The 52,125-nt window shown below is 72.0% G+C and carries 68 protein-coding genes and 1 pseudogene (1 of these 69 only partly in view); 26 read left to right on the top strand and 43 right to left on the bottom strand.

What is annotated here, in order from left to right:
- From AB0D99_RS10615 to AB0D99_RS10585, 7 genes are all read right to left on the bottom strand, one after another.
- Positions 1–776, bottom strand: partial view of a terminase gene (locus tag AB0D99_RS10615; protein ID WP_362358763.1) — the 5' portion only. The gene continues 757 nt to the left of window position 1, outside the view; only the first 776 of its 1,533 coding nucleotides appear in the window; its start codon is at positions 774–776; the stop codon falls past the left edge of the window.
- Positions 718–993, bottom strand: a complete 276-nt coding sequence (locus AB0D99_RS10610) for a hypothetical protein (RefSeq protein WP_362358761.1) — start codon at positions 991–993, stop codon at positions 718–720. The genes AB0D99_RS10615 and AB0D99_RS10610 overlap by 59 nt, the downstream gene beginning before the upstream one ends.
- Positions 994–1,167: 174 nt before the next feature.
- The gene (locus AB0D99_RS10605) at positions 1,168–1,611 is read right to left on the bottom strand and encodes a hypothetical protein (RefSeq protein WP_362358759.1); all 444 of its coding nucleotides are present in this window, start codon (positions 1,609–1,611) and stop codon (positions 1,168–1,170) included.
- A gap of 45 nt (positions 1,612–1,656) precedes the next feature.
- Positions 1,657–1,959 carry a hypothetical protein gene (locus AB0D99_RS10600; protein WP_362358757.1) on the bottom strand — a complete coding sequence of 101 codons (303 nt, stop codon included), beginning with the start codon at positions 1,957–1,959 and terminating at the stop codon, positions 1,657–1,659.
- Between the two features lie 42 nt (positions 1,960–2,001).
- Positions 2,002–2,289, bottom strand: coding sequence for an HNH endonuclease (locus tag AB0D99_RS10595; RefSeq protein WP_362358755.1), 288 nt, complete (start codon positions 2,287–2,289; stop codon positions 2,002–2,004).
- A gap of 17 nt (positions 2,290–2,306) precedes the next feature.
- A complete protein-coding gene (locus AB0D99_RS10590; protein ID WP_362358753.1) occupies positions 2,307–2,669 on the bottom strand; it encodes a hypothetical protein in 363 nt (120 codons plus the stop codon).
- A 142-nt stretch (positions 2,670–2,811) separates the two neighbouring features.
- Positions 2,812–2,991: a hypothetical protein gene (locus tag AB0D99_RS10585; protein WP_362358751.1), complete on the bottom strand. Its 180-nt coding sequence runs from the start codon at positions 2,989–2,991 to the stop codon at positions 2,812–2,814.
- Positions 2,992–3,042: 51 nt separating this feature from the next.
- Here AB0D99_RS10585 and AB0D99_RS10580 point away from each other — a divergent pair, with 51 nt between their 5' ends.
- A complete protein-coding gene (locus AB0D99_RS10580; RefSeq protein WP_362358749.1) occupies positions 3,043–3,627 on the top strand; it encodes a hypothetical protein in 585 nt (194 codons plus the stop codon).
- A 127-nt stretch (positions 3,628–3,754) separates the two neighbouring features.
- Here the strand turns inward: AB0D99_RS10580 and AB0D99_RS10575 are convergent, their stop codons facing one another.
- The 5 genes from AB0D99_RS10575 to AB0D99_RS10555 form a co-directional block, all read right to left on the bottom strand.
- A complete protein-coding gene (locus AB0D99_RS10575) occupies positions 3,755–4,552 on the bottom strand; it encodes a GIY-YIG nuclease family protein (protein ID WP_362358747.1) in 798 nt (265 codons plus the stop codon).
- A 141-nt stretch (positions 4,553–4,693) separates the two neighbouring features.
- Positions 4,694–5,167 carry a hypothetical protein gene (locus AB0D99_RS10570; RefSeq protein WP_362358745.1) on the bottom strand — a complete coding sequence of 158 codons (474 nt, stop codon included), beginning with the start codon at positions 5,165–5,167 and terminating at the stop codon, positions 4,694–4,696.
- A 95-nt stretch (positions 5,168–5,262) separates the two neighbouring features.
- Positions 5,263–5,778 (bottom strand): hypothetical protein, encoded by a 516-nt coding sequence (locus AB0D99_RS10565; protein WP_362358743.1) that lies wholly within the window; start codon positions 5,776–5,778, stop codon positions 5,263–5,265.
- The gene (locus AB0D99_RS10560) at positions 5,775–6,692 is read right to left on the bottom strand and encodes a hypothetical protein (protein ID WP_362358741.1); all 918 of its coding nucleotides are present in this window, start codon (positions 6,690–6,692) and stop codon (positions 5,775–5,777) included. The genes AB0D99_RS10565 and AB0D99_RS10560 overlap by 4 nt, the downstream gene beginning before the upstream one ends.
- Positions 6,692–6,997 carry a hypothetical protein gene (locus tag AB0D99_RS10555; protein ID WP_362358739.1) on the bottom strand — a complete coding sequence of 102 codons (306 nt, stop codon included), beginning with the start codon at positions 6,995–6,997 and terminating at the stop codon, positions 6,692–6,694. The genes AB0D99_RS10560 and AB0D99_RS10555 overlap by 1 nt, the downstream gene beginning before the upstream one ends.
- Positions 6,998–7,162: 165 nt before the next feature.
- On the opposite strand from AB0D99_RS10555, the gene AB0D99_RS10550 reads away from it, so the two are divergent.
- The 5 genes from AB0D99_RS10550 (at position 7,163) to AB0D99_RS10530 (ending at position 8,834) form a co-directional block, all read left to right on the top strand.
- On the top strand, positions 7,163–7,453 hold the full coding sequence (locus tag AB0D99_RS10550; RefSeq protein WP_362358737.1) for a helix-turn-helix domain-containing protein: 291 nt from the start codon (positions 7,163–7,165) through the stop codon (positions 7,451–7,453).
- A complete protein-coding gene (locus tag AB0D99_RS10545; protein ID WP_362358735.1) occupies positions 7,453–7,716 on the top strand; it encodes a hypothetical protein in 264 nt (87 codons plus the stop codon). Before AB0D99_RS10550 ends, AB0D99_RS10545 begins: the two co-directional genes overlap by 1 nt.
- 132 nt (positions 7,717–7,848) lie before the next feature.
- Positions 7,849–8,052, top strand: a complete 204-nt coding sequence (locus AB0D99_RS10540) for a hypothetical protein (protein ID WP_362358733.1) — start codon at positions 7,849–7,851, stop codon at positions 8,050–8,052.
- 49 nt (positions 8,053–8,101) lie between these two features.
- Positions 8,102–8,572 carry a hypothetical protein gene (locus AB0D99_RS10535; RefSeq protein ID WP_362358731.1) on the top strand — a complete coding sequence of 157 codons (471 nt, stop codon included), beginning with the start codon at positions 8,102–8,104 and terminating at the stop codon, positions 8,570–8,572.
- Between the two features lie 76 nt (positions 8,573–8,648).
- Entirely contained in the window at positions 8,649–8,834 is a 186-nt protein-coding gene (locus AB0D99_RS10530; RefSeq protein ID WP_362358729.1) for a hypothetical protein, read from the top strand.
- A gap of 67 nt (positions 8,835–8,901) precedes the next feature.
- Here AB0D99_RS10530 and AB0D99_RS10525 read toward each other — a convergent pair whose 3' ends face one another.
- The 23 genes from AB0D99_RS10525 to AB0D99_RS10415 all read right to left on the bottom strand — a co-directional run bounded on the left by AB0D99_RS10525 (position 8,902) and on the right by AB0D99_RS10415 (position 19,873).
- Positions 8,902–9,531: a hypothetical protein gene (locus tag AB0D99_RS10525; protein ID WP_362358727.1), complete on the bottom strand. Its 630-nt coding sequence runs from the start codon at positions 9,529–9,531 to the stop codon at positions 8,902–8,904.
- A gap of 32 nt (positions 9,532–9,563) precedes the next feature.
- Positions 9,564–9,740: a hypothetical protein gene (locus AB0D99_RS10520; protein ID WP_362358725.1), complete on the bottom strand. Its 177-nt coding sequence runs from the start codon at positions 9,738–9,740 to the stop codon at positions 9,564–9,566.
- A complete protein-coding gene (locus AB0D99_RS10515) occupies positions 9,737–10,117 on the bottom strand; it encodes a hypothetical protein (protein WP_362358723.1) in 381 nt (126 codons plus the stop codon). The genes AB0D99_RS10520 and AB0D99_RS10515 overlap by 4 nt, the downstream gene beginning before the upstream one ends.
- On the bottom strand, positions 10,114–10,248 hold the full coding sequence (locus AB0D99_RS10510) for a hypothetical protein (protein WP_362358721.1): 135 nt from the start codon (positions 10,246–10,248) through the stop codon (positions 10,114–10,116). Before AB0D99_RS10510 ends, AB0D99_RS10515 begins: the two co-directional genes overlap by 4 nt.
- Complete coding sequence (locus tag AB0D99_RS10505; RefSeq protein ID WP_362358719.1) at positions 10,245–10,367, bottom strand: hypothetical protein; 123 nt, start codon at positions 10,365–10,367, stop codon at positions 10,245–10,247. The genes AB0D99_RS10510 and AB0D99_RS10505 overlap by 4 nt, the downstream gene beginning before the upstream one ends.
- Complete coding sequence (locus tag AB0D99_RS10500) at positions 10,364–10,987, bottom strand: hypothetical protein (RefSeq protein WP_362358717.1); 624 nt, start codon at positions 10,985–10,987, stop codon at positions 10,364–10,366. Before AB0D99_RS10500 ends, AB0D99_RS10505 begins: the two co-directional genes overlap by 4 nt.
- A gap of 74 nt (positions 10,988–11,061) precedes the next feature.
- A complete protein-coding gene (locus tag AB0D99_RS10495; RefSeq protein ID WP_362358715.1) occupies positions 11,062–11,856 on the bottom strand; it encodes a WhiB family transcriptional regulator in 795 nt (264 codons plus the stop codon).
- The gene (locus AB0D99_RS10490; protein WP_362358713.1) at positions 11,853–12,653 is read right to left on the bottom strand and encodes a hypothetical protein; all 801 of its coding nucleotides are present in this window, start codon (positions 12,651–12,653) and stop codon (positions 11,853–11,855) included. Before AB0D99_RS10490 ends, AB0D99_RS10495 begins: the two co-directional genes overlap by 4 nt.
- Positions 12,654–12,733: 80 nt before the next feature.
- A complete protein-coding gene (locus AB0D99_RS10485; RefSeq protein WP_362358711.1) occupies positions 12,734–13,171 on the bottom strand; it encodes a hypothetical protein in 438 nt (145 codons plus the stop codon).
- Positions 13,171–13,383, bottom strand: a complete 213-nt coding sequence (locus AB0D99_RS10480; RefSeq protein ID WP_362358709.1) for a hypothetical protein — start codon at positions 13,381–13,383, stop codon at positions 13,171–13,173. Before AB0D99_RS10480 ends, AB0D99_RS10485 begins: the two co-directional genes overlap by 1 nt.
- On the bottom strand, positions 13,380–13,667 hold the full coding sequence (locus AB0D99_RS10475; protein ID WP_362358707.1) for a WhiB family transcriptional regulator: 288 nt from the start codon (positions 13,665–13,667) through the stop codon (positions 13,380–13,382). Before AB0D99_RS10475 ends, AB0D99_RS10480 begins: the two co-directional genes overlap by 4 nt.
- Complete coding sequence (locus AB0D99_RS10470; RefSeq protein WP_362358705.1) at positions 13,664–14,506, bottom strand: hypothetical protein; 843 nt, start codon at positions 14,504–14,506, stop codon at positions 13,664–13,666. Before AB0D99_RS10470 ends, AB0D99_RS10475 begins: the two co-directional genes overlap by 4 nt.
- A complete protein-coding gene (locus AB0D99_RS10465) occupies positions 14,503–15,129 on the bottom strand; it encodes a hypothetical protein (protein WP_362358703.1) in 627 nt (208 codons plus the stop codon). The genes AB0D99_RS10470 and AB0D99_RS10465 overlap by 4 nt, the downstream gene beginning before the upstream one ends.
- Positions 15,126–15,443 (bottom strand): hypothetical protein, encoded by a 318-nt coding sequence (locus tag AB0D99_RS10460; RefSeq protein WP_362358701.1) that lies wholly within the window; start codon positions 15,441–15,443, stop codon positions 15,126–15,128. Before AB0D99_RS10460 ends, AB0D99_RS10465 begins: the two co-directional genes overlap by 4 nt.
- 1 nt (position 15,444) lies before the next feature.
- A complete protein-coding gene (locus AB0D99_RS10455; RefSeq protein WP_362358699.1) occupies positions 15,445–16,158 on the bottom strand; it encodes a 3'-5' exonuclease in 714 nt (237 codons plus the stop codon).
- Positions 16,155–17,174 (bottom strand): hypothetical protein, encoded by a 1,020-nt coding sequence (locus tag AB0D99_RS10450; protein WP_362358697.1) that lies wholly within the window; start codon positions 17,172–17,174, stop codon positions 16,155–16,157. The genes AB0D99_RS10455 and AB0D99_RS10450 overlap by 4 nt, the downstream gene beginning before the upstream one ends.
- Before the next feature lie 2 nt (positions 17,175–17,176).
- Complete coding sequence (locus AB0D99_RS10445) at positions 17,177–18,007, bottom strand: hypothetical protein (RefSeq protein ID WP_362358695.1); 831 nt, start codon at positions 18,005–18,007, stop codon at positions 17,177–17,179.
- Positions 18,004–18,249 carry a hypothetical protein gene (locus AB0D99_RS10440; protein ID WP_362358693.1) on the bottom strand — a complete coding sequence of 82 codons (246 nt, stop codon included), beginning with the start codon at positions 18,247–18,249 and terminating at the stop codon, positions 18,004–18,006. The genes AB0D99_RS10445 and AB0D99_RS10440 overlap by 4 nt, the downstream gene beginning before the upstream one ends.
- Positions 18,246–18,596 (bottom strand): hypothetical protein, encoded by a 351-nt coding sequence (locus tag AB0D99_RS10435; RefSeq protein WP_362358691.1) that lies wholly within the window; start codon positions 18,594–18,596, stop codon positions 18,246–18,248. Before AB0D99_RS10435 ends, AB0D99_RS10440 begins: the two co-directional genes overlap by 4 nt.
- Entirely contained in the window at positions 18,593–19,087 is a 495-nt protein-coding gene (locus tag AB0D99_RS10430; protein WP_362358689.1) for a hypothetical protein, read from the bottom strand. Before AB0D99_RS10430 ends, AB0D99_RS10435 begins: the two co-directional genes overlap by 4 nt.
- Positions 19,084–19,413, bottom strand: a complete 330-nt coding sequence (locus AB0D99_RS10425; RefSeq protein ID WP_362358687.1) for a hypothetical protein — start codon at positions 19,411–19,413, stop codon at positions 19,084–19,086. Before AB0D99_RS10425 ends, AB0D99_RS10430 begins: the two co-directional genes overlap by 4 nt.
- Positions 19,414–19,496: 83 nt before the next feature.
- Positions 19,497–19,685 (bottom strand): hypothetical protein, encoded by a 189-nt coding sequence (locus tag AB0D99_RS10420; protein ID WP_362358685.1) that lies wholly within the window; start codon positions 19,683–19,685, stop codon positions 19,497–19,499.
- Positions 19,682–19,873 (bottom strand): hypothetical protein, encoded by a 192-nt coding sequence (locus AB0D99_RS10415; RefSeq protein ID WP_362358683.1) that lies wholly within the window; start codon positions 19,871–19,873, stop codon positions 19,682–19,684. The genes AB0D99_RS10420 and AB0D99_RS10415 overlap by 4 nt, the downstream gene beginning before the upstream one ends.
- A gap of 379 nt (positions 19,874–20,252) precedes the next feature.
- On the opposite strand from AB0D99_RS10415, the gene AB0D99_RS10410 reads away from it, so the two are divergent.
- The 4 genes and pseudogenes from AB0D99_RS10410 to AB0D99_RS10395 all read left to right on the top strand — a co-directional run bounded on the left by AB0D99_RS10410 (position 20,253) and on the right by AB0D99_RS10395 (position 23,329).
- Positions 20,253–20,657 (top strand): helix-turn-helix transcriptional regulator, encoded by a 405-nt coding sequence (locus tag AB0D99_RS10410; RefSeq protein WP_362358681.1) that lies wholly within the window; start codon positions 20,253–20,255, stop codon positions 20,655–20,657.
- A gap of 186 nt (positions 20,658–20,843) precedes the next feature.
- The gene (locus tag AB0D99_RS10405; RefSeq protein ID WP_362358679.1) at positions 20,844–21,107 is read left to right on the top strand and encodes a hypothetical protein; all 264 of its coding nucleotides are present in this window, start codon (positions 20,844–20,846) and stop codon (positions 21,105–21,107) included.
- 47 nt (positions 21,108–21,154) lie between these two features.
- A pseudogene (locus AB0D99_RS10400) lies at positions 21,155–21,865 on the top strand (cytosine permease); the annotation flags it as partial.
- 33 nt (positions 21,866–21,898) lie between these two features.
- Complete coding sequence (locus AB0D99_RS10395; protein ID WP_362358677.1) at positions 21,899–23,329, top strand: amidase; 1,431 nt, start codon at positions 21,899–21,901, stop codon at positions 23,327–23,329.
- A gap of 40 nt (positions 23,330–23,369) precedes the next feature.
- Here AB0D99_RS10395 and AB0D99_RS10390 read toward each other — a convergent pair whose 3' ends face one another.
- Entirely contained in the window at positions 23,370–24,425 is a 1,056-nt protein-coding gene (locus AB0D99_RS10390) for a biotin/lipoate A/B protein ligase family protein (protein ID WP_362358675.1), read from the bottom strand.
- A 120-nt stretch (positions 24,426–24,545) separates the two neighbouring features.
- Here AB0D99_RS10390 and AB0D99_RS10385 point away from each other — a divergent pair, with 120 nt between their 5' ends.
- From AB0D99_RS10385 to AB0D99_RS10370, 4 genes are all read left to right on the top strand, one after another.
- Entirely contained in the window at positions 24,546–25,382 is an 837-nt protein-coding gene (locus AB0D99_RS10385) for an inositol monophosphatase family protein (protein ID WP_362358673.1), read from the top strand.
- 63 nt (positions 25,383–25,445) lie between these two features.
- Complete coding sequence (locus AB0D99_RS10380; protein WP_362358671.1) at positions 25,446–26,867, top strand: NAD(P)/FAD-dependent oxidoreductase; 1,422 nt, start codon at positions 25,446–25,448, stop codon at positions 26,865–26,867.
- A 115-nt stretch (positions 26,868–26,982) separates the two neighbouring features.
- Positions 26,983–27,507, top strand: a complete 525-nt coding sequence (locus AB0D99_RS10375) for an O-acetyl-ADP-ribose deacetylase (RefSeq protein ID WP_362358669.1) — start codon at positions 26,983–26,985, stop codon at positions 27,505–27,507.
- 95 nt (positions 27,508–27,602) lie between these two features.
- Positions 27,603–28,166, top strand: coding sequence for a tellurite resistance TerB family protein (locus AB0D99_RS10370; protein ID WP_362358667.1), 564 nt, complete (start codon positions 27,603–27,605; stop codon positions 28,164–28,166).
- 40 nt (positions 28,167–28,206) lie between these two features.
- Here AB0D99_RS10370 and AB0D99_RS10365 read toward each other — a convergent pair whose 3' ends face one another.
- Positions 28,207–28,689 (bottom strand): Lrp/AsnC family transcriptional regulator, encoded by a 483-nt coding sequence (locus AB0D99_RS10365; protein WP_362358665.1) that lies wholly within the window; start codon positions 28,687–28,689, stop codon positions 28,207–28,209.
- Positions 28,690–28,820: 131 nt separating this feature from the next.
- On the opposite strand from AB0D99_RS10365, the gene AB0D99_RS10360 reads away from it, so the two are divergent.
- Positions 28,821–29,786, top strand: coding sequence for a DMT family transporter (locus AB0D99_RS10360; RefSeq protein ID WP_362358663.1), 966 nt, complete (start codon positions 28,821–28,823; stop codon positions 29,784–29,786).
- Positions 29,779–30,984, top strand: a complete 1,206-nt coding sequence (locus AB0D99_RS10355) for an amino acid aminotransferase (RefSeq protein ID WP_362358661.1) — start codon at positions 29,779–29,781, stop codon at positions 30,982–30,984. The genes AB0D99_RS10360 and AB0D99_RS10355 overlap by 8 nt, the downstream gene beginning before the upstream one ends.
- Positions 30,985–30,987: 3 nt before the next feature.
- Here the strand turns inward: AB0D99_RS10355 and AB0D99_RS10350 are convergent, their stop codons facing one another.
- Positions 30,988–32,916: a cellulase family glycosylhydrolase gene (locus AB0D99_RS10350; protein ID WP_362358659.1), complete on the bottom strand. Its 1,929-nt coding sequence runs from the start codon at positions 32,914–32,916 to the stop codon at positions 30,988–30,990.
- Positions 32,917–33,079: 163 nt separating this feature from the next.
- On the opposite strand from AB0D99_RS10350, the gene AB0D99_RS10345 reads away from it, so the two are divergent.
- Complete coding sequence (locus tag AB0D99_RS10345) at positions 33,080–35,140, top strand: SpoIIE family protein phosphatase (RefSeq protein ID WP_362358657.1); 2,061 nt, start codon at positions 33,080–33,082, stop codon at positions 35,138–35,140.
- Between the two features lie 139 nt (positions 35,141–35,279).
- On the opposite strand, the gene AB0D99_RS10340 is transcribed toward AB0D99_RS10345, so the two are convergent.
- The gene (locus tag AB0D99_RS10340) at positions 35,280–38,048 is read right to left on the bottom strand and encodes a SpoIIE family protein phosphatase (protein ID WP_362358655.1); all 2,769 of its coding nucleotides are present in this window, start codon (positions 38,046–38,048) and stop codon (positions 35,280–35,282) included.
- A gap of 207 nt (positions 38,049–38,255) precedes the next feature.
- Between AB0D99_RS10340 and AB0D99_RS10335 the strand changes: the two genes are divergently transcribed.
- From AB0D99_RS10335 to AB0D99_RS10325, 3 genes are read left to right on the top strand one after another with little or no spacing between them, the layout of a single operon-like run.
- Entirely contained in the window at positions 38,256–39,737 is a 1,482-nt protein-coding gene (locus AB0D99_RS10335; protein WP_362358653.1) for an AlkA N-terminal domain-containing protein, read from the top strand.
- A gap of 13 nt (positions 39,738–39,750) precedes the next feature.
- Positions 39,751–40,251: a methylated-DNA--[protein]-cysteine S-methyltransferase gene (locus tag AB0D99_RS10330; RefSeq protein WP_362358651.1), complete on the top strand. Its 501-nt coding sequence runs from the start codon at positions 39,751–39,753 to the stop codon at positions 40,249–40,251.
- 47 nt (positions 40,252–40,298) lie between these two features.
- A complete protein-coding gene (locus AB0D99_RS10325) occupies positions 40,299–41,711 on the top strand; it encodes a hypothetical protein (RefSeq protein WP_362358649.1) in 1,413 nt (470 codons plus the stop codon).
- A 12-nt stretch (positions 41,712–41,723) separates the two neighbouring features.
- On the opposite strand, the gene AB0D99_RS10320 is transcribed toward AB0D99_RS10325, so the two are convergent.
- From AB0D99_RS10320 to AB0D99_RS10310, 3 genes are all read right to left on the bottom strand, one after another.
- Positions 41,724–42,443: a Sir2 family NAD-dependent protein deacetylase gene (locus tag AB0D99_RS10320; RefSeq protein WP_362358647.1), complete on the bottom strand. Its 720-nt coding sequence runs from the start codon at positions 42,441–42,443 to the stop codon at positions 41,724–41,726.
- A 235-nt stretch (positions 42,444–42,678) separates the two neighbouring features.
- Positions 42,679–43,170 carry an NUDIX hydrolase gene (locus tag AB0D99_RS10315; RefSeq protein WP_362358645.1) on the bottom strand — a complete coding sequence of 164 codons (492 nt, stop codon included), beginning with the start codon at positions 43,168–43,170 and terminating at the stop codon, positions 42,679–42,681.
- On the bottom strand, positions 43,167–44,240 hold the full coding sequence (locus tag AB0D99_RS10310; RefSeq protein WP_362358643.1) for an ADP-ribosylglycohydrolase family protein: 1,074 nt from the start codon (positions 44,238–44,240) through the stop codon (positions 43,167–43,169). The genes AB0D99_RS10315 and AB0D99_RS10310 overlap by 4 nt, the downstream gene beginning before the upstream one ends.
- Positions 44,241–44,408: 168 nt before the next feature.
- Here AB0D99_RS10310 and AB0D99_RS10305 point away from each other — a divergent pair, with 168 nt between their 5' ends.
- Entirely contained in the window at positions 44,409–45,563 is a 1,155-nt protein-coding gene (locus tag AB0D99_RS10305; protein WP_362358641.1) for a glycerate kinase, read from the top strand.
- Positions 45,564–45,712: 149 nt separating this feature from the next.
- Here the strand turns inward: AB0D99_RS10305 and AB0D99_RS10300 are convergent, their stop codons facing one another.
- Positions 45,713–46,912 carry a helix-turn-helix domain-containing protein gene (locus AB0D99_RS10300; protein ID WP_362358639.1) on the bottom strand — a complete coding sequence of 400 codons (1,200 nt, stop codon included), beginning with the start codon at positions 46,910–46,912 and terminating at the stop codon, positions 45,713–45,715.
- Between the two features lie 181 nt (positions 46,913–47,093).
- Here AB0D99_RS10300 and AB0D99_RS10295 point away from each other — a divergent pair, with 181 nt between their 5' ends.
- The 5 genes from AB0D99_RS10295 to AB0D99_RS10275 all read left to right on the top strand — a co-directional run bounded on the left by AB0D99_RS10295 (position 47,094) and on the right by AB0D99_RS10275 (position 52,082).
- The gene (locus AB0D99_RS10295) at positions 47,094–47,912 is read left to right on the top strand and encodes an ABC transporter ATP-binding protein (RefSeq protein ID WP_362358637.1); all 819 of its coding nucleotides are present in this window, start codon (positions 47,094–47,096) and stop codon (positions 47,910–47,912) included.
- 79 nt (positions 47,913–47,991) lie between these two features.
- Complete coding sequence (locus AB0D99_RS10290) at positions 47,992–48,825, top strand: ABC transporter ATP-binding protein (RefSeq protein WP_362358635.1); 834 nt, start codon at positions 47,992–47,994, stop codon at positions 48,823–48,825.
- Positions 48,822–49,712 carry a branched-chain amino acid ABC transporter permease gene (locus tag AB0D99_RS10285; RefSeq protein WP_362358633.1) on the top strand — a complete coding sequence of 297 codons (891 nt, stop codon included), beginning with the start codon at positions 48,822–48,824 and terminating at the stop codon, positions 49,710–49,712. The genes AB0D99_RS10290 and AB0D99_RS10285 overlap by 4 nt, the downstream gene beginning before the upstream one ends.
- Complete coding sequence (locus tag AB0D99_RS10280; RefSeq protein ID WP_362358631.1) at positions 49,705–50,814, top strand: branched-chain amino acid ABC transporter permease; 1,110 nt, start codon at positions 49,705–49,707, stop codon at positions 50,812–50,814. The genes AB0D99_RS10285 and AB0D99_RS10280 overlap by 8 nt, the downstream gene beginning before the upstream one ends.
- Positions 50,811–52,082, top strand: a complete 1,272-nt coding sequence (locus AB0D99_RS10275) for an ABC transporter substrate-binding protein (protein ID WP_362358629.1) — start codon at positions 50,811–50,813, stop codon at positions 52,080–52,082. Before AB0D99_RS10280 ends, AB0D99_RS10275 begins: the two co-directional genes overlap by 4 nt.
- Positions 52,083–52,125 lie beyond the last annotated feature (43 nt).

Below are 52,125 nucleotides of genomic sequence, written 5' to 3'. Positions count from 1 at the left end.
GACCCGCATTCCTTCACGTGGGGGTCGATGGACCACTCGAAGTAGGCGAGCGTCGGGTCCGGCGCCCCGGACTCCAGGACGGCCAGGGAGCGCTTTCGCAGCCTGCCCAGCTGCAGCGAGGCAGCGCCGATACCGGCGGATCCGAGGTACCACAGCTGGCTGTTGGGGACAGCGTCCGTGGTGGGTGCGAGCGCCGCCATGGCCGCGTCGTCCAGGACCATGCACTCGTCGAAGATGACGCAGCTGGCGGTGAAGCCGCGGCCCGAGCCGCTGGAACGGGCGATGTACCGCAGCTCTCGGCCGTCGTGGAGGAGGATACCCTCGCGGCCCACGGTCCTGACGAACGCCTTGACGCGTTTCAGCAGGTCAGGGCAGCCCTTGATCAGGCCCTCGATGCGGTCCCGCGCGTTGAGTACGGTCTTGAACTCGTGGGCGGACAGCAGGATCTGCTTCTCACCGCCGATGAACAGGCCCCACAACACGCGGGCCTCGATCAGGGCGCCCTTCCCGTTCTGGCGGGGGAGGTTGACCGCGACGTCCGAGGCGACCCAGTCACCGAGCTCGTTCTCGCCCATCGCGACGCGGAGGACGTGCTGCTGCCAGGGGTCGAGCTTCAGGCCCACCTTGGCGGCGAGGTCGATGGCCTCTTGGCCCGCGGTGGACACGGCGCCGGGCGGCGACGTCTCGATGCGGGGGCGCTGGGCGCCGTACAGCGGCTCAGCTGGCGCGGCGCTTGACCTCGGCGCGGCGCTCCTCTCGCTCGCGAGTGATGTCATCGACTCCGTCCCCCTGCTCCTGGATCGGCGCGAGTGCGCGGAGGCGGACCATCAGGGCGTGGAGCTTGTCGGCGACGACGGCCTGCGCAGTCGGGGACTCCGAGGGGTCGAGTCGATCGAGTGCCTCGGCGAGTCTGATGGCGACGGCTGAGAGGCCGGGTGCTTCGGACTTGACACCGAGTTGATCAAGTTCGGTGCGGATCTTGTCCGCGATCATGACCAACCCCCGTCACTGTCCGTGATGTTACGGAGAGTCGCTATTTACCCGGTTTGTCAAACCCGGTGAATAGCGTTTTCAGACCGCCGCGCAAAAAATCGGGCGAGAAGGGCTTTTGGGTCGCCCGGACCTCAGATTTCACGATGCCCAAGCACCCCCCTCCCCTGGGCGGATTCACCACTGCCGAGACGACTGTCGCGTCGCTGTGTGATCAGTTCGCTTCGCCTGCTCGCGGTACCAGCGCGTCGCCACCGCCACCATGGCCGGGTCCCGCATGGCTCCCACTCGCTTCATCACCACGTCCTTGCCAGGGTCGATGGTGACCAGCTCGGCCTGGTGGCGCCGGTAGCGGGCGAGGGCCTTGGCGCTGGGCATGGTGTGGATGAGGTAGACGTCGACGGTGTCGCGGTGGCTCAGGGCCTCGTCGATGGCGGCGAACCGGGCGCGGTGGGCGACCTTCAGGAGTACGGGGTCGTGGTTCCACTGGGGTGCGCCGGGGCCGGCGAGTGCGGTGGCGATGAGGTCGAGGTCAATGACGATGTCGCGGGCGCGGGCGTTGGCTTTGATCCAGCTGGACTTGCCAGCGGCAGGGGGGCCGCTGATCACATAGAGCGTCACGTCACCTCCTGCGAGGCCGGGGGCGACGAGGCGTGGAGCCGGCCGTCAGCGTCCGAAGGGCGCGGTGCCGCTTCCCTTGATGACGATCTCGCCCGTTCCGACCTGGCTATTGGTCGTGATGAACTGCCCGACGCGGCCATCGATCTGGATCGACTTCTCGTCGGCTTGGAAGATGTTCCATTCGGCTTCGTCGTCTGTCACGTGCAGGGTTCCGTGCCACGACGGGAGTCCCTGCATCGGGGCTCTGCCGGGCACGGGCACCGAGTCAGTCGTCAGTTCGAGCGATGCCTGTACGTCGTACTCGGCGCCGTCAGCGGTGACCGTCGCGGGTCCCTCGTAGGTTGCCATGAGGTGATTGTCACCCCCAGGCCGGGAGTGCGCACGGCGGGCCTACCAGCAACGTGAGGCTCGCTCTCGGGCACGTGGGGCGGTGCGGTTGCCGCGGGCGCTGTTGCAGCGGCGGTGGGCTGAGCGGGCGTTGGCGGGGTCGTGGAGGTCGCCGCCGAGGGAGAGGGGCTGGGCGTGGTCGAGGGTGAACGCCCAGGAGGAGCGCTTCGCTTCCTCGCCCTTGATCGTGTAGTCGATGTCGTGGCCGCAGATCCAGCAGGGGAGGCCGAGGGCTCGCTGTGCGGTGGTGAGCCGGCGGTAGGGGCGCCCGTTGCGCGGGTTGCCAGCCACGGGCGCCTCCTTGAGTCTCAGGGGCTGGGGGTAGCGGCGGACGCTGCGTCCTCGATGGCCTTCTTGAAGGCGTCCTGTCCGGCCTTGTTGGTCTGCTGGAGGCCGTCCATGTAGGCGTCGAGGGAGTCGGATTCGGAGAGGCTTGTGCACGCGTCCGGTGTCGGGTCCGTGTCGGTCTCTGGGTTGAAGTCTGCGGGCCGGGCGCCGATCGTGGCGGCCCAGGCGTCAACGCAGGCTTCCCGCTGCTCAGCGGCGGACAGTGCCGGCGCCGTGGTGGTGGGCGCCGTCGGGGGGCTGTTGTCGCTCGTCTGGCTGCTGCAGCCGGTGAGGGCGAGGAGGGCGGCGGTGGCGGCGATGGCCGCAGCGGTGAGTCTGCGCATCGGTTCAGCGTGCCGGAATGTGTACGTCCTGCGGGGGCGGGTGACCGTCTCGTGACATGACGAAGGCCCGCACTGTGGCGGGCCTGTCGGTGTCCGGACATGGCGGACGTGGGGTCAGTGTGACACTCCGTGTGTGCGGGGATCAAGCGGCCTGGGCGGCGAGGCGCTGCTCGAGCTCGTGGAGGTCGATGAGGGCCCGGCCAGCGCGGTCGTAACCGTAGTGGATGAGGTGCCCGCGTTGGATCCACTTGCGGACGGTTGCGGGCTGGGTGCCGGTGGCGGCGTGGGCGGCGTGAGTGTCGACGATCACGGGTGCGCGCATGGCTCCATGTTGGCCCTCCCCGATCCCCGCTGCTCGGGCTAGCGTGCCTCTGTGAGCATGAGTGACATCGACTGGGGCGATGCCCCGACCTGGATAGCGGCGTTGTTCGCCGGAGGTGCAGCCTGGTTTGCCGGACGAACCCTGGGGAGCCAACGGAAACAGATCAAGGAACAACGGGAGTTCATCCGCGAGCAGTCTGAGAATCTTCAGCTGGAGCGGAACGAACTGCGAGCCCAGGCCGATGATCGAAAGCGGCAGCAGGCAGCATCAGTCGAAATGACCCCTCGACTTGAGCAGACTCGCCCAACCGCTGATTCGCCCTGGAATGGCACTTGGATCGTCAAGGTGGTGAACATGAGCCCTGAGCCGGTGCACGAAGTATCTGTCCAGTTCGAGGATCCTGATCTGGTCGTTCGCTTCTACACGGATCCCGACTTTCGGCGCGGAACGCCGGCGGTGCCGCCTGTTGAGGTGGTTCGAGGCGATGGCGGATCGATCTGGTTTCAGTCTTCTTCGACTCTTGCCAGCGATATGGAGGCCAGACTCCCGATCCTGTTCTTCACGGACAACGCTGGCGTGCGGTGGCGACGTGACGTCCACGGCGATCTTGCTGAGGCTCCTCCGACCTCGACCTGAGTCAGGGTTGGTGCGAGTCCGCCCCGCCGGGCGCTGTTCCGACGGGGCGGGCTGGGGCCTCCGTCGAGGGCGGGCAGCATCCGCAATCAACGGGTAGTGCTTCTACGGTACGGCGCGGGACTGACAATCAGGCCGACAGCTCGCGCAGATCGTCTCGATGGATGCCGATGCTGATGCGGTTACCGATTCGGATGGTGCGGACTCGGATCCCGGCCTGCTCGTAGGCCCGGCCGAGTTCGGCGAGGGACCACTGCGCGGCTACTCCTTCAGCCCGGAACGCCTCAACGATGGTGGCCATGTGGACACCTTCGCCATCCTTGGCGGCGCGTGTGGCCATCTCTAGAAGGGCCTCAGCCCCGACGTCCACGATGTTCCGAGCCGAGACATACGGGATTGTGCGCCGCACGCCTGTGGTGGCTTCGGTGGTCATGGGGATGGGGAGCCGCCGCTTGGCGTGGATGAACTCCTCAAGGGCTGGAACCCGCTCGAACCACTCACTGTTGGCAATGCGGAAGTCGGCGAAATGCTCGTGAAGCGCGGCCTCCAGGCGGCGCTGTCCGAAGAGCAGCAGGTGGACATCGGCCGCTCCAGCATGGAGAACGGCGAGTCGTTGGCCGAGGTTCGTCGTGAGGCCGATCTTGATCCGGTCGCTACGGCCGAGGAAGTACACGCACGAGGGGTGGCTGGTGTCCAACACCATTGGTGCCCGCCCTGAACCGTGGATGACGGCCTGCATTTGCGGGGGCACGGCGCGGGGCGTTCGGTAGTCCTGCTTGGCTGCGGCAAGCAACATCTCGGGGACAACGGAGATCGCCACCTGCATTCGGTGGCGCTGACAGAGTGCGATGGGAGCGGTGGAAGTCACCACGTCGTCGCACGGCTCACCAGCATCGGTGGCGAGACATCGCGGGGTAGGGTCAGACACGTCGACTCCTAGTCGGTCGGCCACGCCCCGGGGGTGTTACCAGCACCCGCCGGGGTCTTGTTGTCTCAATTCTTCCACGGAGAGCCGGTGTTCAGTGGCTGCACTGCGGCTTAGTCCACCATCCCCAGGTATCGCAGTAGGTCATCGGGCCACCTCCTTCACGACGTGCCAGCGGTTCGGGTTGTGCTCGTCCTGGACGATGTCCGGCCTGGTGTTGGTGTTGGCGTTGGCAGCCTCTGAGCTGCACAAACAACATCCGGGAGAGGGGGCAGAGGTGGTGGGGGAGTGGGCCGGGATGTCCGTGTGGTGGACGCCGGGCCCGTTCTTCCCGCCCGCGCGTACCCCCGACCGGACAGGGATGTCGGCCTCGTCGAGGAGCGCGCGCACGGCCTTCGTGTCGGGCAGGCCGGCCGCCTCCTGGAGCTGGGTGAGGCGCACGTGCCGCCCGTCGGTGCCGAGCTCCTGGAGGACGGCCACGACGTCGACCGGCTCGGCCTCGTCGGGCTCTTCGGCGGTCTGGCCGCGGCGCCCGGCGGCCCATGTGCGGGCCCGTTGGAATCCGACGGTGGCTGCGACTCCGGCGACGGTGTAGCCCAGCTCGGGAACGACGCGCACGGCCCCGCCCCCAGCAATGAAAAGGAGGACGAGGACGCATCCACCTGCGAGCTTGCTGGGCTGCTCCCCAGCCTCGACCGGCTGCTCATCGGCCGTCATCCGATCCACCCGAAGACGAGGAAGCCGACTTGGTTGGTTGCTTGGGCGACCGGCACAGCGGCGAACCCTGCGATACCCGAGGAGGTTCCGAGGGAGAGGCCGCACCACACGCCCCGCTTCAACGGCCCGCGGTCGGAGACGACCGCCATGCAGGTGAAGAACGCGGCGGTGAGCACCAGGACGAATCCGGCGCCGTCGCCGGTGAGGGGGAGGTAGTTGCCGCGCGAGGACACGCCTGCCTTGCCGTCGACTCCCCATACGAGGGCCACGTCGCCGAGCCAGTTCGTGATCCAGAGAGCTGCGTCGAAGCCCCAGCCGATGAGGCCGCCGACGGCGAGGACGCCGAGCGCGCCGTAGCACCAGGAGGCGATGAAGGGGAAGAGCCGGGAGGCGGCGCCGACGGGGTCGGATGTGATGCCCTTCCGGCCTCCGGAGTGCTTCCACCAGATGATGCTCTGGCGGACGAGGATGCAGAGGCCGACGACGATCGTGCCGCGGGTCGCCCAGATCACTTGGTGCCTCCTCGGGGGCTGCGCGCCTCGCGCAGGTAACGCTTGGCGGTTGCGGGGCTGACGGACAGCACTTCCTCGACCTGAGCCGCGGTGAGCCCCGGGTCCTGAGCCAGGAGCTCAGCCACCTTCTCGATGGCCTCCACGCGCTGAGCCGACTGAGCCGAGGTACGCGCGGAGAACCCGAACGTGGTGGGCTGCTGGGCCGGGGGCTCAGGTGCGCTGAGCAGGGATGACGCGGCGCCCGTGGAGGGGCTCAGCGTGGAGGGCTCAGACGTGTGAGCCAGGGGCTCAGCGGGGAGCTCGTCCGGCTCAACCGGGCTGAGCGCGAGGGGTGCGCTGAGGGCGAGTTCGGCGCGCAGTTCGATGCGGTCGCGGATGAGCTGTGCGTGGGTGCGGTCGCGGGCGGCGGTGATGCGGGCCTGCTGCGTGATCCGTTCGATGATTGCGTCGGCCTGCTGCTCGTCGATGTCGCGCTGAGCCCTGTTGAGGCGGGCCTGGTGCTCGCCGTCACGGATGACCGTGTTGATCTCCGCTTCCTGTGAGTCGGTGAGAGCTGCGGGGTCGCGGGTGACGATCAGGGCGACCGCGGCAACTCCCTTGGCGACGAGGACAACGAACGGGCCGGCAATCGTCTGTCCGAGGCTGCCTTCCTCACGGCCGTGGAGGACGAGGAGGAAGCCGACACCGATGGCGATGATCCAGCCGGCGGCCATGACGGCGCGGCCGCCGCGGCGGTGGTGTTCGGCCCACATGATGGTGAGCCAGCCGATGTCGCCGGCGAGGGCGACGGAGAGGCCGAAGGGGCCGCTGATCATGAGGTCGGTGATGGCGTAGGCGGACCAGGCGAGCGAGAGTGCGGCAAGGACGTAGGCGCCGTAGAAGATGGGTGGGATGTTGCGGAGGTGGGTGCGCATCAGGCAGCGCTCCAGGTCTTCTTGTTGAGCAGCAGTGCGTACTCCCCGCGCGTCACCGGCCGGTCGACGTGCGGCATCCGCTGGAGCAGTTCGCGCTCCAGGGTGTCGGCGGCGTCGCTGGGGCCGCCGCAGGTGTACTCGGCGGCGGACAGGGCGATTGCGAGGCGGGCGCCTTCGGTCATGAGGGCTGCGGGCCGGCGGTCGGCGAGCCGAGTGGCGATGTAGCGGAGGCTGTCGCGGATGGGCGCGTCGATGCGGGTCTGGCGCAGAGCTTCGTCCTGTTGGGGCAGCTGGGTAGGCTCCATGGTGGGCCTGCTCCTTCGTCGCTGTTGTGGGTGGGTCCGGCCCCGGCCATGTGGAGCTGCGAACTCCGGCCGGGGCCGTTCTGCATCAGTAGCGCGGGCTACTTCCATCACTGTAGGGGGACCCCCTACGCTTTGGGAAGTGGCCCGCCCAAGGAGAGGGGCCGGATGAGCGAGGAGGCGCAGCGGGTGTTCGAAGCCATCGACGCGCTCGAAGAGATCGCCGACCCGTCGGAGCGGGCGAAGGCGCTGGGTGAGGTGCTGAAGGCGCTTCCGGGACGGAACAAGGCGCTGAAGGAGGCGCGGCAGCGGGCGGTGGCGGAGCTGATGGCGCGCCCGGGTGCCTCGTTGCGGTCGGTCGGGGCCGAGCTGGGGATTTCGTTCAGCACGGTGCAGGACATCGTCAAGGGTTACTCGGGCTCCGGGTCGAAGCGGCCGAAGAGGGAGGGGGAGGGGTAGTGGCCAAGAAGGCGCATCGTCAGATGGCGGCAGTGGCTGGTGTGGCGCTCGCAGCGATCGCGGCGCTGATCCCGGTGTACACCACAAGCCAGATCGCCGGAGAGACCTACTCGTGCGGAGCGGCGATCGCGGCAGCCTTCCACCGTTGGCCGGGGTGCCGCGAGGCTGCGCCCCCGTACCTGATCGGCGCCGTGATCCTCTTGGCGGCCACGGCGATGGTCGTGATTGGGATGCGCGAGGAAGAGGAGGGGGCGTCCCAGTAGGAGGCCGCCGAGTAGTCGTGCATGCGTGAGCCCCACCTCCGCCGACGTGCAGGAGGTGGGGCTCTGCTGTGTCTATCGCCGTCCGGAGCAGTCTGGATGCGTCCGGACGGGCTTGGATTCAGGGTGGTGTCCATGACCGAGGACGAGCCGCGCGTGATCATCTATCCGCCCGATGAGCAGGGTGGCCGGCGGGTGCGCTGCAATGGGGAGATCCTCGGTCGAGCGACCAGTCTTACGGACGTGGTCGAGTTCCTGCGACGGGCAGGCTGGTTGGACGAGGCGGAGTGGCCGCCGATCGAGTGGCGGGGTGGGGGCCCCGAGGTCTGGCAACAGTGATCACGTCGCCCTCTCGTGCTGCTCGCGACTGTTGTCATATTGTCCCGGCATGGATTGGGGAGATACGCCTGCATGGGCGGCGTTCGTGTTGTCCGGTGTCGCGTTGTGGGTCTCCATCAAGGCTCGGCAGGATGGGAAGCGGTCTGCCGACGCTTCGGAGCGCTCAGCCGATGCGGCTGAGGGCGCCCTGGCCGATCAGCGTCGGGCGGAGGCTGAGCGGAAGCAGGCGGAGCTGGAAGCCGCTCGGCCGCGGGTGGAACTCGCGGTGGACCATGTGAATCGGGACCTGTATCGGTTGAGGAACGACGGCACGGCGCCAGCGATGAACATCGTTTTCGAGGAGGAAGACCTGCCGTACGTGTTCAGGCTGCGCGGCACGGGTGAGGTCTCGCTCAAGGGCGGTGAGGCCATCGACTTCTTGATGGCAGGTTCGTCGGGCGCGCCCGTCCCACCTCAGCTGTTCGCGAAGTGGGATGGCCAAGACGAGCTGGTGCCGCTCCGCGTACCGCCAAAACGCTAGGCTTCGACGCCCGGCCTCGGACCAGATGGCTGGGACTTCATCGTGTCCGTCTGCCGTGCCGTGGAGTTGTCCTGCCATGGACTCCTTGCCGCCCCCGGTGACCGACGACTATCCGGACCCGACGCGCCTGCCGTTGATCAGCCTCTACGAGGCTCGTGAAGCGATGGAGCTGCTACTGCACTTTGCGGACGACACCAGTGAGGGGTGGGCGGCCGGGGAGCTCGCGCGGGTGTTGGCCGCCCGGCTGCCAACAGAAGAGTAGGAATCCTTCGGTCGTTCAATCGGGAGTGTCGCCAGCCAACTGCCTGACGCCTACTGCCACTGGCCGGTCAGGCGGCGGCCTGTTGCTCGTCGTGGTCAATGAGCTGCTTCAGCTGGCTCCACGTGCCGGGCGGGTACGTGTGGCTGCACCAGGGGCAGGTGACGATCGTGTCGCCGGGCCGAAGGTGGAGGATGGCGCCGCACAGAGAGCCGTCGGTGTGCTGGGCGGGGCAGGGGCCGAGGCGCTGACCGCGGGGCGCGTGGTCGATGGCTCCGGCGATGGAGGCGACGCTGCGCTCCAGGTCGTGAATCTCGCGGGCGAGGAGACCCGCGGCGGGCCATTCGGCGGCGAGGCTGGGCGCGTTGCGGCGTAGGGCGAAGGCGGCGCGGGTGATGCGGCCCTCGACCGAGCCGAAGATCGGGGGCGGGGTGAGGTGGCGGTCGCGCTGCATGGCTGCGTGCCAGTCCTCCAGGACGCCGACGATGCCGCCGGGGCCGCGGAGGTCGAGGACGTGCTCGACGACGGGGAGGGGTGCCTCGCTGCGGCCCGTGCGGCCGCCGGTGGTGTCTCCGGCTGCTCCGGGTGTCAGGAAGGGCGCGAGGGCGGTGTAGAGGCGCGGCATACGGCCGAGCCGGTCGGCCAGGGCGCGGGTGCAGCCGGGGCAGAGGTAGCCGTCCTCGATCGGGTTCTCGCACATGCCGCAGTCGTTCACGGTGGGGCCTTTCGTGCTCAGTCGTTGGCGGGCGGGTTGCACGGGCCGGGCTGCTCGGCGATCCAGAGGCTCGCGGCGGGGAGTGGCCGGCCGTCGACGCTGATGCCGGAGACGCCTTCGATGCGGTCCCAGCGGACGACGACGAGGCCGCCGCAGGTCTGGCACAGCTCGGGGGTGTGCTCGGTGTCGGTCACGTCTGCTCCTGGTGCTCGTCGAGGGCGGCGAGGACATCGATCGGGGCCACTGCGACGTTGTGGGCGCGCCGTTCGAGGAAGGCGCGGACGTTGACGACCGCGGCTACTGCCTGATCGCGGTCCCGCTCGGCCTCGACGATGGCTGCCTCGGCTGCGCGCGTGCGGTCGGCCGCGTCCTGCATGGCGGTCTGCTGGCCCTGGATGGTGGCGCGGAGGTGGTCGGAGGCGTCGAGCTCGGCGTGCACGTACTCGACGAGGAGTGCGGCCTCGGTGGGGGACAGGCTGTCGATGCGGGCGAGGAGGACGAGGAGGGTGTCGCGGCGTTCGGCGCGTTGGCGGCCGCGGGTGAGGCGGGCGGCCATGGTGCGGGGCGTCACAGGAAGTCTCCTGTCGGGACGGTCTCGATGGGGCGTGCGGGTGGCCCGTAGGCGTCTTGGCAGGGGCAGTCGTCGGCGTCGTCGTCCCAGAGGCAGTCGTAGTCGGGGTCGTCGAGGCAGGCGGGTCTCATCGGGAGCGCCTACGGATCGAGTTGCGGGTGTAGCCGATGGCAGCGAGGACGGCCCCGAAGGCGAGCGAGGCAGCGCAGTACCAGCCGATGCCTTCGAGGACGGTCAGGAAGGTGCTCACGGCTGCTCTCCAGCCATGCGGCGGAACTTGGCGAGCGCGGCGTGGGCTTCGCTGGTGAAGGTGTCGCCATCGACCACCGAGTCGACGGCGAGGTCCAGGGCGTAGGTGAGGAACTGGCGCTCGGCAGGGGTGAGAGGCGGGTCGGCGGGTTGTGCTTCGGCCGGCTGCCCGACGGCGGGTGGGGCGAGGTCGTCCCGCAGCGCGGCGGCCCGCTCGGGCTCCAGCTCCAGCCAGTACGGCTCCAGGTTCGGGCCGGAGAGGCAGACGGTCGCGGCGCCGTCGTCGCCCCACAGGACGTCGCCGAGGCCCCAGCGGAGCGGGGTGGGATCGTCGGCGGTGGTCGGGTCCGGCTTGGCAGTGGGGGCCCGGTGGTCGGCAGGTTCTGTGGCGGGGAACACCGCGTCCAGGAGGGTGCGGATCTCGTCCGCGTCTCGCTGCGCCAGTTCCACGGCCTGCAGGTTCCGGGATCGGCCGACGTACTTCGGGCCCATGAGCCGGTAGCCGAGGCCGCAGCCCTTGTCGTCCACGGCGTTGATGCTCAGCTGGTAGACGGGGAACTGGCGGTCTCTGCTTGCGGTGTCGAGGGTGATCGTCGCCTTGCGGGCGGTCTGCTCGCTCATGGTGCTGCTCCTGGGTGGTGTGGAAGGCTGGTCCGAGCCCGCCCCGGATCCGTGCCGGGGCGGGCATTCGTACGTCACGAGGCAGCGGCGGCGCGCCACGCGTCCAGCACGCGCTTGGGAATCTGGCCGACGGGCGCGCACTCGACTCCGTTGGCGTCAGCCCAAGCACGCACCGTGCGCGGCTCGTAGTCGCGGACGTACGCGGCGCGCTTCTTCTTCGCCTTCGTCGGCGCCAGCTCGGACTCGCGGGCGGCGAGCTCGGCGAGACGCTGCTCCAGGCGCTCGCGCTCGCTGGTGAGTGCGGTCAGTTCCTGGTCGGCGGCATGGCGCTTGCGGAGGCCGGCGAGGGCTGCCCGGGCGCGGGCGGCCTGGTCCTGCACTTCGGGGTCAGTGTGCTGCTCACCCCAGGCGAGGAGCTTGCCGACGGGCGTCGGCGTCGTGTCCTCGGTGACGGCCTTCAGGCGGACGTCGGCGCCGGCCTTGAGCTGAACGTCGGCGACGGGCGCCGGGTGCGGGGCGGGTGCGGTGGTCATGGTCGTGGGGTTCCTTTCGTCGTGGGCGGCGAGGTGTTCGCGGAGCGCAGCGATGGCTTCGGGGGCGGAGGTGGGGAGTTCGGGGAGTCGGTTGCGCTCGGGGCCGTGGAGGCCGCCGCGGATGCCGTACCGGGTGGCGCCCGGGGATTCGTAGGTGAGGGCGTCGTGGAGGCATTCGGCGCGGACGGGACAGCGGGCGCAGGTGTCGAGGGCGGGGCGGGTCTTGTGGAGTTGGCCGAACCAGAGGTCGGTGTCCTCGCCGGCGCACGCTGCTTGCTCGTGCCAGTCGGTGAGGCGCGGGGCGGGTGTGGTGTGGAGGCGCTCCAGGGATGTCATGAGGCGGTCCGCTCGGTGCAGTGGGTGTGGGTGGTGCGTCCGGGCCTGGGGATCATCGGGGTGTGGCAGAGGGCGCAGCGGACGAAGTCGGCGAGTGGCTGCTCGGGGTGTTCGTCGTCCTGGTTGAAATCGATCTTGTGGACCACGAAGGCCCCACTCGGCTGAGGTTGAACAACAACCTCCGCCGCTTCTTGGGGTAGTTCCTTGGCTACCCCTGGGTTGTTCGGGGGCGTGTCCCCCGAACCAAACGGGGGCGTGTCCCCCGAACCCATACGGGGGTGTGTCCCCCGTTCTTCTTCGTGATCAGAGGCCGGAAGTTCGGGGGCGTGTCCCCCGTTCTCCGTCTCGGCGAGTTCGGGGGTTACGCCCCCGTTCTTCTCGCTGAGCCACGGAGGCGCCTGCCTCGACTTCCGCCGGGTCGACGACAGCGAGGAAGCAGCAGCGTCCCAGTCCGGGTTGGGCGAGAGGATCAGGACATACAGGGAGGCGCGGCCCCGGCGCTGCTCGCCCTGCACGGCCACCACACCGGCGACGATCGCGGCCTGGATGTAGCGGCGGACGTCCTTCTCGTCGGCCTTGCACGCGGTGGCGATGTCCTTGATGCGGATCGCCTTGCCGTCGCGGAACCGGACGCGGCCGGCGGGATCGGCGGCCGAGGCGAGGGCGTACAGGACCGTCACGAACGAGCTGGTGAGTCCCTTGGGCATGGAGGGTGCCCAGCGCCAGAACAGGGCGTTGCGGTAGGCGTGCGGGACGCTTCCGCTGGCCTGTCCTTGTGCCTGCTCGTCAGTGCTCAACTGGGGCTCTCCGTCGGTTTGGTGCGGTGTACGGGGCGGGGGAGTCGGCCCGCCCCGTACGGCTTGCGGGCTGGGCTGGGTCAGCGCACGTACTCGTCGCGGCGCCGCTGCTCACGAGCCCGCTCGTGCGCCCGGTACTCGGCCTCGGAGGGGTACTCGGCGAACGCGTCGCCGATGACCTGCTCCGGGTCGCGCGGACCGGGGCCGACCTCGTCGAGGGTTCCGTCCATGCGGCGGGCCCTCCACATCGCGCGCTTGGCCTCCAGGAGGGTGGCGGCCTCGGCGTCGGAGCGGGCGACCTCGCATCCCGTGACGCGGACCTTGACCTGCGGCTCCTTCTCCTCGCCGTCGGCGTGGCCGGTGTACTGCTTGGAGGTGAGCTCGACGATCGCGACGACGGTCGTCCCGGGCTTCTCGAACAGGCCGCGGCGCTGCTCAACGGTGAGGCTGGCCTCGACGGACGCGGCCGCGCTGTCGAGCTTGACCTCGGGCGCCTGAGTAGGGGAGAGCTTCGGCATTACAGGGTGTCCTTCCGGTAGGCGTCGGCCGCGTCTGCGGCCTGCTGAGCGAGGGCCTGCTCGGCGCAGGTCTTGTGTGCGGGGGAGCGCTTCGAGTCGCGGGTGTAGGAGTCCTGGCCGCAGTACCGGCACGGCTTCGGGATGTGGGACCAGTGCGAGGAGTCCCGCCAGTCCAGGAGCACCGGCGGCGGCTCCTCGGCGGCGGCGCTCACGCGGCGGCCCTGCGGTGCCGGGAGTACAGGTCGTACCGCTGGGAGGAGGACAGGCCGCCGGCCACGCCGTGCCGGTTGTCCTTGCCGCGCCCATGCTCGAAGGTGAGGGCGTCGTTCAGGCAGCTGGTGAGCACCGGGCACTGGTGGCAGATCCGCTTGGCGTTCTGGATGCCAGCGATGTCTCCGGGGGCCGGGAACATGGCCTCGGGGTCGATGCCGAGGCAGGCGGCGAACGTCCGCCAGTTGGGGATGCGGGCGGTGCTGATACCGCGGGTCTCGCTCATCGCGCGCTCCCAAAGATCGACGTGAGCTGGGAGTCGAGGGCTTCGCGCATCGGCCGGTCCTCGACGTGGTCGGGGTGGACGCATCGCGGGGTGCCGCAGCCGGGGAGCACGTTGCCGACAGGGTTGCGGCCGTACTTCTGGCGGAAGCTGTACCGGGCCGCGCTGTGCGAGGCGCCGTCCACGGTGGCGATGCGCAGGTCGTCGCTTGGCCAGAGCAGGTGCCCGTCACTGGTCGGCGTTGCGCGACGCCGGAACGACTCCTCGATCGTCATCGGCGCGGGGCCCGGCTTGTGCACAGGAACGCCGAGGCGCTGCCTGACGGTTCGGACCGTCTTGGCCCCGATCTTCAGGGTCCGGATGATCTCGCTCTGGGAGTGGCCGGCGAGCAGCATGGCGGCGATGTCCTCGGGGGGCACGTCCCGGGCAGCCTGGCCGTGGGCGGCCGCGGCCCGCATGGGCCGGTCCTGCATGTGCGCCGGAGCAACGCAGTGCGGGTGACCGCATCCGGGGAGGGCGTAGCCGACGGGCGGCCGGTTGTGGTGGATCTCGAACGCGGCCCGGTTGGCGGACCAGTGGCGGCCCTGCCAGCGGAACGTGCCGAGGCCGCCGTTGCTGATGTGGCCGGTCCACTCCGCGTGGCCGTCGCCGACTGCCTTGCAGCGGGCGAGGAACAGCGACTCCATGGACTCGGCCGGCGGGTGGCCGGGGCGGGCCTTCGGCAGGCCGAGTACGGCGCGAGCTGCGGACACGCTCTTGTCACAGACGTGCAGGGTCTTGGCGATGGCCCGGTCGGAGTGCCCAGCGCGGAGCATGTCGGCGACGTCGGTACGGATCTTCATCGGGCCACCGCCGGGATCTGCTCGGGCCACGCCACACCCTCCAGGGCGCGGCGGTGGGTGTCGGGCAGGACGGCCAGCGGGTAGCCGAGCCAGTGCAGCCCGATCGCGGCGAGGATCACGGAGTCGGCCTGGTCGTACCGGCCGCGGCCCTCGCACGGCACCCCGTACCGCTCGACGACGGCGTTTCGGACCATGGCCTTCGCGACGGTCTTCCGCTGGCTGGCCGGGTAGTCCTTGGCCGGGTTGGCGACGCCGGTGGCGTAGATGATGCGGTGCTGCGGGTAGCAGATCGCGAGCGGGATCCGGCGGCGCCACAGGTCGTGCTTGACCAGGCCGCGGAGATAGGTCATCTCCTCGACGCCGGGCCGGTAGCCGAGGGACATGGCCGGCCCTTCCATGACGACGAGGCTGGTCTCGTCGGGGATCCGCTCGTGGACGCTGCGGCGGTGGAACTCCAGCCGGTCGTGCCCGGTGAGGTTCTTCGGGATGAGGGCTTCGGCGGTGGTGCCGTTGCTGATGCCGGTGGATGTGAGGGACAGGTCGAGGCCGTACACGGTGGGCCAGTTGGTGCCCGCGGCCGGGCGGGGGGTCAGCCCGGCCGCGGGGGTCTGGGTGATGGTCATGCGCTGGCCGCCTCAGTTGCGGTCCCAGCGCGGGTCATGGCCTGGCGGGAGTACTCCAGGTTCGACGCCTCCATGACGCGGAGCTGCTCGTCGAGCCGCCGGATCGTGGCCTTGGCGCGGGCCAGCTCGGTCGCGTCGCCAACTCGGGCGGGCGCCGGGGGCCGGGCGGTCAGCTGGTCGTGGAGCTTGCCCAGCTCGGCGGCCTGCGCGGAGCACAGGGAGCGGGAGTCGTCGCGCTCGCGGCGGGCCTCGTCGCGCTGCGACAGCGCGTTCACGTACAGGCGGGTGAGTTCTCGGCGGGAGAGACGTCGCATGTCAGGCTCCGTTCTTCTGGCGGGGGATGAGGGGCCACTCGGCGCGGACGGTCGCGGCCTGGTGCTCCTTGCCGGGGGTCCGGGCGAAGTAGGCGGCGAGGCTCTCGGCCTGCTTGCGGGCCCACGTGATCTGCGAGGTGTGCAGGTCTTCGAGCGTCGCCTCGCCGATTCGCTGGTAGGTCTGGCCGAGGCGCCATGCGATGCGGCAGGCGGCGAGTGCGTCGGCGTCCGAGGAGTGCGCGTTGTCGAGGCGGACCTCGTACCGCTCACACAGGGCGGTGAGGGTGCGGGATCCCTTGCGGTAGCGGTCGTAGTGTTTGTCGAGGACCAGGACGTCGACGACCGGGAAGTCGGCGGGCAGCGGCTCCAGTCCGTAGCGGGCGGCCTCGCGGTCGAGCATGGTGAGGTCGAAGCGGGCGTTCATCGCGACGACCGGGATTCCGGCGGTGATGATCTGGCCGAGGGCGGCGAGGACTTCGGCGACGACCTCCGGGGCCGGGCGGCCGTCGGCGCGGGCCTTCTCGGTGCTGATGCCGTGGACGTCGGCCGCCTCGGCAGGGATGTCGATGCCGGGGTCGGCGAGCCAGTCGGCTGAGACGGTGGGCTGCTTGCCGCCGCACTGGACGACGCAGGCGGTGACGATGCGGTCTGCCTCGACGTCGACGCCGGTGGTCTCCAGGTCGAAGCCGCACAGGCGGCCGAGGTGCCAGCTCATCGGCGGGCCCCCGATCCGGGCGCCGCGACCGCCGGCCATGCGGCGGGCTCCGAGCCGTCCTCGACGACCTCGACCGGGTACGCGCCGTCCTCGTCCGGGCCCGCCTCGTCCTCGGCCTGCTGCTCGGCCTTCAGCTCGTCCGCGCGGGCCTTCAACCTCTCGACCAGCTCGTCAGTGAGGTGACCGGCGGCGTGCGCGTCGCGATACACGTCCTGCACGTCGTCGACCGTGAGCGCGGCCTCGGCGTCCGCGAGATAGTCCGGGCGCGGTGCCTCGATCGCAGCGACCGCCCGGGACCCGGTCGGGTCCAGCGCGAGCGCCGTCGGCAGCGGCCCAGCGAGCGCCTGCCGCGGGGTGATGCCCCGCACCTCGACGACCACAACCGGGAAGTGCTTCGTCTGCCCACCGGCAACCCGGGTCCGCGGCTCGATCCGCAGCGTCACCGGGACGAGACCCTGCCCGTTCGTGCCGGACAGCACCATGTCGACGGTGCCCGCCATCTCGTTCGCGGCGTAGAACGAGTGCGTCTCCGCACGCCACACGCCGAGGTCCGGCATGTCGGGCAGCATCACGTTCAGGCGGGTGGTGGCGGAGCAGACGGTGCCCTTCTTCTGCTGGTGCCACTCCTCGCCGAACTGCTGCAGGCAGATGCAGGGCTGGCGGGTGAGCTGCTCGGTCTCGCCGTCACAGCGGCGCATACAGCCGCCCTTGTTCCACATCTCGTTGTGCTGAGACAGCGGGTCGCCCGGGGGGAGGAGCGCGTCGAGCTGCTCGGCGGTGGTGATGACTCGGAACTGCGGGGCTCCCGCGCCCTGCGGCTGCCAGCGCTCAACGGTCCCGCCCCACGCTGCGGCGGCCGCCTCGACGTAGTGCTCGGCGTGGGAGGTGACCACCCACGTCTTGGACTTGACCGGTCGGGGCCGGCCGTTGGGCTTGTCGCTGGGGACGGACCAGCCGGTGCGCAGGCGGCCGAGCTCGCGGGCCTGTCGCTGCATGGTGATGATGCGGCCACCCATGATCAGGCTACCTTTCGGTTCAGGCGCGCGTCGGCCGCCGGGGGCAGGAGCGCGGGGTACGTGGTCGCCGCCGGGTGCAGCCACTTCGTGGTCTCCAGCGCGCCCCGGAACGCACGGTGAGCGCGCCGGTTCGCAGGCATCGGGACCAGGGCGTGGGACCGCTGACGGAGGTTGAGGATCCCGGCCCGCTCGATCCGCGGCACGGCGCCGTCGGTGTCGTCGGGCAGGAGCACGGCCTCGGCGTAGCGGAGCGCGGCCAGCTGCAGCGCGTGCTCCGGGTACACCGACGACGCGGGCCGGGTCGCCGACGTCTTGTAGTCGATGAGCCACAACTCCAGGCGCCGGCGCGGCCCGGTGGGCAGGTAGACCATGCAGTCCCCGGTCCCGGCGTAGCCGAGGCGGCGGTGAACGAACGTGATCTCGGCGGCGACGATGTGCTCGTCGAGGTCCACGCCCCAGCGGTCCCAGAACACGGCCAGCTGCCGGGCGTACGGGTCGACTTCGGCATCGGCCTCGAACGGAGCGCGCAGCGCCATCTTCTCGGCGCGGTGGTGCACCCGGGTGCCGAGGTCGGAGGCGCGGTCACGTGCGTCACGGTGGACGGCCTTGATGTCCTTCAGCAGCTGCTCGCGGTCGGTGAGCGCGCGGCGGGCGACCTCGATGCGGTGGGCGAGGACCCACTCGGCGGTGAGCTTGACGGCCCAGGGGATGAGGGCGGGCTTGGAGACGCCGGTGCCGAGTACGTTGGTGACGGAGACGAGGTCGGGGCCCCCGGCGGGGTCGCTGTAGTAGCGACCCCGCTCGGTGTCCCGCGCGTGGCGGGGCTGGGTCATGCCGCCCTCCTCACCGCGCTGTTCGAGGTGTAGGCGCGGCGGCCGGTCGTCGAGTCGTTCCACACGGTCAGCTCGCCCCGGGCGGCCAGCGCGCGGAGATCCTTCCGCGCGGTGTTCCGGCCGGACGTCGGCCACGGGGACCGGCGGAGCGTCGACTCAGCGCGGAGCGTGGTCCACTGGCCGGCGCTCTGGCGGATCTGAGTGAGGAGCCACTCGCGGCGGCTCTCCTGCTCGTCGGTCACGACGCCCTCCGAACTTGGTTCGGGACCGGCTTCGGCCCGGCGGCCTGGGTCAGGTGCTCGGCCAGTTCCAGTGCCTTCGTGCCGTACAGCGGGACCTTCGACGACGCGGCGGCGGCCAGCTGGGCGACGAGCTCCTCGTACGGAAGCCGGTCGTCCGACACGGCCGGGCCGTCGGCCAGCTCATGCAGCCGGTCCCACGCGGTCGTGTCCTCGGGGTGGAGCAGCGCGTCGAGGACGTCGCCGACGACGAGGCGGGTGAGCGCGGCCATGTCGAGGACGACGGCGGCCGGGGTGGTCTCGACGTAGATGGGGATGGGCCCGGTGACGGGCGTGCGGTCGTCGCTCACAGGGCGCTCCCGGAGGTGGGGTGGGGGAGGGGCAGGTCGCGGGATACCGCGTAGTCGTGGTGCAGCGGGGACTCGTGCGGGTCCTCCTGCTGGCGCTGCTGGGCGGCCAGCTCGGCGGCCATGCGGGCCTGGAACTGGCAGTTGCTGCACGGCTGGCCGTAGGTGTAGCCCGCGCCGCAGGTCCGGCACGCCTGGATCGGCGCGGGCTCCAGCGCCTCCAGCTCGGTGATGCGGTCGCGGTTGGCCCTCAGCTGTTCGGCCGCCTCGGACAGGGCCTCGTTCGTCGTGTGGTGCTCGGACTCCAGCTCGGTCACCCGGGCCCGCAGCGCGGCCAGCTCGGCGGCCGTCTCCGGGGGCTGGAGCAGCTGCGCCGAGCCCAGCGCGAACACGACAGTCGCGACCAGGTCACAGAACGAGTCGTTGCTCTCCAACAGCGCCGCGTTCGCGGTCTTCAGGGCCAACAGCTCCGTCGGCGTGGGCGAGTGCGTCATGCCGCCACCACCAGCGGGGCCAGAGCGGCAGCCAGGCACACGCCCTTCGCGGAGAGCCGAACATCCCGCCACGACACGAACAGAGTTGACGAGAACATCGCCCGCCCATCCGTGCTGGTGTATCGGAACTCGGACGGCTGGCCGCCGAGGGCGACGGCGTACCGGTCGACCATGGCGCGCATGTCGGCGTGCTCGTTGACGGCTACTCCGCTGAGGTGTCCCGAGCCGCTGATCGTCCAGTCGATGAGGGGGAGTTCGGGGTTCTCCGTCAGGAGTTCGGCGACTGCTGTGGCGGCACTGCGCTGGGAGTTAGGGTTGGTGCTCACGGTGTCCTCATTTCTCTGGGGTGAGGTGCCGAGGGGCTGCTTTCGGACCGTGCAGGGTCCGGGGTGGCCCCGTTTTGCTGTGGTCACGCGGCGCGCGGCGCCGGGACCTTCCTGTCCGAACGGGTGCGGGGACGAGCTGAGGCGAAGACCGCCCGGATCTGCTCGCGCCGCTCCGCGGTCAGCGGCGGTGCCGCCGCGACTGACTTCTCGATGGCCTCCATGGCGGCCGGTCCGAAGCGCTGCTCGGCGGCGGCCATGCTGAAGGCGTTCATCGGGCGGCCATCGGCAGCCGGGACCGGCCGGTGTGCCGGGTGGAGCGTCCGTGCGGGGCGAAGAGGATCAGGAAGTCGACGCCGATGACCTCGCAGATCGCGAGTGCCGAGGGCTCCAGGACTGATTCCTGTTCTCCGGTCAGAAGGTTGCCGATCGTTCCGTGAGGAACGCCGGCGCGGGCTGCCAACTCTCGGATGGTGACAGCCGCTCCGGTTCCGGTGCGCTCCATGAGGCGCGCCATTAGGGTCCGGTCGAGCAGCTTGTAGAGAGGGATTTGCGTGTGGTCAGGGGATGCCATGTCCACCTCGTGCGGCGTTTCATTGCACTGCTTGGATGGATGAAGCATTGCATAGCTTGGACGGTGCGTCCAGCGTCTTGGATGGTGGTGTGCAGAACTCGTCAAAAGCCCCGTGCGCCCTAGCGCGCGCCGGCCTACTGCGTGGACACTCTGTCCAGCGACTTGGATGGCAGACCGGTCGCTACCAGGGGGAAGCGGCTAAACGCCTCACTGGTCCCATGGACACCCCACAGCCCATGACATGACACGGAGTGGCAGGATGAGCCTCATGGCTACCGAAGATCGCCCGCGCGCGGAGGCCCCGCGCCCCGCGCTCAGAGAGCTACTGAAGCGACGGCGCGCCGAGTTGGGGCTCAGCTATGTGAAGCTGGCTCAGCGCTGCGTCGATCCTGAGACGGGCGACCGGGTCGTCAAGGACTCATGGCTCCACCGTCTGGAGACGGGTGAGACCGTCATCGCCCCCGACTTCCGAATGCTCGTCGGCCTCGCCGCCGGCCTCGAAGTCGCCCTGGAAGTCGTCCAGGCTGCAGCGGGTGAGCAGTTCTTCGGCATCTCCACGGTGAAGGGCGAGTCGGGCCAGGCTCGCGCGCTGCTGGCTCGGGCTGACCGGATGACGCCGGAACAGGTCGACGCGCTGGCCCGATTCCTCGACGTGATCGCTCCGCAGGAGTAATCGAATGGCATATGCCAGGGCCAGGAATGCACGCTGCGTGATAGTCGCGTGCGCGGTGTAGTCAAAAGCTGTCCGGCCTGGCAGCATGAGTGATCCGCCTGGGGGGCGCGCTCATCCGGTAGCCTGCATATGCTGTTCGATTCGAACTGACGAGCGAGCGGAGCAGGCCGCGCCAAGGGGGTTCATGTGACCGACGAAGGAACAGCCGCACAGCAGCACGCCGAGCGCCCCGCTGTGCGTATCGAGTTCGTCCCCGCCGAGCTGCTACCAGAGGGCCACCGCGTCGTTGGCCTCACTGCTCCTGGCTCCTTCGTCTGGGGCGTCCGCGAGGGCGAGATGAGCGACGAGCTGCGCACCGAGATGAACCAGTGCCTGGAACACGTCATCGGCTCCGGCCTTTGGCAGCAGCACTGGGCCGACGATGAGACACCGCCGACTCACCCTCACTGACCTCTCAGCCCCCTGGTGGCGTCCGGCATACCGCCGGGCACTAAATGGGTTCTAGCCTCACATTCGGACTGCCGACGACGATGACGCTCTTCGCGCTGCTCTCCGTCCTCGTCACCTCGGGCTCGCAGGCGGTGTACGGGGCTCCCGTCTGGGACCCGGTCGCGCTCGCCGCCAGGACGGACAACGTCTTCGGGCTGCTCTTCGCCCTGGTGACCGTGCTCGTCGCCACGATCTCGGTGAACATCGCGGCGAACGTCGTGTCGCCGGCGTACGACCTCGCCAACCTCGCGCCCAAGGTGGTGAACTTCCGTACAGGCGCGCTGATCACCGGCGTCGTGGGTGTGGTGATCATGCCGTGGAAGCTGACCGAGACGCCCGAGCTCTACATCTTCACCTGGCTCGGCCTGGTCGGCGGACTGCTCGGTACGGTGGCGGGCATCCTCATCGCCGACTACTGGATCGTCCGCCGGACCGTCCTGGACCTGGCCGGCCTGTACCGGCCGGACGGGCCCTACTGGTACGCGGGCGGCTGGAACCCCGCCGCGGTGCTCGCCTTCGTCGTGGGCGGTGTCCTGGCGATCGGCGGCTCCCACTCCGCGCCCGGCAAGGGCCCCTTCCCCGAGGACGGACTCGTCCCCTTCCTGAAACCGCTCGCCGACTACGGCTGGGCGGTGGGTCTCGCCGCCGCGCTGCTGCTCTACACGGCCCTCATGGCGGGGCGCCGGAAGAGTGGTGACAGGGAAGTTACGCTCCAGTAGGGTTCCGGCAGCCGACGAGACGAAGGGGCTGCCGTGACCACGGTCGACTACACCGGACTGGCCGAACAGGCAGGGCGGTTGGGGGACGGAACGGTGACCTCGACCGCCCTCGTCCAGGCCACGCTCGACCGGATCGAGGCCACGCAGCCCACGCTCAACGCCTTCCGGTGCACCCGACCGGAGGCCGCGCTCGCCGAGGCGGCGGAGGCCGACCGCAGGCTCGCCGCGGGGGAGAGGCTGCCGCTGCTCGGCGTACCGATCGCCGTCAAGGACGACACCGACGTCGCCGGACTCCCCACCCGCTTCGGCTGCGCCGGGGACATCCCCGACGCCGCCGAGGACGGCGAGGCCGTACGCCGGCTGCGGGCCGCCGGAGCGGTGATCGTCGGCAAGACCAACGCCTGCGAACTGGGCCAGTGGCCGTTCACCGAAGGCCCCGCCTTCGGCGCCACCCGCAATCCGTGGAACACCGGCCACACCCCCGGCGGATCGTCGGGGGGATCCGCGGCGGCCGTCGCCGCCGGAATCGTGCCCGCCGCGCTCGGCTCCGACGGCGCCGGCTCCATCCGGATACCGGCCGCCTGGACCCATCTCGTCGGCATCAAGCCACAGCGGGGCCGCGTCTCCGTCCATCCGTACGACGACTGCTTCCAGGGCCTGACCGTCAACGGTCCGCTCGCCAGGACCGTCCGCGACGCCGCGCTGCTCCTCGACGCGGTCGCCGGGCCGCACCCGGGAGACAGATTCCGGCCGACCGCCGTCGACGCCTCGGGCGCCGCCCGCCGCGACCCCGGGCGGCTGCGCGTCGCGCTCGCCTGGCGGGCCCCCTTCACCGCCACGTACAACCCCCTCGACGCGAGCGTGCGCCGGTCCGTCGCCGACCTCGCCGAAGCGCTCGCCGGCCTCGGTCACACCGTGGAGGAGGCGCGCCCGCGCTACGGACGCATCGGGTTGAGCTTCCTGCCGCGCGCGACCGCCGGGATCGCCGAGTACGCCGACCGGCACCCCGAGCCCGCGCTGCTCGACCCCCGTACCCGCAGCGCCACCCGCACGGGTCGCCTCCTCGGCGGCCGCCTCCTGCGGGCCGCCCGGGCCCGCGAGATCCACCACCACCGCAGGATCGGTGCCCTCTTCGACACCTACGACGTCCTGCTCACCCCCACGACGGCCGTGCCGCCGCCCCGGATCGGCACCTTCGACGCGATGCCCGCCTGGCGCACCGACCTGACCATGGCGTCCGCCTGCCCCTACGCCTGGCCGTGGAACGTCCTCGGCTGGCCCGGCGTGAACGTCCCCGCGGGGTTCACCCCGGACGGCCTCCCGGTCGGCGCTCAGCTCCTCGGCCCGGCGGGCAGCGAACCGCTGCTGATCTCGCTCGCGGCCCAACTGGAGGACGACCGCGAGTGGTTCGCCCACCGCCCGCCGGAGCCGGTGCGGCAGGGCGGGCCGACCTCAGCCGAGTGAGAGCCGGCCGAGCTCCGGCCGGCAGCGGACGGGCGGGCCGCTACGGAACCCGCGCGGTCCACTCCCGCGTGCCGAACTTGGCCGCCACCAGTTCCTCCGCCCTCGCCATCTCCTCGGCCGTCACCAGGCCGTCCGTCAGCCCGTAACGGTCACGGAAGGAGCCGATCATCCGCTCGATCACCGCCTCGCGCGGCAGACCCGTCTGACGGCGCAGCGGATCCACCCGCTTCCTCGCGCTCCTCGTCCCCTTGTCGGAGAGCTTCTCGCGGCCGATGCGCAGCACGTCCGTCATCTTGTCGGCGTCGATGTCGTACGCCATCGTCACGTGGTGCAGGACCGCGCCCTCGCCCGTCACCATCCGCTTCTGCGCCGCGCCCGCGATCTTCCCGGCGTCCGTGGCGATGTCGTTCAGCGGCTGGTACCACGCCTTGACCCCCATGTCGCCGAGCGCGCCGAGCACCCAGTCGTCGAGATAGGCGTAGCTGTCGGTGAAGGAAAGGCCCTGGACCAGCGCGTCGGGCACCGACAACGAGTACGTGATGGTGTTGCCCGGTTCGATGAACATCGCGCCGCCGCCGCTGATCCGGCGTACGACCTGGAAGCCGTGGCGCTCGGCCGCCTCCGGGTCGACCTCGTTGCGCAAGGACTGGAAACTGCCGATCACGACGGCCGGCGCGCCCCATTCCCAGACCCGCAGGGTCGGCGGGCGGCGGCCCGCCGCGACCTCGGCGGTGAGGACCTCGTCCAGTGCCATGTGCAGGGCGGGGGAGCGCGGCGGCTCGTGGACCAGCTGCCAGTCGTAGTCGGTCCAGTCCGTCGCGTGGGCCAGGGCCCGGCGCACCGCGACGCCGATGCCCTCCGTGGTCAGCCCGTACATCTGCGTGCCCGGGGGCAGCGCCGCGTCGATCCTGGCCGCGAGCCCCGACGCGTCGGTGTCGGCGGGCGCGCCCTCCAGGGCGCGGTCGATGGCGAGGATCGCCTCGTCGGGCTCAAGGAAGAAGTCGCCCGCGACCCGGACGTCCGCGAGGACGCCGTCCCGTGTCTCCAGATCGACGACCACCAGCTTGCCGCCGGGAACCTTGTACTCGCCGTGCACGGACCCTCCCTCTCCCCGATTCCCGTAGGGGGTGAACCGGTCCAAAGCGTACTCCGCGGGGAAACGGAGGGTTAAGGGACGGACGGTCGGCCTGTCAGCCCGACGTGCTTAGCTGGACGCATGATCGATGACTTCCTTGACCACGTCCTCGCCGGCGGTACGACCGAGGTGGAGGAGGCGGTCCGCAAGGCCGCCGCGGCCGAGATCACGCCGCGCTTCCGTCGGCTCGCCGCGCACGAGATCGTCGAGAAGAACGGACCCTACGACCTGGTGACGGTCGCCGACCGGGCCGCGGAGGAGCACCTGACGGCCTCCCTGACGGCGCTGCTGCCCGGGTCCGTGGTCGTCGGCGAGGAGGCCGTCCACGCCGACCCCACGGTCTACGAGGCGCTGCGGTCGGACGCCCCGGTCTGGATCGTCGACCCCATCGACGGCACGCGCCAATTCGTGCGCGGAGAAGCGGGGTTCTGCAGCCTGGTGGCGCTCGCCCGACGCGGTGAACTGCTCGCCTCCTGGACGTTCGCGCCCGCCCTGGACGAGATGGCGGTCGCCGTGCGCGGCCGCGGGGCGACGCTCGACGGAGCGCCGATACGCTCCGGCTCACCGGCTCCCGGGGCGGTCCTGGAGGTCGCCACCTCCCACCCCGACTACACCACCGAGGACCAGAAGCGAGCCCTCCTCGGCCTGGACACCGAGGGCGTCCGTCCGCGCCCCTGCGGGTCGGCAGGACTGGAGTACCTGGCTGTGGCCCGGGGTGTCCTCGACGCCACCGCCTTCAGCTGGGAGTACGCCTGGGACCACGCGGCCGGACTGCTTCTGGTGGCCGAGGCGGGCGGTGCCCACACGACCGTCGCGGGCGAGCCCTTCCACATCACCGGGGGCAACGCGCTGCCCTTCACCGCGGCGCGCGACGCGGCCACCGCGGACCGGATCCGGACACTGCTCCGGGGGCAGTGAGGTCCGCGGGGGCCCGGGAATATCCTGAGAGCCTTGGCCATCGGCTGACGAAGGAGTCCGAAGGTGCCGTCGATGCTCGATGCCGTCGTCGTGGGGGCGGGACCCAACGGACTGACCGCCGCGGTGGAGCTGGCCCGACGAGGCTTCTCCGTCGCCGTGTTCGAGGCCGGGTCGACCGTGGGCGGGGGCGCCAGGACGGAGGAGCTGACGCTTCCCGGGTTCCTGCACGACCCCTGTTCCGCCGTGCACCCGCTGGGATTCGGCTCACCCGTCTTCAAGACGATGCCGCTGGACCGGTACGGCCTCGAATGGCTGCACCCCCGACTCCCCATGGCCCATCCCTGGGACGACGGCACCGCCGCCGTGCTCTCCCGGTCCGTCGCCGAGACCGCGGCCTCCTTCGGGCCACGCGACGCCGGGACCTACCGCCGTCTCGTCGCCCCGTACCTCGGCAAGTGGGACACCCTGGCACGGGACTTCATGTCCCTGCCGTTCAGCGCGCTGCCCCGGGACCCGCTCACCCTCGCCCGGTTCGGCCTCGACGGGATGCGCCCCTCGACCTGGCTCCTGCGCCGCTTCAAGGACGAGAAGGCGCGCGCCCTGTTCGCCGGGCTCGTCGGTCATGTCATCGCCCCGCTGGGCGGGTTCGCCACCTCGGCGGTCGGTCTCGTCTTCGCGCTGGCCGCGCACGAGGGCGGCTGGCCGATGCCGCGCGGCGGCTCCCAGTCGATCTCGGACGCCCTCACCGCGTATCTGGAGGACCTGGGCGGCGCGGTCCACACGGACTACGAGGTCAAGCGGCTCGACGACCTCCCGCCGGCGCGCGCGTACGTCTTCGACACCTCGCCCACCGCCCTCGCCAGGATCGCCGGCTTCGGCAACCACTACGACCACTACCGGTACGGCGCGAGCGTCTTCAAGATCGACTACGCGCTGGACGGCGCCGTGCCGTGGACGGCGGAGGAGCCCCGCAGGGCGGGTACCGTCCAGATCGGGCCCACCAGCGCGGCGATCAGCACCGCGCTGAACCAGGCGTCCTCAGGGACGGCCCCCCGCACGCCCTTCCTCATCACCGCCCAGCCCAGCCTCGTCGACCCCGGCCGCGCTCCCGAGGGGAAGCAGTCCTTCTGGGTCTACGGACATGTGCCGAACGGCTGGGACGGCGATCTCACCGATGCCGTGGAGCGCCAGATCGAGCGTTTCGCGCCCGGCTTCCGCGACCTGGTCCTCGCCCGCGCCACGGCCGGACCGCCCGAACTCGCCGCCCGCAACGCCAACTACGTCGGTGGTGACATCGCCTGCGGCGCGGCCCGCGGACTCCAGCTGCTGCTGCGCCCCAGGCTGTCGCCGCGCCCGTACGGCACCCCGCACCCGGCGGTGTTCCTCTGCTCGGCCGCGACCCCGCCGGGCCCGGGCGTGCACGGGATGTCCGGCCACAACGCGGCCAAGGCGGTCTGGCGGCGGCTGCGCGCGACGAGGAGCTGACGACGGTACGGCGGGCCGGTGGCCCCGCGGCCCGCGCCGCCGGCATCCGTCCCGCCCGGTCCACTCCGCGGAGAAATCGCGGGCGCCGTGGCGGGGGCGGCGCGATCATGGATCCATGAGCACACAGCCGTCCCTCGTCCTCGTCCTGGGCGACATCACGGAGCAGCGGGTCGACGCCATCGTCAACGCCGCGAACTCCTCCCTGCTCGGCGGAGGCGGCGTCGACGGCGCCATCCACCGCAGAGGAGGCCCCGAGATCCTGGCGGAGTGCCGCGCACTGCGCGCCGGCCACTTCGGCAAGGGCCTCCCCACCGGCCGGGCGGTCGCCACGACGGCGGGACGGCTCGACGCAGATTGGGTGATCCACACCGTCGGCCCGGTCTGGTCCCGGGACGAGGACCGGTCGGAGTCCCTGGCCTCCTGCTACCGCGAGTCCCTTCGGGTGGCGGACGAACTCGGCGCCCGGACCGTGGCGTTCCCCGCCATCTCCACCGGCGTCTACGGGTGGCCCATGGACGACGGCGCCCGCATCGCCGTCGAGACCGTCCGGGGCGCCGAGACCGGCGTCGAGGAGGTCAGGTTCGTCCTCTTCGACGAGGAGGCGTATCAGGCGTTCGTCCGGCGGGCCGGCGCCCCGTAGCCGGCGGCGGGGGAACTCGACGGGGCCCGCGGCCGTTCCCAGGGGGACGCGCGGAACACGCGCGGGTGGACGAACGGCTAGCCGAGGTGGCACGGATGGCGATGTGGGACCGGATCAAGGACCAGGCCAAGGGACTCCAGCAGCAGGCCCAGGGAGCACGGAGCGGCGGCCACGGACAGCCGTCGCACGCGGGATCGGCCACGGGGGCGCGCGGAGGATCGAAGGCCCAGCTCGTCGGCGTGCTCAAGACCCAGCTCGCCTCGCTCAAGACCGAGCTCAAGAGCGGTGCCTACCGTGACGCGAGCATGGCCATGTGCGCGCTCGTCGCGGCCGCCGACGGCTCGGTCGATCCGGTGGAGCGGCAGCACGTGGAGTCGCTCATCCTGCAGAACGACGTCCTGCGGAACTTCCCGCCGGACCAGCTGCGGCAGCGGTTCAACAAGCACGTCGACCAGCTGACGTACAACTTCCAGCAGGGCCGGCAGGAGGCGCTGCAGGAGATCGCCAAGGCGGCGAAGAAGCCCGTGGAGGCCAAGGCGGTCGTGCAGACCGGCTTCGTCGTCGCGGGCGCGGACGGCTACATCGCCCCGGCCGAGGAGCAGGTCCTCCGGGATGCCTGCGCGACGCTCGGCGTCTCCCCGCAGGAGTTCGGCCTCTGACACCTGCGGCCGTGCGCGGCCGCCACGGCGCCGGGTGGGCTCAGCCCCGGCCGGTCCCACCCGGCGCCGTCGGGCGCGGATAGATCCTGGACTGCTTCACGCTGCCGAAGGCGAAGCTGGATTCGATCGAGGCGATACCGGGGATCGCGTGGATCCGGTTGCGCACCAGCGCTTCGTACGCCTCCAGGCTCTCGATCACGACCCGGAGCAGGTAGTCGCTGCTGCCCGCCATCAGATAGCAGTCCTGGATGTGCTCGATGAGCCCGACGTGCTCCTCGAAGACGTTGACGGCCTCGGCGGTGTGGCGCTCCAGCCGGATCCGTACGAAGACGGTGATCGGCAGGCCGAAGGCCACCTGGTCCACCATGGCCGTGTAGCCGCGGATCAGGCCCGCCTCCTCCAGCCGGCGCACCCGGCGCAGGCACGGCGAGGGGGACAGCCTGATCCGGTCGGCGAGATCCTGATTGGACAGCCGGCCGTCCTGCTGCAACTCGTGGATGATCTGCAGGTCCACCGCGTCCACCGCTACTCCTTCGTCGATCCTTGGCAGATTCTGCCCCCACGCTAGGGATGGAGGGCAGAACTGGCAATCGGCTGCCCCGCCGAAAGCTCTACCGTTGCTTGTCGTAGCGGCGTGAGCAGGAGGACTCTTCGGTGGGTGGGATACGAACGGCGGCGGCACCGCCCGTCGAGGCGGCACGTGGCACCGGCCGGACCGGGCCGCTCTCGCCGCAGGCCGTGGGCTTCACGGCCCTGCTGCTCACCGTGGCCATCTGGGCCGCCTTCGCCCTCAGCGCCCGCGCGCTGAGCGCCTCCACACTGCTGCCCGCCGACGCGGCCCTGCTGCGTTTCGGCGTCCCCCTCGTGGTCCTCGCGCCCGCCCTGTGGCGGCGCAGGCACCGGCTCGCCGCGGTCCGCCCCGGACCCGCGATCAAGATCATCTGTGGCGCCGGGGTCCCGTTCTTCCTCGCCGCCATGTACGGCGGTTCGCTGACCTCGGCCGCCTTCGTCGGGGCGATCGTCCCCGGCATGGTCCCGCTCTTCGTCTCCGCCCTCATGGTCGCGGGCGGAAAGAGCGTCCCGCGCGGCACGCAGACGGCCGGGCTCGCGCTGATCGTCGCCGGTGTCGTGGCGCTGGTGTGGCGCCACACGACGGCGCTGGACGGGGACGCGCTGCTCGGCGTGGGAACCCTCCTCGTCGCCAGCGGCCTGTGGGCCCTCTACACCGTGGGCCTGCGCGAAGTGGACCTCGACCCCGTCGGGTCCATCGGACTGCTCTGCCTGCCCTCCTTCGTCGTCATCGCGCTGCTGACCCTGACCGGGGTCCTCCCGACCGGAATGGCCCACGCGGCCGGTTCCGACATCGCGCTGTTCCTCGTGGTCCAGGGGCTCGGCGTCGGCCTGTGCGCCGGACTGCTGTACGCGTTCGCGATCCGCCGGCTGGGACCGGAGCGCAGCTCGGTCGTCGGCAGTCTCAGCCCGGTCGCCGTCGTCCTGCTGGCCGTCCCCCTCCTCGACGAGTCGCCGACCCTCCCCGTCCTGGTCGGCGTGCCCCTCATCACCCTCGGCGTCGCGCTCGCCAACCGGCGCCCCCGATCCAAGGTCTCCGCCCATGCTTGAGCTTCTGTCCGCCCCGCCCGTGGACCCGCTGTGGGACCTCGCCGCCGAGTTCGCCGCCGATCCGCGCCCCGAGCGCCTGAACCTCGTCCTCGGCGTCTACCGCGACCACACGGGGGTCACCCCCGTGATGGCGGCCGTCAGGGAGGCCGAGATACGCCTGGCGGAACGCTCCGCGTCCAAGGAGTACCGCGGGCTCTCCGGCAACACCGCCTTCAACCGCGCCATGCTCTCCACGGTCCTCGGCACCGACGCCCTGACCGCCCGGGCGACGGCCGTCCAGACCGTCGCGGGCACCGGAGCCCTGCGCCTGCTGGCCGACCTCGTGAGCCGGACCCGCCCGGGCACCACGGTGTGGATCAGCGACCCCGCCTACGTCAACCACCGCCCCATCCTGGAAGGAGCCGGCCTCCGGGTCCGGACGTACGGGCGGCTCGACCCCACAGGTCTGCCGGACACCGCCGCCGTGCTCGACGACCTGGCCTCCGCCCGCCGTGACGACGTCGTCCTGCTCCAGGGCTGCTGCCACAACCCCACCGGAGTCGACCCCTCCTCCGAGACCTGGGAGGAGCTGGCCGCACTCGCCGCCACCAACGGCTGGATCCCCTTCGTCGACCTCGCGTACCACGGGCTCGGCGACGGCCTCGCCGCCGATCTGTGGGCCACCCGGATGCTGGCCGAGCGGCTGCCCGAGGTGCTGATCGCCGTCAGCTGCTCCAAGAACTTCGGCCTGTACAGCGACCGCACCGGGTGCGCCATGGTCGTGGGCTCGTCCGGCACGGCGCTGACGCACGTCGAGACGGCGCTCCAGAACGCCGCGCGCACCCTGTATTCGATGCCGCCCGAGCACGGCGCCGCCGTCGTCGCCACCGTCCTGGAGGACGAGCGGCTGCGGGCCATGTGGCTCGCGGAACTCGACGGGATGCGTCACCGCATCACGGCCAACCGCGCCGACCTCGTCGCCCATCTCCGCGCGCTCGGCCAGGAGACGCAGGCGGACTCCCTCGCGCGGCAGAAGGGCATGTTCTCGATGCTGCCCCTCACACCCGGACGGATGGGCCTGCTGCGCGAGCGGTTCGGCATCTACGGCACGACCACGGGCCGCATCAACATCGCGGGTGTCTCCGCGCACCGGATCCCGTACCTGGCGCAGGGCATCGCCGCCGTCCTGGAGACGCCCCGCGCCATGTCGGCCGTCTGACCGTCACGCCCCCGGGGGAGCCGGGCGGCACAGCAGGGCGGCCGGGGAGGGCCGAGCGCCGAACCGGGTGGTGAAGGCGATGCCCGCCGCGTACTCGGTGGGCAGGCACTGGCCCTTGTAGTGGCCGCTCGCGTACTCCCCACCGGGCGAGCCCGCCGGCCGGTTGTCACCCCGGTCGAACCAGACCGTCCGGCCGCCGCTCGCCGGGAGCGCCGTCCGGGCCGGGGCGCACAGGGCGGCGGAGACCCGCTCGCCGCGCACGCTGTGGCCGATGAGGAACTGCCCGGCCGGACACTGGAACTTCGTGTAGCCGCCGGCCCAGTCGCCGCCCGCCGGGACATGCGACTCGTCACGGACGACCGTGTGGCCGCCGGTCCCGGCCCGCAGCGCGGAGCCCGCGCACAGCCCGCGGCCCCCGGTGTGGCTCAGCCCGGCCAGCCGCGCGCCGTCGGGGCAGACGGCTTTGCGGGCGCCGCTGTCCCAGTCCCCGCCGGCCCGCACGCGCAGTGAGGCGTTGTGGTCGCGGTGATCGGTCGTCAGCTGGTACCAGGCGGGTGTGGCGGGTACGGCTCCGGTACGGCCGGGTGCGTCCGTCAGCCCGGTCCAGAGCGGGGTGCGCCAGTCGCCCGCGTCCAGGACCCCGGTCCGCCGGCCCTCTGCGTCGTACCGGAGCAGCGCCCAGCTGTCCCCGCCACCGCCGCCGCTCCAGCCGACGAGCGGCCAGTACGCGTAGTCCACGTCGGCGTCGGTGAGCAGTTCGGTCAGGTCGCGGAACCAGTCGCGCGGGCGGCCGTTCGTCTCGTCGGCACCGATGCCGAACTCGCTGATCCACACCGGTGCCGTGAAGTGCTGACCGGTCTCGGCGGAGACGTAGAGCGCCTGGTCGTGGACGACCTGGCGGAGACGTTCGCGACCGAGGTCCTGGTAGCGGGGGTCGCTGGTCTCGCCGATGCCCGTGGCGCCGCTGTGGTTCGGGCCGGTGTAGCCGTAGAAATGGGCCGAGTAGACGAGCTTGCCCGACACCACCAGGGTGTGCGAGAGGGTGCGGACCGGGGTGAGGGTGGGGCGGCCGTGCGGGAAGCCGTCCACCGGAATGCCCTGCCAGTTGATGCCCTCGACCACGATCAGCAGGTTCGGGTTGGCCTCGGCGAGGATGCGGTCGCCGGCCTCCTGTGCGGCCGCATGCCAGTCGTGGTTGTCGCCCATGCCCCAGTTCGGGTCGTCCCAGACGTCGCGGCGGACCTCGTTGTACAGGTCGGCGCCGACCACGCGCGGGTCGGCCCGGTACCGCTTCGCCATGAAGACCCAGTCGTCGGCCCACCGGGCGGTGGACTGCCCGCTGCTGTTCCAGCGCTCGTTGCCGTCGACGCCGCAGCACCAGCGGGTCGTCACGGTGTGGTTGTTGAGGATGACGGCGAAGCCGTCGGCGGTGAGGGCGGCGACGACGGCGTCGAAGACCTGGAGCGGGGTCTTTCCGCGCAGGGCCGGATTGGCCGCGACGGCACCGTCCGGCACGGGGGCCGTCGCCCGCAGCATCTCGTTGGAGAAGGGGAGCCGGATGCTGTTCAGACCGAGGGCGTGGAAGTCGGCGAGGAGCCTGGGAAGCGGGGTGCGGTCCAGGCCGAGGGGGATGCCGTGGGAAGGCTGCCCGGCGTGGTGGCCGGCCGGGTCGGCGATGTCGCCCGAGCCGTTCCAGGAACCCTGGGCGCCGTCCCAGTTGCCGGACCGCAGCCGGAACCGGTTGCCGTGGGCGTCGACCACATGGCGCCCGCGGGTGGACAGCGGCGGGGTCCAGGCGGCGGCTGTGTCCGTCCGGTCCGCCGCGGCCGCGGGCCGGAGAGGAGCGGCCCGCGCCGCCGCGCCCGGCAGGGCCGGCACCAGCAGGACGCCGACCAGAAGGAGGCCACGGACCACGCGTAACACGCTCTGCATCTCGCACCTGCCATGACAGTGGGGGAGTGGGCGCGCGCAAAGTTACCGGCGAGTCGGTTGGAGGGGAACCCACACTGTACGGAGTGGTGCCACAGCGCCCCGTTCCGACGGCTCGGATAGGGTGATGAGGAAGGAAGCCACCCCCCGGGGTTAGGTCGAAGCGTTGGACACTTTTCAGTCGCCGAGCGAGACGCCGGAACGGCCACCGGCGGCCATCGGATACGCGGGTGTCCTCCGCGAACTGCTGCCGATCGCCCTGTGGCGGGAGGACGCGGACGGCTGCGTCGTGGAGTGGTCGCTTGCCGCACAGGACCTGCTCGGCCACCGCCCCGAGGACGTCCTCGGCCGCCCCGCGTCACCCATTCTGGTCCCCGACGCCAACCGGGAACTCGCCGACCAGCTGACCCGCCGTGTCCAGTCCGGCGAGACCGTCGTCGGCACCCTTCCCGTGCGCCACCGCGACGGCCACCAGATCACCATGGAGATGTGGATCGTCCCCGAGATCGATCCCCAGGGGCGGCCCGGCGCGATGCTCATCGCCGTGGAGACCTCCGAGGTCCTGCGGATGCGGGACTCGCTCGCCGCCCTCCAGAGCCTCTTCACCCAATCGCCCATCGGGCTGGCCACTCTCGGCCCCGACCTGCGGTTCCTCCGGGTCAACGACGCCCTCGCGCGGATGAACGGAGCCTCCGCCGAAGAACACCTGGGCAAGCGGCTGACCGAGGTGGTGCCCGGCGTCAACGCCGTCGCCCTGGAAGCGACCATGCGACAGGTCCTCGAACGGGGCGAGGCCGTCGTCGACGTCCGCCGCACCGGCCGGACCTCCGCCGACCCCGACCACGACCGGACCTGGTCCTGCTCCTACGCCCCCCTCCTCGACGGATCGGGGCGACGGCTCGGCCTGATCGCCTCCCTCATCGACATCACCGAGGGGCAGCGGGCGCTGGTCGAGGCAGAACGGGCCCGCCGCCGCTTCGCCCTCCTCTCGGAGGCGGGCACCCGGATCGGCACCACCCTCGACCTGCGCCAGACCGCCGAGGAGATCGTCCAGCTTCTGGTGCCGCAGCTCGCCGACTCCGCCGACGTGCAGATGCTGGAGAGCGTCATCGAACCCGACGAGGCGGGCGCCTCCAGCCATGGCCTGCTGCGCCGGCTCGCCGCCGTCTTCCCCGACCCGACCGCGCCCACCGCCCTGCTCGTCCCGGGACAGACCTTCCAGATCCCGCTCGGCACCGTGTACGAGCAGGTCATCACCGACGCCCGGCCGATGAACCTCTACCACTCCGACCTCCCGGCGCTCTTCCCCGACCCCCGCACCGACCCCCTCAAGGCGTACTTCGCGTCCAGCATCGGCTCCGCGCGCATCGTCCCGCTCGTCGCCCGCGGCAAGGTGCTCGGCGCCGTCAGCGTGACCCGCCTCAACGAGCGCGAACCCTTCGACGAGCAGGACTGCGTCCTCATCGACGAACTCGTCGCCCGCGCGGCCCTGAACATCGACAACGCCCGGATGTACACCACCCAGCGCGAGGCCGCCCTCACCCTGCAGCGCAGCCTGACCAACAGCGCCCTGCCCAAGGTCGACGGCCTGGAGCTCACCGGCCGCTACCTCCCCGCGAGCGACCACGACGTGGGTGGCGACTGGTTCGACGTCATCGCCCTTCCCGAAGGCCGGACGGGTCTCGTCATCGGCGACGTCATGGGGCACGGCATCCACGCCGCGGCCGTCATGGGACAGCTCCGTACCGCCGTACGCACCCTCGCCCGGCACGGCGTGCCGCCCGCCCAACTGCTGCGCTCCCTCGACGCGGCCGTCGCCGACCTGGGCGAGGACGAGATGGCGACCTGTGTCTACGCCGTCCACGACCCGGCCACCGGCGGGGTCGTCATCGCCCGGGCCGGCCACCCCCCACCCGCCGTGGCCACGGCGGACGGCGCGATCACCTTTCTGGAGGGCCCGCCCGGCACCCCCCTCGGCACCGGAGGTCAGGACTTCCGCACCGAGGAGCTGCGGCTCCCGCCGGGAAGCCTGCTCGTGCTGTACACGGACGGCCTCATCGAGGCGAGGGACCGGGACCTCGACCAGGGCATGGACCAGCTCGCCCAGGCGCTGCTGCACATCGAGCAGCCGCTCAGCCAGCTCTGCGACGCGATCCTCACGCAACTGCTGCCGTGCGCCCCGGCGGACGACGTGGCCGTGCTCCTGGCCCGTACGCCCCTGCGCTGACGGCGGCTCCGGCCCCTGCGCCGACGGCGGCTCCGGCCCCTGCGCCGACGGCCGGGTCACGCCCCGCGGTGACGGTCGACCCATGCCCCCGCGGTGACGGCCGGACACCGTCCCGGCGGCCCGCCGCTGCCGCCCCGGCTCACCAGGCCAGGTCCTCCAGCGCGTCGAGGTCCGGCGCCGGCATCCCCGGCAGCTCCGCGTCGCGGGTGTTCAGGGGCAGCTCCGCCCAGATGACCTTGCCGCGATCCGTGTAGCGGGTGCCCCAGCGCTTGGCGAACTGGGCGACGAGGAACAGCCCACGACCGCCCTCGTCGGTGGTGGCCGCGTAGCGCAGATGCGGGGCGGTGCTGCTGCCGTCGGAGATCTCGCAGATCAGCCGGCGGTCGCGGAGCAGCCGGACCCGGATGGGCTCGGCGCCGTACCGGATGGCGTTCGTGATGAGCTCGCTGAGGATGAGTTCGGCGGTGAACGCGAGCGAGCCCAGTTCCCAGGCCTCCAGCTGCGCGGCGCCCGCGTTGCGCACCCGGGAGACCTCGGCCGGGTCGGCGGGCACGTCCCACTCCGCGATCCGGTCCGCCTCCAGACGCCGGGTGTCGGCGACCAGCAGCACGATGTCGTCGTCCGGAGCGGGTACGAGCAGCTCGGCCAGGACGTCGGCGCATGCCTGCTCCGGACTGCGCCCCGTCGTGGCCAGCGCCCCGCACATCATCCCGAGCCCCGTGTCGAAGTCCCGGTCCCGACCCTCCAGAAGGCCGTCCGTGAACAGCACCAGCCGGCTTCCCTCCGGCAGTTGCAGCTCGGTCGCCTCGAACGGCATCCCGCCCACGCCCAGCGGCAGCCCGGCGGGCACCTCGGGGAACTCGACCCGGCCGTCGACGTGCACCAGCGCCGGCCCCGGATGCCCCGCCCGGGCCATGGTGCAGCGCCCGCTCGCGGGATCGTAGACGACGTACAGGCAGGTGGCGCCGGTCATCCGCTCGTTGCCCCCGTCCTCCTCGTCCCCGGGGTCGCCCGCACGGGCGTCGCCCTCCTGCTCCCCTTCGCCGGTGTCGGGCCGGTCGATCCGGTCGATCAACTCGTCGAGGTGTCCGAGGAGCTCGTCGGGCGGCAGGTCCAGGGTGGAGAAGTTGTGCACCGCCGTGCGCAGCCGGCCCATCGACGCCGCGGCATGCAGACCGTGCCCGACGACATCGCCGACGACCAGCGCCACCCGGGCACCCGGCAGCGGGATCACGTCGAACCAGTCGCCGCCGACGCCGGCCTTCGCCGGAAGGTAGCGGTAGGCCACGTCGACCGCCGACAGCTCGGGCAGGACCCGGGGGAGCAGACTGCGCTGGAGCGTCACCGCCATCGCATGCTCACGGGTGAACCGGCGAGCGTTGTCGATCGAGACCGCGGCCCGCGCGGTCAGCTCCTCCGCGAACGTCAGGTCCTCCTCCCCGAACGCCTCCTCCGTCTCGGCCCGCCAGAAGTTGGCCATACCCAGGACGACGCCCCGGGCCAGCAGCGGCACGGCCACGAGCGAGTGCAGCCCGTACGTGAGGGCGTCCGTCGCACCCTCGGGGTCCTGGGCCTGCCAGCCGTCGGCCGTGGTCAGGTCGCCCACCAGCACCGCGTGACCGGCGTCGAGCGCCCGCGCCATCGGGGTGGTCGGCACGACGAACCTGATCACGTCCCCCACCGGCTGGAAGGGATGTTCCGCACGGGTGCCGTTCAACGCCGTACGACGCATCTCGGTGAACGCCCCCGACGGCTCCTCGCCGCGCAGCACCGGCTCCAGCAGCTCCACGGTGACGAAGTCCGCGAAGCGCGGGACGGCCACCTCCGTCAGCTCCTCCGCGGTCCGTACGACATCCAGCGTCGTCCCGATCCGCACCCCCGCCTCGTACAGCAGCTGCAGTCGGCCCCGGGCCACCTCGGCGCGGCCCGAGACCGTGCTGAGTTCGGTCGAGTCCCGCAGGGTCATCACGGTCCCCGTCGGCCGCCCCCGGTACGGCTCCGTGGGGCGTACGTTGACGGCGAGCAGCCGGTCGCCCGCCAGAATCACCTCGTCGGTCACGACCCGCCCGGAGGAGAGCAGCGCGGCGGTACGGGGGTCCAGCCCCAGCTCCGTCACATGCCGCTGCTCCGCCTCGGGGCCGAGGTCGAGCAGGCGGCGCGCCTCGTCGTTGGCGAGCAGCAGCCGGCGGTCCGCGTCGATGATCATCACACCCTCGCGCACCGCGTGCAGCACGGCCTCGTGGTGCTCGTTGATCCGGGTCATCTCCAGCGGGCCCAGCCCGTGGGTCTGCCGGCGCAGTCGCCGGCTCACCAGCGCGGCCCCGCCGACCGCCAGCAGCAGCGCCCCCGCCGCCGTGCCGAAGAGCAGCGGCAGCTGGTCCTCCACCACGTTGCCGACGTTCTGGATCTCGACACCCGCCCCCACCAGACCGACGATGTCCCCGTCCTCCGTCCGCACCGGGACGATCGCCCGGACCGCGTCCGTCGGCTCGCCGGTGAAGATCTCCGTGAACGACTCACCGGCCCTGGCCCTCGCGATGTCGCCGGTGGCGCGCTGTCCGATCAGCTCCGGGCGGGAGTCCGTGTAGCGGATCCCGTCGGGCGTCATCACGGCGAGGAAGTCCAGCCCCGAGGCCGTCCGGGCGGCCTCGGCCCGCGCCTGCAGCAGGGCGGTGGGATCGGGCGCCTGCAGGGAGTCGACGAGACCCGGCGCGTGGGCGAACGCCTCCGCCGCGGCCAGCGAACGGTTGCGCGCGTCACGCTCCGTGTCGTACCGGGCCTGGAAGAAGACGGCCAGTGTCCCTGCGGTCACCAGGAGCACGACGATGATCGCCTGCAGGGCGAACACCTGCCCGGCGACGCTGCGCAGCTCCAGCCCCTTGGGCTGGCGGCCAAGACGCCCGCTCATGGGGTGCTTCTCGGAGGTCCGGCTGTCGTCACTGATTCGTCTGTCACCCGTCCACTTCCTCGGTTTCCCTTCCATGCTGCTCCTGCCGGGGCGGGATATCGACACGAGGAGGCGTGCGGTGGGGCAGTCGGAGCACGGTCCGCGCAGCGGACGTCCATGTCGTTTTCTCGCCAGCCGACCGTGCGGGGCATCCCCGATCCTGGAGACATGCATACCGACACCGAGCGCTGCGTACGGGCGGTCCGCTCGAAGGACGCCCGCTTCGACGGCGTGTTCTTCACCGCCGTCCTGACCACGCGGATCTACTGCCGCCCCAGCTGCCCGGTGGTGCCGCCCAAGGCCGAGAACATGGTCTTCCACCCCAGCGCCGCCTCCTGCCAGCGCGCCGGCTTCCGGGCCTGCAAACGCTGCCGCCCCGACACCAGCCCCGGTTCGCCCGAATGGAACGTCCGGGCCGACGCCGTCGCCCGGGCCATGCGGCTCATCCAGGACGGTGTCGTGGACCGCGAGGGCGTTCCCGGGCTCGCGGCCCGGCTCGGCTGGTCCACCCGCCAGATCGAACGCCAGCTCCTCGCCGAGCTGGGCGCGGGACCGCTCGCCCTGGCCCGCGCCCAGCGTGCCCAGACCGCCCGGCTGCTCATCGAGACGACCCCGATGCCCATGGCCGAGATCGCCTTCGCCGCCGGCTTCGCCTCCATCCGCACCTTCAACGACACCGTCCGCGAGGTCTTCGCCCTCGCCCCCGGGGAACTGCGCGCCCGGGCCGCGCGGGCGCGGGGCACCGCGGACGCACCCCGCACCCCCGGCGTGATCGCGCTGCGGCTGCCGTACCGGGCACCCCTCAACCCCTCCAACCTCTTCGGTCATCTGGCGGCGACGGCCGTCCCGGGCGTGGAGGAATGGCGCGACGGCGCCTACCGGCGGACCCTGACGCTCCCGCACGGCCACGGCATCGTCGGCCTCACGCCCCGGCCCGACCACATCGCCTGCCGGCTCTCCCTCACCGACCCGCGCGACCTCACCCACGCCATCAGCCGCTGCCGCTGGATGCTCGACCTCGACGCCGACCCGGTCGCCGTCGACGAGCAGCTGTGCGCGGATCCGCTGCTGGCCCCGCTGGTCCGGCGGGCACCCGGCCGACGTGTGCCGCGGACCGTGGACGCCGCCGAGTTCGCCGTACGGGCCGTGCTCGGACAGCAGGTCTCCACGGCCGCCGCCCGCACCCACGCGGCCCGGCTCGTCGCGGCGCACGGCGCTCCCGTCGAGGACCCCGAGGGCGGCCTCACCCACCTCTTCCCGACCCCGGAGGCGCTCGCCGGACTCGACCCCGAGACCCTGGCGCTGCCCCGCAGCCGCCGCACCACCCTCCTCACCCTCGTCGAGGCCCTCGCCGAGGGCACCCTGAGCCTCGGTCCGGCCACGGACTGGGACGAGGCCCGCGCCCGGCTCCTCGCGCTGCCCGGCTTCGGTCCCTGGACCACCGAGGTCATCGCGATGCGGGCCCTGGGCGACCCCGACGCCTTCCTCCCCGGCGACCTCGGGGTCCGACGCGCCGCCGAGGGCCTCGGCCTGCCCGCCACCCCGGCCGCGCTGACCGCCCGCGCCGCGCGGTGGCGGCCCTGGCGGGCGTACGCCGTCCAGTACCTCTGGGCCACCGACAGCCATCCGATCAACGACCTCCCCGCCTGAGGAGACGCACGCCATGCCCACCGTCCAGCACACCGTCGTCGACAGCCCCTACGACGCCCTGACCCTGGTCGCCGTCGACGGCGTCCTCAGCCGGCTCCACATGACCGGCCAGCGCCACCGACCCGCCGAGGAGACCTTCGGCGAGCCCGACCCGCGCCCCTTCGGCGAGGCGATCCGCCAGCTCGACGCCTACTTCGCCGGTGAACTGACCGAGTTCGAGCTGCCGTTGAAACTGATCGGCACACCGTTCCAGCTGCGGGTGTGGGAGCAGCTGACCCTGATCCCGTACGGCGAGACACGCACCTACGGCGAGCTGGCCGAGGCCCTCGGCAGCCCCGGCGCCGCACGCGCCGTCGGCCTCGCCAACGGCAAGAACCCCGTCGGCATCGTCGTCCCCTGCCACCGGGTGATCGGCTCGGGCGGCTCCCTCACCGGATACGGCGGCGGGCTCGACCGCAAGCAGCGGCTGCTGGACTTCGAGTCGGGTGCCGCGGAGCCGGGCGCGCTGTTCTGAACCACCCCTGCGGGAGGTGTCGGCCCGGGCCGTTAGGGTGCGGTCACATGACCGACCGCGTCCTGGACCTCTTGCGCAGCCGCCCCGATCTGGCCGAACTGGCCGCGTTCCCCTTCAACTTCGACGTGGAGCGGGCCGACCACGTCGAGGCGGTGCACCTGGCGTCCGGCGCGTCGTTGGAGCCGATCGCCGGTGACGACACGGGCGGCACGTACTTCCTGAGCGGCGGCACGGCCGTGCTCTACGCCTCCTCCGAGGGCAGCGCCGTGCTCTTCGCCGACAGCGTCGGCGAGGCGCTGGAGATGCGGATCCGGCTGCCCTGGTGGTGCGAGACCCTCTCCGCCGATCTCGGCGAGGAAGAGCTCCTCGCCGAGATCCGGGCGGCGGACGAGGAGACGCACGAGGGCTTCGCCGCCGAACTGGACTCCCTGCGCGCGCGGTTGATCAGCGGTCTCGGGCTCCCGCGCAGGCCGCTGGCCGAACTCGTCGACCGGTCCGAGTCGGCCGCCCGGCGCACCGAGCCGGACCACCTCCTGCTCAACTCCGTCGAGTTGCGCGCGTACCACCTGCACGAGGCGTACCGGCAGCCCCTGCGTGACACCGTCCTCGCGCCGGGCCGGGAGGCGCTTGAGGGGCTGCGCTCCGGAGACCTCGGCAGGCGACAGGAGGTGGCCGCCGACCCGGTGCTGCGCGCGGGTGTGCTGTGGGCGGCCCGGCACGACCGGAGGGAGGGCGACCTGCCGCTGCTGCGCTTCCTGCTGGAGCGCGAGAACGCGGAGCGGACCGACTGGTACCGGGAGCGGCGGCTGGCCGCGACGCTGGTCGCGGAGCACGGCAGGGCCGAGGACGTGCCGCTCCTGCGGGCGGCCACCCACGGGGAGGTCACCGACAGCGCGGGAGCCGTGGAGTGGGCCCGCGCCGGTACCGCCGAGGACGGCGAGTTCACCTGGATCGAGCTGGCCCGGCGCCAGGGGCGCGTCGAGCACGCCCGCGTCGCCCTGATCCGGATGCTCGACGACACGGGCCCGGACGAGGACCGGCTCCGGGCGCTGAGCCGCGCCCTGGAGAGCCTCGGCGACCACGCGCAGGCGGCCCGCGCCCAGTTCTGCCTCCTCTCGCTCCAGGACACGGTCCGGGGGCGCGCCACGGAGGCGTACGTCCTCGCCCGCCTGGAGCGCCGCAAGGGGGATCTCGCGGCGGCCGGGCGGGCGTTGGAACGGGCCAGGGCGGCGGTCGGCTCCGACGCCACCGAATGGCACCGCCGGCGCGTGACCGGGCTGATCACGGAACAGCACCTGGAGCTGACGCTCGCCGCCGTCGAGGCGGGTGACGCGGAGCTCGCGAAGACCACGATGGCGCACGCGCGAGCCCTCCTGGCGAGGGTCGCCAAGCCGACGGCGAAGGCGCTCGGTCCGCTGTCCGCGCGGGCGAAATGGGCGGTGGCCGGGCTGCCGCGGTAGCGAGGAGCCGGGTCAGGAACCGAGACGGGTCAGCAGGGCCGGCAGCGAGGTCCCGATCGGCTCGCGGACGATCTCGTCGGCGAGCTCGTCGTACCGAGTGGGCTCGGCGTTCACGATGATCAGCCGGGCTCCGTGCTCGGCGGCGACCCCCGCGAGGGAGGCCGCCGGCTGGACCTGGAGGCTCGTACCGACCGCGATGAACACCTCGGTCGCCTTCGCGATCGACATCGCCTCGCCCAGCACCACGGGGTCGAGGCGCTGACCGAACATCACGGTCGCCGACTTCAGGACGCCCCCGCAGCGCAGACACCTCGGGTCGTCCTCGCCCGCCTTCACCCGCTCCAGCGCCCCGGCCATCGACGAGCGGTCGTGGCATCCGGTGCAGACCACCGACCGCGCCGAACCATGGAGTTCGAGGACCTTGCGCTCCGGCACTCCGGCGATCTGGTGCAGCCCGTCGACGTTCTGCGTGATGACCCGCAGCGCGTTCCCGGTCCGCTCGAACGCGGCGACCGCCCGGTGCGCCGCGTTCGGCTCGGCGCGCAGCACCGGCCCGTCGAGACGCATCCGCCACGCCCGGCGCCGGATCTCCGGGTCGGCCATGTAGTGGTCGTACGTGGCGAGCTTCTCGGCCTCCGGATCACGCGTCCACACCCCGTTGGGCCCCCGGTAGTCCGGGATGCCGGAGTCCGTGGAGATCCCTGCCCCGCTGAGAATCGCGACCATGGTCATACCGCGAGCGTAGGCAGGCCGGCGCGCCTCCCGCGAACGGATTTCGGCCGGCCGCCGGCCGCTGGGCGGGGGCTGCCGGGCGCCCGACCCGGGTCGCGGCGACGGCCCCGCGGGCGGCCCCGCCCACGGTCGCGAAGCCGGGTGCCGCCACGCGCCCTCGGATGCCGCACGCGGCCCCGGGTGCCGAGGGCAGCGCCCGGCCCCGCGGCTCCGTCCACGAGGCGCGGCGGCTCCGTCAGCGCGGTGCCCGGCCGTTCTCCAGCTCCGCCGGGCCCCGGCCGGTCGCGAGGACGTCCAGACCGGCGAGGACGCGCAGGCCCAGGCTTCCCTGGAGATGGGCGGTGACCTCGTCCCGGGTGATCAGCTTCCAGGAGAGCAGCTCCTCCTCCTGGAGGCGGATCCCGGCGAAACCCTCGTCCGACAGCACCCCGCCGTCGTACAGATACGCCACGATCGGCGGCCTGTCCGGGCCGTGCGACCAGTCGACCACGAGCAGCGCGCCGAGCTCCACGTCCAGGCCGATCTCCTCGGCCGTCTCGCGGCGCGCCGCCTGGCGGGGCGTCTCGCCCGCGTCGGACTCGATCGTGCCGCCCGGCAGCGCCCACCCCTCGCGGTAGTTCGGCTCGACGATCAGGACGCGTCCCGCCGCGTCCCGGAAGAGCGCGGCCGCGCCGGCGAGGACACGCGGCAGGGTGGCGATGTACGCGGTGTAGTCGGTCGTCGTCATGCCGTCAGCGTAGCCAGCCGCAGCGTCCGCTCGGCCAACTCGCTGATCCGCACCCCGTCGAAGCCGAACACCGCGCTGCGCACCCGGTCCCGCAGCGGTTCCGACCACTGCGGCGGGATCGCGGCGGCCCCGCACATCACCCCGGCCACCGAGCCCGCCGTCGCCCCGTTCGAGTCGGTGTCCAGCCCGCCGCGGACCGTCAGGGCGAGGGTCGTGGTGAAGTCGCCGCCGCCGTACAGCAGCCCGGCCGTCAGCACCGCCGCGTTGGGGACGGTGTGGATCCAGCCCAGGCCGGCGGTCTCCGCCGCGAGTTCGTCGAGGGCGTCGGACCACTCCGTTCCCGACGCGTGCAGGGCGATCGTGTGCCGCACCGTCCGGGCGAGGCGACTGCTCGCCGGGATCCGCTCCAGCGCCGTCTCCAGAGCCCCGCGCGCGTCCGGCGCCGTGAAGGCGGCGGCGATCAGGGCCGCCGCCCAGACCGCGCCGTACACCCCGTTGCCGGTGTGCGACAGCACCGCGTCCCGCCGGGCCAGGGAGGCGGCCCGGCGGGGGTCGCCCGGGCAGGTCCAGCCGTGGACGTCCGCCCTGATCAGCGCGCCGATCCACTCCTGGTACGGATTGTCGTACGTCGCGGTGAGCGGCGGCTTCAGACCGTTGGCGAGGTTGCGGTAGGCGGTCCGCTCGGCGGTGAAGGTCTGCAGATAGGGCAGGCGCAGCAGCCAGAGTTCGCCCACCTGCTCCGTGGTGAAGCCGAAGCCGTGGGTCTCCAGGAGGTGCAGACCGAGGATCGAGTAGTCGACGTCGTCGTCCCGGCAGCTCCCGTCGATCCGCCCGCGCACGCACCGCGGCCACTCGGGCCGCAGCTCGAACCCCGCGGCCAGGGCGTCCTCCGGCGGTGGCGGCAGGTAGTCGGTGAGCGGGAGCGCGTCCGTGAGCCGCAGGTACCGGTCGATGTGCTCGCGCGTCCAGTGATCGCCGCGCTCGACCGGCTTGCCGAGCATGTTCCCGGCGATCCGTCCCGTCCAGCCGCCGAGGACGCGGTCGGCGAGTTCGTCGTGCGTGAGCGCCATACGTCCGGTGTACCGAATCCCCCGTCGCGGCGCGCGCCGACGCGTCCGGGCGCTCGGATAGCACCCTTATCGTGCGGAATATCGTCTTATCAGGGGGTGGCACGGGGTCGGGGGGTCCGGATAGGGTCGCCTCGGCGCGACTGCACGTTCGAAAGCAAGGGATGCAAGGTGACGGACGGAGCAGTAACTGAGGTCGCACGCGTACTCGTCGCGGCCGACAAGTTCAAGGGCTCGCTCACGGCCGTACAGGTCGCGGAGCGGGTCACAGCAGGTCTGCGACGGGTCGTCCCGGAGCTGGAAGTGGAGACCCTGCCGGTTGCGGACGGCGGCGACGGTACGGTCGCGGCCGCTGTGGCGGCCGGTTTCGAACGCCGTGAGGTCCGGGTCACCGGCCCCGTCGGCGACCCCGTGACGGCGGCGTTCGCGCTGCGCGGCACCACGGCCGTCGTGGAGATGGCGGAGGCATCGGGCCTCCAGCTGCTCCCGACGGGCGTCTTCGCGCCCCTCACGTCGACGACGTACGGCTCCGGAGAGCTGTTGCGCGCCGCGCTGGACGCGGGCGCGACGACGATCGTCTTCGGCGTCGGCGGCAGCGCGACGACGGACGGCGGCGCGGGCATGCTCGCCGCCCTCGGCGCGGTCTTCCTGGACGCGCAGGGCGCGCCGGTGGGCCCGGGGGGAGCGGCGCTGGCATCGCTCGCCTCCGCCGACCTGTCCGGCCTCGACCCGCGCTTCGCCTCGGTGGACCTGATCCTGGCCAGCGACGTCGACAACCCGCTGACCGGCCCGAAGGGCGCCCCGGCCGTGTACGGCCCGCAGAAGGGCGCGTCCCCCGAGGACGTCGAGACCCTGGACGCGGCGCTCGCGCACTTCGTGACCGTCCTGGAGAAGGCGATCGGCCCCAAGGCCGCGGAGTGCGCGGTCGCGCCCGGCGCGGGCGGCGCCGGCGGTATCGGGTACGGGGCGCTCGTCGGCCTCGACGCGAGCTTCCGCCCCGGCATCGAGCTCATGCTCGACGTCCTGGGCTTCGCCCCGGCCCTGGAGCGGGCCACGCTCGTCATCACGGGCGAGGGCTCGCTCGACGAGCAGACCCTGCACGGCAAGGCCCCGGCGGGCGTCGCGGCGGCGGCCCGGGCGGCCGGCAAGGAGGTCGTCGCGGTCTGCGGCCGTCTGGCCCTCGCGCCCGCGACCCTCGGCAATGCCGGCATCCGTCGCGCCTACCCCCTCACGGACCTGGAGCCGGACACCGCGAAGTGCATCGCGAACGCGGGCCCGCTCCTGGAGCAGGTGGCGGCGAACATCGCACGCGACTTCCTCGCGTAGCCGGTGCGGGGGCCGGAGGCCGAAGCCTCCCGCCCCCGCCCCGGGCGGGACACCCGGCGAACGCCGACTCCCCGGAGCCGGCGCCGGGTCGGGCGCCACGGACGAAGCCGCCGTCGTCACAGGGGCCCAGCCCCCGAAACCCCCGCCCCTCACCCCGCCGCCGTCAGGCGGAACGCGTCCAGGGCCAAGGTCATCTCCGTCAGGTCCCGCGGACGGGACAAGGACCTCGACGTCAGCTGTTCCAGGCGGCGCAGCCGGTTGAAGACCGTGTTCCGGTGGCAGTAGAGACGCCCCGCCGCCCGCCCCGCCGAACCCTCGCAGTCCAGCCAGACGTCCAGGGTCTCCAGCAGGACGGCCCGGTCCGCCGGATCCAGCTCCAGCAGCCCGCCCAGCACATCCGTGACCAGCAGCCCCGCCAGCTCCGGCTGACCCACCACCAGCGCCCCGCCCATCCGGCGGTCCAGCCGCACGACCTGGTGGGAACCGGGCGGACACGTCCGCAGCGCCAGCTCCGCGAGGCGCCGCGCCCGGCCCAGCTCCGACAGACCCGCGACCACCGGACTGATCCCGCCGGGCCCCGGGCAGCGCCCCTCCAGGAGCTCCGACAGCGCGTCCAGACCCGTGCCCTCGGCCAGCGACACCACCCCGAACTCGCAGTCCGCCCCCATCCGCCACAGGAACCGCACCCCGGCCCCCTGCACCCGCCGGTGAAACGGTTCCGGCACCTCCCGGCGGTCATGGCGCAGCACCACCACCGCGTACCGCCCGTGCTCCGGCAGGTCCAGGCCCGCCGCCGCCCGTGACGTCACCTCCGGCGACCGCTGCCCCTGAAGCAGGGCGTCCAGGAGCGCCTGGAGCTGCTCGTCCGTGCGGCGCCGCAGCTCCAGCTCCGTCGACCGGTACGCCTCCGACGCCGTGTCCGCCTGCGCGTCCACCGCCGACCACACGATCGTCGCCGACTGCGTCAACGCGGCCAGCCTCGGCGGGAACGACGACGCGTCCTCGATCAGCGCGTCCCACACCAGATGCCCGGCCTGCCGGTAGGCATGCACCAGCAGCTCCACCGGCATCCCCTGCTCGGCGCGCCGCCGCCCCATCTCGTCCGCGTGCTCCAGATCCCGCCGCGGCGAGTCCCGGGGCGCCGAGATCATCTCGATCCCGATCCGCATCGCCTCATGGGCCTCCTGCCAGTGCTGGTCGTACGGCACGATCCGGCCGTACGCCGGCTCGTACGCGTGCAACTCCCTCAGATGCTCGTCCACCAGCTCGGGCAGCCGCTCCAGAAGCGCCGTACACGCCTCCGCCAGCAGCTTCCAGTCATCGCCGGTCCGCGGTCTGCGCCGTCCCATGCCCGGAGGATGCCACCCCGTACCCCTTCCCGACAGGCCCCTGACACGCGGTGTTGTGCGCGTGCACAACCCACTGCCGCGCCCGCTGGTCACCGGCAGCGTTTCGGCCGCCGCACGTGGACGCGCCGCCCCGGGCGGTGTTGGGGTGAGCGCCACTGAACGGGCCCACGGAAGGGGAACCATGGGAGGTACCGCACTCGCCCTCGAGGTGGCGGACCTGTCGGCGGGATACGGACCGGTACGCGCTCTGCGGCAGGTGTCGCTCGCCGTGCCGGAGGGCAGCGTCGTCACCGTCCTCGGCGGCAACGGCGCGGGCAAGTCCACGCTGCTGCGGGCGATCTCGCGCACGCTGCCGTTCCACGGCGGAGCCGTCACCTCCGGCACCGTACGCCTCGGCGGCCGCGCGATCGACGGGCTCGCGCCCGACCGGATCGTGGCCGCCGGGGTCTCCCAGGTGCCGGAAGGCCGTCAGGTCTTCGCCCGGATGACCGTCGAGGACAACCTGCGGGCGGGCGCGCTCGGCGCGGCGGGAGACCGCGCGGCGAAGGCGGCGGCCCTGAAACGGGTCCACGAACTCTTCCCCGTCCTCGCCGAGCGCGCCCACCAGCGCGCCGGACTGCTCTCCGGCGGCGAGCAGCAGATGCTGGCCGTCGGCCGCGCGCTGATGGCCTCGCCCGGACTGCTGCTCCTGGACGAGCCCTCGCTGGGCCTCGCGCCGCTCATGGCCGCCCGGATCGCCGACACCATCCGCGAGATCAACGCCCAGGGCACGGCCGTGCTGCTCGTCGAGCAGAACGCGGCGCTCGCGCTGCGGCTCGCCTCACGGGCGTACGTCCTGGAGGTCGGCGAGGTCACGCTCTCCGGCCCGGCCGCCGAGCTCGCCGCCTCCGACGAGGTCCGCCGCCGCTACCTCGGTGTCGTGGACGAGGACGCCGCCGCCGACGCGGCGGGCGCCGCGGCCACCCACCCGGTCCTGGCCCGCTGGGAGGACGGCCGATGACGTCGCCCGCCCCGCCCCCGGTCCGCCGCACACCGCGCGCCGCAGCCCGCCGTCCGCAGCCGTCCCCCGGGGAGAACCGATGAGCCAGCTGCCGCCTCCCGGCGAGGCGTCCGCCGAGGCGGACCGGACACCCGCCGTGGCCGTCCCCGCCCTCGACGTCCGCGACCTCACCGTCCGCTTCGCCGGGCTCACCGCCCTCGACTCCGTCGGCTTCACCGTCCGCCCCGGCACCGTCCACGCCGTCATCGGCCCCAACGGCGCCGGCAAGTCCACCTGCTTCAACGTGCTCTCCGGGGTCTACCGGGCGACATCGGGCAGTGTCCGGTTCGGCGAGCACGAGCTCACCGCCCTGCCGCCGCACAAGATCGCCGACCTCGGTGTCGCCCGCATCTTCCAGAACCTGGCGCTGCCGCCCCGCGCCACCGTCGAGGACAGCCTGATGCTGGGCCGCCACCGGCTCACCCGGACCGGCTTCGTGGCCGCCGGGCTCCGGCTGCCCGCCGCCGCCCGCGAGGACGCCCGCCACCGCGCCAGGGTCCGTGAGATCGCGGCCTTCGTCGGCCTGGAGAAGCAGCTCGCCCACCCCGCCGGGTCGCTGCCGTACGGGCAGCAGAAGCTGGCCGAGCTGGCCCGCGCCCTCTGCATGGAGCCGAAGCTGCTCCTCCTCGACGAACCCGTCGCCGGCATGACCGCCGACGAGCGGCGCCGGACCGCCGCCGTCATCGCCGGCGTCCGGGACAGCCTCGGGATCTCCATCGTCCTCGTCGAGCACGACATGGGAGTGGTGATGCGCCTCGCCGACGCCGTCACCGTCCTGGACTTCGGCCGTCGCATCGCCGACGGCGCCCCCGGCGACGTACAGAACGACCCGGCGGTCGTCCGCGCCTATCTCGGAGAGGAGACCGCCGAGTGACCACCTTCGCCGAACTCCTGCTCAACGGCGTCTCGTTGGGCTCGATCTACGCCCTCATAGCCCTCGGCTTCGTGGTGATCTTCCGCGCCACCGAAGTCGTCAACTTCGCCCACGCCTCGTTGCTGCTGGCCGGCGGCTACTTCACCGCCGTGCTCCACGACGACATCGGCTTCTGGCCGGCGCTGCTCGTCGGCATCGGTGGCGCGGCCCTGGTCGGCGCGGCCGTCGAGTTCCTCGTGATGCGCCGCTACCGCGGCTCCGACCACAGCGTCCTCGCCATCGTCACCATCGGCGTCGACATCCTGCTGGCCACCGAGCTGACCCGCCGCATCGGTACGGACATCCTCTCGCTCGGCGACCCCTGGGGCGACGCCGTCGTCACCTTCGGGCCGGTCACGATCGCCGAGACCCGGATCGCGGCCTTCCTCGCGGCGGCGCTCCTCATCACCGCCTTCCTCCTCGCCTTCCGATACACCTCCTGGGGGGTCGCGATGCGGGCCGCCGCCGAGAACCAGGAGACCGCGGCCCTGATGGGGATCCGGCTCGGCCGGGTCTCGCTCGGCGCCTGGGCGGTGGCCGGCGGACTCGCCGCCGTCGCCGCCCTCTTCCTCACCGTCTTCCCGACGCCCGGCCTGGAGCGCAGCACCTCGTTCGCCGCGATGAAGGCGTTCCCGGCCGCGATCCTCGGCGGCCTCGACTCCACCACCGGCGCCCTCGTCGGCGGACTCCTCGTCGGCGTCACCGAGTCCCTCGCCACCGGCTACCAGGGCGATCTGACCTTCCTCGGCCGGGGCATCGGCGACCTCGCCCCGTACCTCGTGATGGTCGCGGTGCTGCTGATCCGCCCCGCCGGACTCTTCGGCACGAAGGAGCTGGCCCGTGTCTGACGCGCTTCCCCGCCGTGGCGTCGCCACGCTCGCCCGCCCCCGTGTCTACGGCTGGGCCGCGGCCGGCCTCGTCCTCGCCGCCTTCCCCTTCTACCTGGACCGCTTCTGGCTCCAGGCCGGGCTCTTCGCCATGGCCGCCGCGATCGGCGCCATCGGCATCAACCTGCTGACCGGCGCCACCGGCCAGCTCTCCATGGGCCACGCCTTCTTCCTGGCGGTCGGCGCCTACGGCTACTGCGCCTTCGCCGGCGACGGGAAGGACGACCTCACCGGGTTCGGCCTGCCGGGCTGGCTCGCCGCCGTCCTCGCCGTCGCCCTCGCCGGACTCGCGGGCGGCGTCTTCAGCCCCATCGCGGGCCGGCTGCGCGGCGCGTACCTCGGTATCGCCACCCTCGCGCTGATCTTCATCGGGCAGCACGTCCTCTTCAACGCGCACGACCTGACCGGCGGCTTCAACGGCCGCGCGGTGCCACCTCTCAGCCTCTTCGGGATCACCTTCGACGACAGCGAGCTGCTCGTCGCCCAGGTGCCGTTCGGCGCCGCCGAGAAGCTCTGGTACCTCGGGCTCGTCCTCCTCCTCGCGGGCGCCCTCTTCGCCCGCGGGGTCCTGCGCGGCCGCCCCGGCCGCGCCATGAACGCCATCCGGGACCACCGGATCGCGGCGGGCGTCATGGGCATCCCCGTGGCCCGCTACCGCGCTGCCGTCTTCGTCCTGTCGTCCATGTACGCGGGTCTGGCGGGCGTGCTCCTCGCGCTGGTCTTCCAGCGGACCGTGCCGGAGTACTTCGGCATGCTGCTCTCCCTCGAATACCTGGCCATGATCGTCATCGGCGGTCTCGGCTCGGTCGCCGGCGCGGTGGTCGGAGGGGTCTTCGTCTCCCTCCTGCCGCAGCTCCTCAACCGGTACAGCGACGCGCTGCCCCTGGTCTCCGCCCCCGGGACGGGCGGGATCGCACCGGGGGAGGCCGCTCGCTACCTCTACGGCGCCGCCGTCGTCGCGGTGGTGCTCTTCCTGCCCGGGGGCCTGGTCCGGCTGGCCGCCCGGCGACCCAAGCGAACCGCACGACCCTCGACCTCGCACTCCTCTGGGGAGGAACGATGACCCACCGACGACAGGCGACCAGAACCACGGCCGCCGCACTCGCCACCCTCGTCGCGCTGACCGCCGCCGGCTGCAGTTCCAAGGCCAAGACCGGCGACGACAACGGCACCGGCGCGGGCGGGGTGAAGGCCGGCACGGGCGTCACCGACAAGACCATCGCGCTCGGCGCGCTCACCGACATGACCGGGGTGTACGCCACGCTGGGGAAGAGCGTCACGCAGGCCCAGCAGCTGTACGTGAAGCAGGTCAACGCGGCCGGCGGGATCTGCGGCCGCCAGTTGGAGCTGACGGTCCGTGACCACGGCTACGACCCGCAGAAGGCGCTGTCGGCGTACACCGAGCTGGAGCCGAAGGTGGTCGGCTACACCCAGTTCATCGGCTCCCCGTTCGTCGCCGCCGTGAAGCAGCGCGTCGACGGTCAGGACAAGGGCCTCGTGCTGCCGCAGGCGTGGTCGGCCTCGCTGCTCGGCTCGCCGTACATCCGCGTCCTCGGCTCCACGTACGACGTCGAGACGATCAACGCCGTCGACTTCCTGGTCAAGGAGAAGGGCCTGAAGTCGGGCGACAAGCTCGGCCACGTCTACTTCGAGGGCGACTACGGCGAGAACGCCCTGGCCGGCTCGAAGTACGCGGCGGAGAAGGCGGGCCTGACCGTCGTCGAGCAGAAGATCAAGCCCACCGACAACGACATGTCGGCGCAGGTCGCGGCGCTCAAGCAGGCCGGGGTCAAGGGCATCGTCATCAGCGCGGGCCCGCGCCAGGCCGCCTCGCTGGTCGGTGTCGCGGCGGCGACCAAGCTGCTGGTGCCGATCATCGGCAACAACTCGGCCTTCGCCCCGCAGCTGCTCGGCACGCAGGCCGGTCCCGCGCTGGAGAAGATGTACTGGTTCGCCTCCCCGTCGCTGCCCATCGGCGCGGACACCCCGGCGGCGAAGAAGCTGGTCGCCGACTACAAGGCCGCGTACCCGAGCGACAGCCTCGACAACGGCATCGTCGCCGGATGGACGGCGGCCAGCGTCTTCGGCGAGGCCCTGAAGAAGGCCTGCGACGCCAAGGACCTCACCCGTGAGGGCGTCGACAAGGCGCTGCTGACGCTCAACAGCTACGACGCGGGCTTCGGCAAGCACGACTTCAGCGACCCGAAGGCCCCGTCCTCCCGGGAGTCGGTCATCCTCCAGCCGGACAAGACGGTCCCCGGCGGCATGCGTACGGTCCGCGGGCCGGAGGTCTCGGAGGCGGCGCAGGGCTTCACCCCGAAGGTGGGCTGACCCCGGAACCCCCCGTCGCCCCGCCGCGCATTGCGCGGCGGGG

Source organism: Streptomyces sp. NPDC047971 (assembly GCF_040653355.1).
In the GTDB taxonomy this organism is placed as follows: Bacteria; Actinomycetota; Actinomycetes; order Streptomycetales; family Streptomycetaceae; genus Streptomyces.
Note: the sequence above shows the minus strand (reverse complement) of the source record. Positions and strands in the feature narration are given on the sequence as shown.

Coding starts and splice junctions, on each gene's coding strand:
- AB0D99_RS10585 (WP_362358751.1), bottom strand. CDS start 2,991: ATGCGCGCACCCGTGATCGTCGACACTCACGCCGCCCACGCCGCCACC.
- AB0D99_RS10325 (WP_362358649.1), top strand. CDS start 40,299: ATGACCGACCGCGTCCTGGACCTCTTGCGCAGCCGCCCCGATCTGGCC.
- AB0D99_RS10495 (WP_362358715.1), bottom strand. CDS start 11,856: ATGACATCCCTGGAGCGCCTCCACACCACACCCGCCCCGCGCCTCACC.
- AB0D99_RS10320 (WP_362358647.1), bottom strand. CDS start 42,443: ATGACCATGGTCGCGATTCTCAGCGGGGCAGGGATCTCCACGGACTCC.
- AB0D99_RS10485 (WP_362358711.1), bottom strand. CDS start 13,171: ATGCCGAAGCTCTCCCCTACTCAGGCGCCCGAGGTCAAGCTCGACAGC.
- AB0D99_RS10540 (WP_362358733.1), top strand. CDS start 7,849: ATGACCGAGGACGAGCCGCGCGTGATCATCTATCCGCCCGATGAGCAG.
- AB0D99_RS10295 (WP_362358637.1), top strand. CDS start 47,094: ATGGGAGGTACCGCACTCGCCCTCGAGGTGGCGGACCTGTCGGCGGGA.
- AB0D99_RS10455 (WP_362358699.1), bottom strand. CDS start 16,158: ATGAGCTGGCACCTCGGCCGCCTGTGCGGCTTCGACCTGGAGACCACC.
- AB0D99_RS10525 (WP_362358727.1), bottom strand. CDS start 9,531: ATGTGCGAGAACCCGATCGAGGACGGCTACCTCTGCCCCGGCTGCACC.
- AB0D99_RS10600 (WP_362358757.1), bottom strand. CDS start 1,959: ATGGCAACCTACGAGGGACCCGCGACGGTCACCGCTGACGGCGCCGAG.
- AB0D99_RS10340 (WP_362358655.1), bottom strand. CDS start 38,048: ATGAGCGGGCGTCTTGGCCGCCAGCCCAAGGGGCTGGAGCTGCGCAGC.
- AB0D99_RS10355 (WP_362358661.1), top strand. CDS start 29,779: ATGCTTGAGCTTCTGTCCGCCCCGCCCGTGGACCCGCTGTGGGACCTC.
- AB0D99_RS10555 (WP_362358739.1), bottom strand. CDS start 6,997: ATGGAGCCTACCCAGCTGCCCCAACAGGACGAAGCTCTGCGCCAGACC.
- AB0D99_RS10430 (WP_362358689.1), bottom strand. CDS start 19,087: ATGACGCACTCGCCCACGCCGACGGAGCTGTTGGCCCTGAAGACCGCG.
- AB0D99_RS10420 (WP_362358685.1), bottom strand. CDS start 19,685: ATGAACGCCTTCAGCATGGCCGCCGCCGAGCAGCGCTTCGGACCGGCC.
- AB0D99_RS10350 (WP_362358659.1), bottom strand. CDS start 32,916: ATGCAGAGCGTGTTACGCGTGGTCCGTGGCCTCCTTCTGGTCGGCGTC.
- AB0D99_RS10530 (WP_362358729.1), top strand. CDS start 8,649: ATGGACTCCTTGCCGCCCCCGGTGACCGACGACTATCCGGACCCGACG.
- AB0D99_RS10500 (WP_362358717.1), bottom strand. CDS start 10,987: ATGAGCGAGCAGACCGCCCGCAAGGCGACGATCACCCTCGACACCGCA.
- AB0D99_RS10560 (WP_362358741.1), bottom strand. CDS start 6,692: ATGCGCACCCACCTCCGCAACATCCCACCCATCTTCTACGGCGCCTAC.
- AB0D99_RS10475 (WP_362358707.1), bottom strand. CDS start 13,667: ATGAGCGAGACCCGCGGTATCAGCACCGCCCGCATCCCCAACTGGCGG.
- AB0D99_RS10310 (WP_362358643.1), bottom strand. CDS start 44,240: ATGGCGCTCACGCACGACGAACTCGCCGACCGCGTCCTCGGCGGCTGG.
- AB0D99_RS10290 (WP_362358635.1), top strand. CDS start 47,992: ATGAGCCAGCTGCCGCCTCCCGGCGAGGCGTCCGCCGAGGCGGACCGG.
- AB0D99_RS10590 (WP_362358753.1), bottom strand. CDS start 2,669: ATGCGCAGACTCACCGCTGCGGCCATCGCCGCCACCGCCGCCCTCCTC.
- AB0D99_RS10410 (WP_362358681.1), top strand. CDS start 20,253: ATGGCTACCGAAGATCGCCCGCGCGCGGAGGCCCCGCGCCCCGCGCTC.
- AB0D99_RS10535 (WP_362358731.1), top strand. CDS start 8,102: ATGGATTGGGGAGATACGCCTGCATGGGCGGCGTTCGTGTTGTCCGGT.
- AB0D99_RS10300 (WP_362358639.1), bottom strand. CDS start 46,912: ATGGGACGGCGCAGACCGCGGACCGGCGATGACTGGAAGCTGCTGGCG.
- AB0D99_RS10465 (WP_362358703.1), bottom strand. CDS start 15,129: ATGACCATCACCCAGACCCCCGCGGCCGGGCTGACCCCCCGCCCGGCC.
- AB0D99_RS10510 (WP_362358721.1), bottom strand. CDS start 10,248: ATGAGACCCGCCTGCCTCGACGACCCCGACTACGACTGCCTCTGGGAC.
- AB0D99_RS10550 (WP_362358737.1), top strand. CDS start 7,163: ATGAGCGAGGAGGCGCAGCGGGTGTTCGAAGCCATCGACGCGCTCGAA.
- AB0D99_RS10315 (WP_362358645.1), bottom strand. CDS start 43,170: ATGACGACGACCGACTACACCGCGTACATCGCCACCCTGCCGCGTGTC.
- AB0D99_RS10385 (WP_362358673.1), top strand. CDS start 24,546: ATGATCGATGACTTCCTTGACCACGTCCTCGCCGGCGGTACGACCGAG.
- AB0D99_RS10445 (WP_362358695.1), bottom strand. CDS start 18,007: ATGACCCAGCCCCGCCACGCGCGGGACACCGAGCGGGGTCGCTACTAC.
- AB0D99_RS10610 (WP_362358761.1), bottom strand. CDS start 993: ATGATCGCGGACAAGATCCGCACCGAACTTGATCAACTCGGTGTCAAG.
- AB0D99_RS10460 (WP_362358701.1), bottom strand. CDS start 15,443: ATGCGACGTCTCTCCCGCCGAGAACTCACCCGCCTGTACGTGAACGCG.
- AB0D99_RS10470 (WP_362358705.1), bottom strand. CDS start 14,506: ATGAAGATCCGTACCGACGTCGCCGACATGCTCCGCGCTGGGCACTCC.
- AB0D99_RS10450 (WP_362358697.1), bottom strand. CDS start 17,174: ATGGGTGGCCGCATCATCACCATGCAGCGACAGGCCCGCGAGCTCGGC.
- AB0D99_RS10335 (WP_362358653.1), top strand. CDS start 38,256: ATGCATACCGACACCGAGCGCTGCGTACGGGCGGTCCGCTCGAAGGAC.
- AB0D99_RS10330 (WP_362358651.1), top strand. CDS start 39,751: ATGCCCACCGTCCAGCACACCGTCGTCGACAGCCCCTACGACGCCCTG.
- AB0D99_RS10370 (WP_362358667.1), top strand. CDS start 27,603: ATGGCGATGTGGGACCGGATCAAGGACCAGGCCAAGGGACTCCAGCAG.
- AB0D99_RS10375 (WP_362358669.1), top strand. CDS start 26,983: ATGAGCACACAGCCGTCCCTCGTCCTCGTCCTGGGCGACATCACGGAG.
- AB0D99_RS10275 (WP_362358629.1), top strand. CDS start 50,811: ATGACCCACCGACGACAGGCGACCAGAACCACGGCCGCCGCACTCGCC.